General features: G+C 68.7%; 58 protein-coding genes and 9 pseudogenes (2 of these 67 running past the window's edge). 59 read left to right on the plus strand and 8 right to left on the minus strand.

Annotation, left to right across the window (positions count from 1 at the left end):
• The 3 genes from KO353_RS15805 to KO353_RS15815 all read left to right on the plus strand — a co-directional run.
• Window positions 1-919, plus strand: partial view of a putative 2-aminoethylphosphonate ABC transporter substrate-binding protein gene (locus KO353_RS15805; RefSeq protein ID WP_218285719.1) — the 3' portion only. 107 nt of this gene lie to the left of the window's left edge; only the last 919 of its 1,026 coding nucleotides appear in the window; its start codon lies off the left edge, out of view; its stop codon occupies window positions 917-919.
• Between the two features lie 77 nt (window positions 920-996).
• The gene (locus tag KO353_RS15810; protein WP_235691928.1) at window positions 997-2,097 is read left to right on the plus strand and encodes a putative 2-aminoethylphosphonate ABC transporter ATP-binding protein; all 1,101 of its coding nucleotides are present in this window, start codon (window positions 997-999) and stop codon (window positions 2,095-2,097) included.
• A 5-nt stretch (window positions 2,098-2,102) separates the two neighbouring features.
• Window positions 2,103-3,809, plus strand: a complete 1,707-nt coding sequence (locus tag KO353_RS15815) for a putative 2-aminoethylphosphonate ABC transporter permease subunit (protein ID WP_218285721.1) — start codon at window positions 2,103-2,105, stop codon at window positions 3,807-3,809.
• A 3-nt stretch (window positions 3,810-3,812) separates the two neighbouring features.
• Here the strand turns inward: KO353_RS15815 and KO353_RS15820 are convergent, their stop codons facing one another.
• Window positions 3,813-4,325, minus strand: a complete 513-nt coding sequence (locus tag KO353_RS15820; protein WP_218285722.1) for a hypothetical protein — start codon at window positions 4,323-4,325, stop codon at window positions 3,813-3,815.
• A 309-nt stretch (window positions 4,326-4,634) separates the two neighbouring features.
• Between KO353_RS15820 and KO353_RS16790 the strand changes: the two genes are divergently transcribed.
• Genes KO353_RS16790 through KO353_RS15845 form a run of 5 tightly spaced genes read left to right on the plus strand, consistent with a single transcriptional unit; the run spans window position 4,635 to window position 8,109 of the window.
• Window positions 4,635-5,639 carry a type VI secretion system Vgr family protein gene (locus KO353_RS16790; RefSeq protein WP_218285723.1) on the plus strand — a complete coding sequence of 335 codons (1,005 nt, stop codon included), beginning with the start codon at window positions 4,635-4,637 and terminating at the stop codon, window positions 5,637-5,639.
• A complete protein-coding gene (locus KO353_RS16795; protein WP_268906198.1) occupies window positions 5,576-6,622 on the plus strand; it encodes a type VI secretion system Vgr family protein in 1,047 nt (348 codons plus the stop codon). Before KO353_RS16790 ends, KO353_RS16795 begins: the two co-directional genes overlap by 64 nt.
• A gap of 7 nt (window positions 6,623-6,629) precedes the next feature.
• The gene (locus KO353_RS15835; protein WP_218285724.1) at window positions 6,630-7,217 is read left to right on the plus strand and encodes a DUF6931 family protein; all 588 of its coding nucleotides are present in this window, start codon (window positions 6,630-6,632) and stop codon (window positions 7,215-7,217) included.
• 12 nt (window positions 7,218-7,229) lie between these two features.
• The gene (locus tag KO353_RS15840; protein WP_218285725.1) at window positions 7,230-7,523 is read left to right on the plus strand and encodes a PAAR domain-containing protein; all 294 of its coding nucleotides are present in this window, start codon (window positions 7,230-7,232) and stop codon (window positions 7,521-7,523) included.
• A gap of 4 nt (window positions 7,524-7,527) precedes the next feature.
• Entirely contained in the window at window positions 7,528-8,109 is a 582-nt protein-coding gene (locus KO353_RS15845) for a type VI secretion system-associated FHA domain protein (RefSeq protein WP_218285726.1), read from the plus strand.
• A 23-nt stretch (window positions 8,110-8,132) separates the two neighbouring features.
• On the opposite strand, the gene KO353_RS15850 is transcribed toward KO353_RS15845, so the two are convergent.
• Window positions 8,133-9,116, minus strand: a complete 984-nt coding sequence (locus KO353_RS15850) for a serine/threonine protein kinase (RefSeq protein WP_218285727.1) — start codon at window positions 9,114-9,116, stop codon at window positions 8,133-8,135.
• Between the two features lie 29 nt (window positions 9,117-9,145).
• A complete protein-coding gene (locus tag KO353_RS15855; RefSeq protein ID WP_218285728.1) occupies window positions 9,146-9,586 on the minus strand; it encodes a serine/threonine-protein kinase in 441 nt (146 codons plus the stop codon).
• A 316-nt stretch (window positions 9,587-9,902) separates the two neighbouring features.
• Between KO353_RS15855 and KO353_RS15860 the strand changes: the two genes are divergently transcribed.
• Together KO353_RS15860 and KO353_RS15865 are read left to right on the plus strand one after the other, a co-directional pair.
• Entirely contained in the window at window positions 9,903-11,135 is a 1,233-nt protein-coding gene (locus KO353_RS15860; protein WP_218285729.1) for an ABC transporter substrate-binding protein, read from the plus strand.
• Between the two features lie 152 nt (window positions 11,136-11,287).
• Window positions 11,288-12,301: a branched-chain amino acid ABC transporter permease gene (locus KO353_RS15865; RefSeq protein WP_235691929.1), complete on the plus strand. Its 1,014-nt coding sequence runs from the start codon at window positions 11,288-11,290 to the stop codon at window positions 12,299-12,301.
• 250 nt (window positions 12,302-12,551) lie between these two features.
• Here KO353_RS15865 and KO353_RS15870 read toward each other — a convergent pair whose 3' ends face one another.
• On the minus strand, window positions 12,552-12,695 hold the full coding sequence (locus KO353_RS15870) for a hypothetical protein (RefSeq protein WP_218285730.1): 144 nt from the start codon (window positions 12,693-12,695) through the stop codon (window positions 12,552-12,554).
• Window positions 12,696-12,793: 98 nt separating this feature from the next.
• Here KO353_RS15870 and KO353_RS15875 point away from each other — a divergent pair, with 98 nt between their 5' ends.
• The 26 genes and pseudogenes from KO353_RS15875 to KO353_RS16595 all read left to right on the plus strand — a co-directional run bounded on the left by KO353_RS15875 (window position 12,794) and on the right by KO353_RS16595 (window position 29,708).
• Entirely contained in the window at window positions 12,794-13,276 is a 483-nt protein-coding gene (locus KO353_RS15875) for a branched-chain amino acid ABC transporter permease (protein WP_235691930.1), read from the plus strand.
• 80 nt (window positions 13,277-13,356) lie between these two features.
• Window positions 13,357-14,151, plus strand: coding sequence for an ABC transporter ATP-binding protein (locus tag KO353_RS15880; RefSeq protein ID WP_218285731.1), 795 nt, complete (start codon window positions 13,357-13,359; stop codon window positions 14,149-14,151).
• The gene (locus tag KO353_RS17105; RefSeq protein WP_218285732.1) at window positions 14,144-14,620 is read left to right on the plus strand and encodes an ATP-binding cassette domain-containing protein; all 477 of its coding nucleotides are present in this window, start codon (window positions 14,144-14,146) and stop codon (window positions 14,618-14,620) included. Before KO353_RS15880 ends, KO353_RS17105 begins: the two co-directional genes overlap by 8 nt.
• Window positions 14,572-14,991 (plus strand): ATP-binding cassette domain-containing protein, encoded by a 420-nt coding sequence (locus KO353_RS17110; RefSeq protein ID WP_218285733.1) that lies wholly within the window; start codon window positions 14,572-14,574, stop codon window positions 14,989-14,991. Before KO353_RS17105 ends, KO353_RS17110 begins: the two co-directional genes overlap by 49 nt.
• A gap of 18 nt (window positions 14,992-15,009) precedes the next feature.
• The gene (locus KO353_RS16925) at window positions 15,010-15,315 is read left to right on the plus strand and encodes a Tm-1-like ATP-binding domain-containing protein (RefSeq protein ID WP_328774480.1); all 306 of its coding nucleotides are present in this window, start codon (window positions 15,010-15,012) and stop codon (window positions 15,313-15,315) included.
• Window positions 15,312-16,178: a Tm-1-like ATP-binding domain-containing protein gene (locus KO353_RS15895; RefSeq protein WP_328774481.1), complete on the plus strand. Its 867-nt coding sequence runs from the start codon at window positions 15,312-15,314 to the stop codon at window positions 16,176-16,178. The genes KO353_RS16925 and KO353_RS15895 overlap by 4 nt, the downstream gene beginning before the upstream one ends.
• A pseudogene (locus KO353_RS16930) lies at window positions 16,129-16,335 on the plus strand (hypothetical protein); the annotation flags it as partial. The gene KO353_RS15895 and the pseudogene KO353_RS16930, both read left to right, overlap by 50 nt.
• Window positions 16,332-17,165, plus strand: a pseudogene (locus tag KO353_RS15900) (phosphoenolpyruvate hydrolase family protein). The pseudogenes KO353_RS16930 and KO353_RS15900, both read left to right, overlap by 4 nt.
• 30 nt (window positions 17,166-17,195) lie before the next feature.
• Window positions 17,196-19,082 (plus strand): SPFH domain-containing protein, encoded by a 1,887-nt coding sequence (locus KO353_RS15905; protein ID WP_218285734.1) that lies wholly within the window; start codon window positions 17,196-17,198, stop codon window positions 19,080-19,082.
• The gene (locus KO353_RS15910) at window positions 19,009-19,512 is read left to right on the plus strand and encodes a flotillin domain-containing protein (protein ID WP_218285735.1); all 504 of its coding nucleotides are present in this window, start codon (window positions 19,009-19,011) and stop codon (window positions 19,510-19,512) included. The genes KO353_RS15905 and KO353_RS15910 overlap by 74 nt, the downstream gene beginning before the upstream one ends.
• 3 nt (window positions 19,513-19,515) lie before the next feature.
• Window positions 19,516-19,953, plus strand: coding sequence for an SRPBCC family protein (locus tag KO353_RS15915; protein ID WP_218285736.1), 438 nt, complete (start codon window positions 19,516-19,518; stop codon window positions 19,951-19,953).
• Between the two features lie 13 nt (window positions 19,954-19,966).
• Window positions 19,967-20,227 (plus strand): SRPBCC family protein, encoded by a 261-nt coding sequence (locus tag KO353_RS15920; RefSeq protein ID WP_218285737.1) that lies wholly within the window; start codon window positions 19,967-19,969, stop codon window positions 20,225-20,227.
• Between the two features lie 24 nt (window positions 20,228-20,251).
• Complete coding sequence (locus KO353_RS15925; RefSeq protein ID WP_218285738.1) at window positions 20,252-20,407, plus strand: hypothetical protein; 156 nt, start codon at window positions 20,252-20,254, stop codon at window positions 20,405-20,407.
• Window positions 20,404-20,772 (plus strand): annotated as a pseudogene (locus KO353_RS17115) (FAD binding domain-containing protein); the annotation flags it as partial. The gene KO353_RS15925 and the pseudogene KO353_RS17115, both read left to right, overlap by 4 nt.
• A gap of 203 nt (window positions 20,773-20,975) precedes the next feature.
• Window positions 20,976-21,209, plus strand: coding sequence for an FAD binding domain-containing protein (locus KO353_RS15935; RefSeq protein ID WP_268906243.1), 234 nt, complete (start codon window positions 20,976-20,978; stop codon window positions 21,207-21,209).
• Window positions 21,209-21,682, plus strand: a complete 474-nt coding sequence (locus KO353_RS15940; RefSeq protein WP_218285739.1) for a (2Fe-2S)-binding protein — start codon at window positions 21,209-21,211, stop codon at window positions 21,680-21,682. Before KO353_RS15935 ends, KO353_RS15940 begins: the two co-directional genes overlap by 1 nt.
• Window positions 21,679-23,394, plus strand: a complete 1,716-nt coding sequence (locus KO353_RS15945; protein WP_218285740.1) for a xanthine dehydrogenase family protein molybdopterin-binding subunit — start codon at window positions 21,679-21,681, stop codon at window positions 23,392-23,394. Before KO353_RS15940 ends, KO353_RS15945 begins: the two co-directional genes overlap by 4 nt.
• Window positions 23,394-23,798: pseudogene (locus tag KO353_RS17120) on the plus strand (molybdopterin cofactor-binding domain-containing protein); the annotation flags it as partial. The gene KO353_RS15945 and the pseudogene KO353_RS17120, both read left to right, overlap by 1 nt.
• Window positions 23,791-24,417, plus strand: a complete 627-nt coding sequence (locus tag KO353_RS16810; RefSeq protein WP_268906199.1) for a molybdopterin cofactor-binding domain-containing protein — start codon at window positions 23,791-23,793, stop codon at window positions 24,415-24,417. The pseudogene KO353_RS17120 and the gene KO353_RS16810, both read left to right, overlap by 8 nt.
• A 138-nt stretch (window positions 24,418-24,555) precedes the next feature.
• A complete protein-coding gene (locus tag KO353_RS15960) occupies window positions 24,556-25,302 on the plus strand; it encodes an AAA family ATPase (protein WP_268906244.1) in 747 nt (248 codons plus the stop codon).
• Window positions 25,303-25,376: 74 nt separating this feature from the next.
• A complete protein-coding gene (locus KO353_RS16585) occupies window positions 25,377-25,805 on the plus strand; it encodes a hypothetical protein (protein ID WP_235691932.1) in 429 nt (142 codons plus the stop codon).
• Entirely contained in the window at window positions 25,805-26,401 is a 597-nt protein-coding gene (locus tag KO353_RS15965) for a VWA domain-containing protein (protein ID WP_235691933.1), read from the plus strand. The genes KO353_RS16585 and KO353_RS15965 overlap by 1 nt, the downstream gene beginning before the upstream one ends.
• A pseudogene (locus KO353_RS16590) lies at window positions 26,398-27,276 on the plus strand (amidohydrolase family protein). Before KO353_RS15965 ends, KO353_RS16590 begins: the two are co-directional and overlap by 4 nt.
• A 13-nt stretch (window positions 27,277-27,289) precedes the next feature.
• Window positions 27,290-28,138, plus strand: a complete 849-nt coding sequence (locus KO353_RS15980; protein WP_218285746.1) for an MBL fold metallo-hydrolase — start codon at window positions 27,290-27,292, stop codon at window positions 28,136-28,138.
• Between the two features lie 16 nt (window positions 28,139-28,154).
• Window positions 28,155-28,994: pseudogene (locus KO353_RS15985) on the plus strand (SMP-30/gluconolactonase/LRE family protein); the annotation flags it as partial.
• A 66-nt stretch (window positions 28,995-29,060) separates the two neighbouring features.
• Window positions 29,061-29,708 carry a cysteine hydrolase gene (locus KO353_RS16595; RefSeq protein WP_268906245.1) on the plus strand — a complete coding sequence of 216 codons (648 nt, stop codon included), beginning with the start codon at window positions 29,061-29,063 and terminating at the stop codon, window positions 29,706-29,708.
• A gap of 143 nt (window positions 29,709-29,851) precedes the next feature.
• Here KO353_RS16595 and KO353_RS15995 read toward each other — a convergent pair whose 3' ends face one another.
• Window positions 29,852-31,408 carry a DUF6311 domain-containing protein gene (locus KO353_RS15995; RefSeq protein WP_235692140.1) on the minus strand — a complete coding sequence of 519 codons (1,557 nt, stop codon included), beginning with the start codon at window positions 31,406-31,408 and terminating at the stop codon, window positions 29,852-29,854.
• On the opposite strand from KO353_RS15995, the gene KO353_RS16000 reads away from it, so the two are divergent.
• The 7 genes from KO353_RS16000 to KO353_RS16030 all read left to right on the plus strand — a co-directional run bounded on the left by KO353_RS16000 (window position 31,310) and on the right by KO353_RS16030 (window position 37,939).
• Complete coding sequence (locus KO353_RS16000; protein WP_218285750.1) at window positions 31,310-31,597, plus strand: hypothetical protein; 288 nt, start codon at window positions 31,310-31,312, stop codon at window positions 31,595-31,597. The genes KO353_RS15995 and KO353_RS16000 overlap by 99 nt on opposite strands.
• Before the next feature lie 135 nt (window positions 31,598-31,732).
• The gene (locus KO353_RS16005) at window positions 31,733-32,425 is read left to right on the plus strand and encodes a sugar transferase (protein ID WP_235691934.1); all 693 of its coding nucleotides are present in this window, start codon (window positions 31,733-31,735) and stop codon (window positions 32,423-32,425) included.
• Between the two features lie 64 nt (window positions 32,426-32,489).
• Complete coding sequence (locus tag KO353_RS16010) at window positions 32,490-34,001, plus strand: flippase (RefSeq protein WP_218285752.1); 1,512 nt, start codon at window positions 32,490-32,492, stop codon at window positions 33,999-34,001.
• Window positions 33,998-35,074 (plus strand): glycosyltransferase family 4 protein, encoded by a 1,077-nt coding sequence (locus tag KO353_RS16015; protein ID WP_218285753.1) that lies wholly within the window; start codon window positions 33,998-34,000, stop codon window positions 35,072-35,074. The genes KO353_RS16010 and KO353_RS16015 overlap by 4 nt, the downstream gene beginning before the upstream one ends.
• Entirely contained in the window at window positions 35,071-36,195 is a 1,125-nt protein-coding gene (locus tag KO353_RS16020; RefSeq protein WP_218285754.1) for a glycosyltransferase family 4 protein, read from the plus strand. The genes KO353_RS16015 and KO353_RS16020 overlap by 4 nt, the downstream gene beginning before the upstream one ends.
• Complete coding sequence (locus tag KO353_RS16025) at window positions 36,192-37,067, plus strand: glycosyltransferase family 2 protein (protein ID WP_218285755.1); 876 nt, start codon at window positions 36,192-36,194, stop codon at window positions 37,065-37,067. The genes KO353_RS16020 and KO353_RS16025 overlap by 4 nt, the downstream gene beginning before the upstream one ends.
• Window positions 37,064-37,939 carry a glycosyltransferase family 2 protein gene (locus KO353_RS16030; protein ID WP_218285756.1) on the plus strand — a complete coding sequence of 292 codons (876 nt, stop codon included), beginning with the start codon at window positions 37,064-37,066 and terminating at the stop codon, window positions 37,937-37,939. The genes KO353_RS16025 and KO353_RS16030 overlap by 4 nt, the downstream gene beginning before the upstream one ends.
• 5 nt (window positions 37,940-37,944) lie before the next feature.
• Here KO353_RS16030 and KO353_RS16035 read toward each other — a convergent pair whose 3' ends face one another.
• The 3 genes from KO353_RS16035 to KO353_RS16045 are packed head-to-tail and all read right to left on the minus strand — an operon-like array spanning window position 37,945 to window position 41,983.
• On the minus strand, window positions 37,945-38,742 hold the full coding sequence (locus tag KO353_RS16035) for a YdcF family protein (RefSeq protein ID WP_218285757.1): 798 nt from the start codon (window positions 38,740-38,742) through the stop codon (window positions 37,945-37,947).
• On the minus strand, window positions 38,739-40,250 hold the full coding sequence (locus KO353_RS16040) for a hypothetical protein (RefSeq protein ID WP_218285758.1): 1,512 nt from the start codon (window positions 40,248-40,250) through the stop codon (window positions 38,739-38,741). The genes KO353_RS16035 and KO353_RS16040 overlap by 4 nt, the downstream gene beginning before the upstream one ends.
• Window positions 40,247-41,983 (minus strand): DUF6311 domain-containing protein, encoded by a 1,737-nt coding sequence (locus tag KO353_RS16045; RefSeq protein ID WP_218285759.1) that lies wholly within the window; start codon window positions 41,981-41,983, stop codon window positions 40,247-40,249. The genes KO353_RS16040 and KO353_RS16045 overlap by 4 nt, the downstream gene beginning before the upstream one ends.
• Before the next feature lie 157 nt (window positions 41,984-42,140).
• On the opposite strand from KO353_RS16045, the gene KO353_RS16600 reads away from it, so the two are divergent.
• The 16 genes and pseudogenes from KO353_RS16600 to KO353_RS16100 all read left to right on the plus strand — a co-directional run.
• Window positions 42,141-42,320, plus strand: coding sequence for a hypothetical protein (locus tag KO353_RS16600; RefSeq protein ID WP_235691935.1), 180 nt, complete (start codon window positions 42,141-42,143; stop codon window positions 42,318-42,320).
• A gap of 9 nt (window positions 42,321-42,329) precedes the next feature.
• Complete coding sequence (locus tag KO353_RS16050; protein ID WP_235691936.1) at window positions 42,330-43,322, plus strand: MFS transporter; 993 nt, start codon at window positions 42,330-42,332, stop codon at window positions 43,320-43,322.
• Between the two features lie 468 nt (window positions 43,323-43,790).
• A pseudogene (locus KO353_RS16055) lies at window positions 43,791-44,324 on the plus strand (ABC transporter ATP-binding protein); the annotation flags it as partial.
• Between the two features lie 138 nt (window positions 44,325-44,462).
• Window positions 44,463-44,594, plus strand: a complete 132-nt coding sequence (locus tag KO353_RS17165) for an ABC transporter ATP-binding protein C-terminal domain-containing protein (protein ID WP_456236936.1) — start codon at window positions 44,463-44,465, stop codon at window positions 44,592-44,594.
• Window positions 44,591-45,427: pseudogene (locus tag KO353_RS17170) on the plus strand (AMP-binding protein); the annotation flags it as partial. The gene KO353_RS17165 and the pseudogene KO353_RS17170, both read left to right, overlap by 4 nt.
• A 146-nt stretch (window positions 45,428-45,573) precedes the next feature.
• The gene (locus KO353_RS17175) at window positions 45,574-46,536 is read left to right on the plus strand and encodes an AMP-binding protein (RefSeq protein ID WP_456236918.1); all 963 of its coding nucleotides are present in this window, start codon (window positions 45,574-45,576) and stop codon (window positions 46,534-46,536) included.
• Window positions 46,533-47,426 (plus strand): branched-chain amino acid ABC transporter permease, encoded by an 894-nt coding sequence (locus tag KO353_RS16065; protein ID WP_218285760.1) that lies wholly within the window; start codon window positions 46,533-46,535, stop codon window positions 47,424-47,426. The genes KO353_RS17175 and KO353_RS16065 overlap by 4 nt, the downstream gene beginning before the upstream one ends.
• Window positions 47,427-47,430: 4 nt before the next feature.
• Complete coding sequence (locus KO353_RS16070) at window positions 47,431-48,375, plus strand: branched-chain amino acid ABC transporter permease (RefSeq protein ID WP_235691937.1); 945 nt, start codon at window positions 47,431-47,433, stop codon at window positions 48,373-48,375.
• Between the two features lie 178 nt (window positions 48,376-48,553).
• Entirely contained in the window at window positions 48,554-48,778 is a 225-nt protein-coding gene (locus KO353_RS16605) for a hypothetical protein (protein WP_235691938.1), read from the plus strand.
• A gap of 12 nt (window positions 48,779-48,790) precedes the next feature.
• Window positions 48,791-49,429 (plus strand): annotated as a pseudogene (locus KO353_RS16610) (ABC transporter substrate-binding protein); the annotation flags it as partial.
• Between the two features lie 18 nt (window positions 49,430-49,447).
• The gene (locus tag KO353_RS16615) at window positions 49,448-49,843 is read left to right on the plus strand and encodes a type 1 periplasmic-binding domain-containing protein (RefSeq protein ID WP_235691940.1); all 396 of its coding nucleotides are present in this window, start codon (window positions 49,448-49,450) and stop codon (window positions 49,841-49,843) included.
• 58 nt (window positions 49,844-49,901) lie between these two features.
• Complete coding sequence (locus KO353_RS16080; protein WP_407928201.1) at window positions 49,902-50,747, plus strand: ABC transporter ATP-binding protein; 846 nt, start codon at window positions 49,902-49,904, stop codon at window positions 50,745-50,747.
• Between the two features lies 1 nt (window position 50,748).
• The gene (locus KO353_RS16085; protein WP_456236919.1) at window positions 50,749-52,035 is read left to right on the plus strand and encodes a phenylacetate--CoA ligase family protein; all 1,287 of its coding nucleotides are present in this window, start codon (window positions 50,749-50,751) and stop codon (window positions 52,033-52,035) included.
• Window positions 52,036-52,039: 4 nt separating this feature from the next.
• Window positions 52,040-53,212, plus strand: a complete 1,173-nt coding sequence (locus KO353_RS16090; protein ID WP_218285761.1) for an isovaleryl-CoA dehydrogenase — start codon at window positions 52,040-52,042, stop codon at window positions 53,210-53,212.
• The gene (locus KO353_RS16095; RefSeq protein WP_218285762.1) at window positions 53,209-54,816 is read left to right on the plus strand and encodes a carboxyl transferase domain-containing protein; all 1,608 of its coding nucleotides are present in this window, start codon (window positions 53,209-53,211) and stop codon (window positions 54,814-54,816) included. Before KO353_RS16090 ends, KO353_RS16095 begins: the two co-directional genes overlap by 4 nt.
• Window positions 54,817-54,821: 5 nt before the next feature.
• A protein-coding gene (locus tag KO353_RS16100; protein WP_328774482.1) for an ATP-binding protein crosses the window boundary here: on the plus strand, window positions 54,822-54,876 show its 5' portion. The gene runs 1,961 nt beyond the window's last position; 55 of the gene's 2,016 nt are visible here — the first part of the coding sequence; it begins with the start codon at window positions 54,822-54,824; its stop codon lies off the right edge, out of view.

The following is a 54,876-nucleotide window of genomic DNA, read 5'->3' on the forward strand; positions in this document are numbered from 1 at the left end:
CGAGCAGCTTCCCGTGTTCAAGCAGGCGGCGGAGGCGGCGATCCCCGGGCTCGAGATCGTCTGGGTGCGCGACAGCACAGGCGTGATCACGACCCGCTTGCTCGCCGAGAAGGACAACCCGCGCGCGGATGCGATCTGGGGCCTCTCCGTCTTCAGCCTCAAGCGTCTCGAGGCGGATGACATGCTCCTTCCCTACACCCCCGCGGGCGCCGAGGCGCTGAGGCCGCAGTTCCGGTCCGACCGCTCGCCGATGACCTGGGTGGGCTTGGACGCATTCGTTTCTGCCGTGTGCTTCAACACCGTGGTGGCGCGGCAGCGCAACCTGCCCACCCCGCGCACCTGGGCCGACCTGCTGAACCCTGTCTATCGCGGGCTGATCGCGATGCCGAACCCGGCCTCCTCCGGCACCGGCCTGCTCACCGTCGCCGGCTGGCTCGGCACGCAGGGAGAGGAGCAGGCCTGGGCCTTCATGACCCGCCTGCACGAGAACATCGCCGTCTACACCCACAGCGGCTCGGCACCCTGCAACAACGCCGCGCGCGGCGAATACGCGATCGGCCTCTCCTTCGACATGCGAGCGGTGACGCTGAAGAACCAGGGAGCGCCGATCGAGATCATCGTGCCTACCGACGGTGTGGGTTTCGACCTCGAGGGGGCGGCCATTCTGCGCGGCACGCGCCAGGAGGCGATGGCGAAGAGGCTGATGGACTTCGCGGTGAGCCGCCCCGCGATGGAGCTCTACGGTCGCTACTACGCGCTGCTCGGCCTTCCGGGCGTGACGCCGTCGGTGCAGGGCTATCCGCCCGAGTTCGCCGAGCGCCTTGCCAAGGTCGATTTCGCTACTGTGGCGGCGAACCGTGACCACATCCTCGCCGAGTGGGCGCGTCGGTTCGACGCCAAGTCGGCACCGCGGAACTGAGGTGCGGCAACGACTCCGGGGCGCGTGACGCGGCCATGGACGCATCCGCGGAGGCATCGGCGAAGGCGGGCGCTTCGGTGAGCGTTTCGCGCCCTGAAGCCTCCGCCGATGACTCCTATCTCGCCATTCGGCGCCTCACGAAACGGTTCGGCACCTTCACCGCTCTCGACGACATTTCGCTCACGATCCGGCGCGGCGAGTTCGTCTGCTTCCTCGGGCCTTCGGGCTGCGGCAAGACGACGCTCCTGCGTGCCATCGCCGGGCTCGAGCCGCAGGACGAGGGAACGATCGTCCAGGACGGGCGCGACATCTCGGCGCTGCCGCCATCGCGCCGGGATTTCGGGATCGTGTTCCAGTCCTACGCCCTCTTCCCCAACATGACCGTGCTCGCCAATGTCGGCTATGGCCTCGCCGCACAGGGAAAGAGCCGGGCTTTTGTGGAGAACCGGGCGCGCGAGCTCCTGTCGCTTGTGGGTCTTGCCGACCAGTGGTGGAAGTATCCGGCGCAGCTCTCGGGAGGGCAGCAGCAGCGCGTCGCGCTCGCGCGGGCGCTTGCGATCAGCCCCGGCCTGCTTCTGCTCGACGAGCCGCTCTCCGCGCTCGATGCGCTCGTGCGTGTCCACCTCCGCGCCGAGATCAAGGCGCTGCAGCGTCGCCTCGGCATCACCACGGTGATGGTCACGCACGACCAGGAGGAAGCACTCTCGATCGCCGACAGGATCGTGGTGATGAACCGCGGCCGTATCGAGCAGGTCGGCACGCCTGATGCGGTCTACCGGCGGCCGGAGAGCCTGTTCGTCGCGGGCTTCGTCGGGCGGATGAACAGCCTGCCCGGAACGGTGGTCGACTCCTCGACGGTCGCGATCGGCGCGGTTCGGCTCGCGGCGGAGGCCGCTGCGCGCTTCCCCTCCGGAGCGGCGGTGCAGGTCTGCATCCGGCCGGAAGACGTGCAGCTTGACCGTCCGGGACTTGCGGGGACGCGCCTTGCTGCCACCGTCCGCGGCCTCGAGTATCTCGGCTCGATCACGCGAATCCCCCTCGAGGCGGCCGGCCTGCCGCTGACGGCAGAGCTGCCCGATACGGCGTTGCGTTCGCTCGCGCCCGAGCCCGGCGGGTCGCTCACGGTCGTGCTGTCGCCGGATCGGGTGCTGCTCTTCCCCCGCCCGGGCGAAGCCTGACCACGATGCTGCCTTTGGCGGGAACGCTCGAGGCACCGGTCCGGGTCCGGCCGCAGCCCTCGGCCGACGACCACCTGCTCGCCGGCATCGTGCTGCTCGCGGGGCTGTTCCTCGCACTGGCGCTTGCCGCCCCGCTCGGCGCCCTGCTGCTCAAAAGCTTCCAGGACGACCGGGGCGGCTTCGTAGGTCTTGCGAACTATCTTCGCTACTTCGAAACGCCGGCCCTGATTGGCTCGCTTTGGAACAGCCTCTGGGTCGCCGCCGTCTCGACGGCGATCGTGCTGCCGCTCGCTTTCGGCTACGCCTATGCGCTCACGCGAAGCGCGATCCCGCTCAAAGCCCTGTTCCGCGCCATCGCCCTGATCCCGATCCTCGCCCCGTCGCTTCTGCCGGCGCTTGCGCTGATCTACCTCTTCGGCAACCAGGGCATGCTCAAGCCGCTCCTGATGGGTGGGACGATCTACGGGCCCGCCGGGATCATCGTCTCGCAGGTGTTCTACTGCTTTCCCCCGGCGGTGCTGATTCTCGCGACCGCTCTCTCGGGGGTAGATGCGCGCCTGTACGAAGCGGCCGAGGCGCTGAGGGCCTCGCGGATCCGCGTGCTCCGAACCGTCACCCTGCCGGCGGCGCGCTACGGCATGGTCTCGGCCGGGTTCGTGGTGTTCACGCTCGTGATCACCGATTTCGGCATCCCGAAGGTGATCGGCGGCTCGTTCAACGTGCTTGCAACCGATGTCTACAAGCAGGTGGTCGGGCAGCAGAACTTCCAGATGGGGGCCGTGGTCGGCATGGTGCTGCTCGCCCCCGCCGTGCTCGCCTTCGCGGCCGACCAGTGGGCGCAGCGTCGGCAGACCGCCACCGTCTCGGCCCGTGCGGTGCCCTATGTGCCGAAGCCGCGGCCGGGGCGTGACCTCCCGCTGCTTATCTTCTGCACCATCCTCTCGCTTCTCATGGTGGGGCTGATCGGGGTCGCCGCCTGGGGAAGCCTGATCACCTTCTGGCCTTGGAACCTTTCGCTCACGCTTGCCAATTACGACTTCGCCCGGTTCGACAGCGCCGGCTGGGGAAGTTGGTGGACCAGCGTGCGCATGGCGGCTTGGACGGCGGCGATCGGCGCGCCGCTCGTCTTCGTTTTCGCCTACGGGATGGAACGGGCGAAGCGTCTGCCGGCGCTTGTGGGCCTCGTCCGCTTCGCGGCCACCGTTCCGCTTGCCGTGCCCGGGCTCGTGCTCGGAATCGCCTACATCCTCTTCTTCAACGCTCCCGAAAACCCGCTCGGGTTCCTCTACGGCACGCTCGCGATCCTTGTCCTCAACTCTCTCGTGCACTTCTACACGGTCGGGCATCTCGCCTCCGTAACGGCGCTGAAGCAGCTCGACCCCGAGTTCGAGAGCGTGGCCGCGAGCCTGAAGGTGCCGCTGTGGCGGACCTTCCTGGCGGTGACCCTGCCGATCTCCCTGCCCGTGCTGCTCGACGTCGCGATCTATCTCTTCGTCAACACGATGACCACGGTCTCGGCCGTGGTGTTCCTCTACGCTCCCGACATCAAGCCTGCGGCGGTCGCTCTCGTGCAGATGGACGAGGCGGGCCAGGCCTCGGCCGCGGCGGCGATGGCGATGACGATCCTTGCGACGTCGGCCGCCGTGAAGGGCCTGCATCTCGCGGCGGATCGTGCGCTCGCGCACCGAACCGAGGCGTGGCGCCGGGCCTGAGGCTCAGAACTGGCCGCGCTGGAGGCGGAACACGTCGGGGTTCAGCGGATCGGCCACGTAGGCGAGGCGGAGGCCGAAGGGGCGCGGCGCCGTCGGCGCCGCGTTCGCGGGCGGAGCGGCCGGCAGGAGCTGCAGCTGCACCATCCGCCCCTGCTCGTCGAGGCCGCGGAAGATGAGCGTTGAGCCGTCCGCGAGCAGAACCCCGCCTGCGACCGACCCTGCGCGCCACGCAAGGGCGGCGAAGTGCTTCCTCAGCGCCTCCGCCGCGTTGATCAGCGCGTCCTGCCGGACCGTCGGGTCGGCGGGAGGGCCCCAGAGGATGGTGACCTGGATCAGCCGCTTCGTCTGGTGCCCGAGCGTGTAGGACACGCGCGCCGTGCCGGTGTCGGGGATCAGGTTCGGCACCGTGACGGTCAGCACCTGCGTGCGCTCAACCGGTGTCTGTTCGGAGACGATCCGTTCCGCTGCCTGCGGAAAATCGCGCCTTATGGCGGCACGCACCTCCGCCTCCGTCATGCCGAAGCGTGCGGAGCGGAACCCCTCGACAGCTGCGGCCTCCAGGGGGGGTGACTGTGCCGGCGGTGCGGCCGGAGAAGGGGGCGCGGGCTGCGTCTGCTGCGCCGCGGCTCGCGGCTGTGCCTGTGCGTCCGCCTGCGGGCGAGCAGATTGTGCAGCGGCAACGCCGGCTACCAGCAGGGCGAGGAGGACGGGAACGGAATGGCGCATGGACGCGACGATGCCCGATGCCGCGCGTGTGCGCCACCCGGGCGCGTGACGGGGCTGACTTCCCCGAGGTAGTCTCCGCGGAGGAGGATGCGCGGGCCGATGCTGCCGATCATCCAGACCGAGAAACGGACGATGGGCCTCTCGTCCGGGCCCTTTCCGCCCGACTCGCTCATCCCCGAGCGCGTCACCGGCAGCGAATCGCTCTGCGGTCTGTTCTCCTACGACATCGATTTCCTGACCGACCAGACGGAGCTGAAACCCGCCGAGCTGCTCGGCAAGAAGCTCGGCCTCGAACTCGGCAAGGGCACGCCCGATCGGGCCTTCATCAACGGCCACGTGGTGCGGCTTTCGCTCGGGGACTATCTCGGCGGCAACTACGGCATGGCCTATCGCCGGATCTCCTGCCGGATCGTTCCGTGGTTCTGGTTCCTCGACCATACGACCGACTGCCGCGTCTTCCAGAACCGCACCGTCCAGGAGATTCTCGAGACGCTGTTCGGCGACGCCGGCTTCACCGACGACAAGTTCTTGCTCCGGGGCAGCCTCGCGCCGCGCACCTACGTGCTCCAGTACAACGAGACCGACTACGCCTTCGCCTGCCGGCTGATGGCCGAGGAGGGCCTCGTGTGGTGGGTGGCCTCGACCGCCGAGACGCATACGCCGATCATCACCAACCACAATGACGGTCTGAGGGCCTCGGGCGCCCAGCCCTTGAAGCTGCCGCCGCGCGAGGCGTCGCAGGTGCGCAACAGCTTCGACAGCCTTCGAGAGACCCACGTCTGGAAGCCCGGCAAGGTTGCGGTCAGCGACTCAGAGTTCCGAGCGATCTCGACCGATCTGACGACAGAGAAATCCTCGCTGCTCGGCCTGCCGCTCGCCGACAAGTTCGAGATCTTCGTCTGGCCCGGGCGCTTCCCCACAAAGGGAAAGGGCGACAGCCCGGCGGCCCGCAGCGACGGCGAGCCGCTCGCGACACACCTCGTCGAGGCGCTCGAGTCGGAAGCGACACGGCTCGAATCGCGACGGATTCCCACGCGCCGATGCTCGGCGTGCCGATCGAGATCCTCGACAACGCCCAAGCCTCAAGCGGAACGCCCTACCTGATCGAGCGGCTGAGCCGAACGATGGCGGATGAGATCCATCTCAATGCGCGCGCCATTCCCGTCTGTCGCACCACGGTGAGCGCCTTCCCGGCCGGCACGACCTATCGGATGCGGCCCGTTCCCGAACGGCCGAAGCTCCCGAACCTGATGCTCGGCAGGGTCGTCGGGCCGAAGGGAGAGGAGATCCATGTCGACGAGTATGGCAGGGTGAAGGTCCAGTTCCTGTGGGACCGTCTCGGCGAAGGCGACGAAAACGCCTCGTGCTGGATGCGGCTCTCCCAGGCCTGGGCCGGCAGCGGCTTCGGGATCATGGCGCTGCCGCGGATCGGCATGGAGGTGATCGTCGGCTTCCTAGACGACGACCCCGATCACCCGGTGGTGCTCGGCTGCCTGCACAACAACGAGAACAAGGTGCCCGTCGCGCTTCCCGAGAACAAGACGCAGACGGGGATCGTGACCAGGTCCTCGACGGGCGGGGGAAGCTCCGACTACAACGCGCTTCTGTTCGAGCACAAGGCAGGGTCGGAGAAGGTAACGTTCCAGGCACAGAAGGACTACGAGCGCCTTGTCAAGAACAACGAGAAGGTGACGATCAAGGCGAATCGCACGCTGCTGATCGAAGGCAAACAGAAATATGATGTCAAAGGCGACTATGACCTGACGGTGCAGCAGGGCAACCACAAGGTCGAGATCAGCAAGGGCAAGTTCGACACCAAGGTCGGCATGGGGAACATGTCGGTCAAGGTGTCGATGGGCAACCTCTCGACGAAGGTCAACCTCGGCAAGATCGACAGCGAGGCGATGCAGTCGATCGAGTTCAAGGTGGGCACCAGCTCGGTCAAGATCGACCAGATGGGCGTAACCATCAAGGGCATGATGATCAAGATCGAAGGCACCGTCATGCTCGAGGCCAAGGGCCTGATGACGAAGGTGAGCGGCGACGGGATGATGATGCTGAAGGGCGGCATCATCATGATCAATTGAGGCGTGCATGACGCCGGAGCGGCCGCCCGTGAAGCTCGCCTCCGCTGCTCCGCGGACGGTTCTGGAGCGTGCCGATCTCGCGCCGGAGGCGGCGGCTCTGGCAGGCGGCGCCTCGGATTCGGCGGCGGCGCTGCGGCGGCTGATCGAGGCCGGCATGCTGGCCGATGCCGCGCGCTTCCTCGCCCACGCCCTGCCGAAGCGCGAGGCGGTGTGGTGGGCCTGCATGTGCGCACGAGCGACCGCCCCTGAGCCGCCACCGCCCGATGCCGAGGCATTGGCCGCCGCCGAGGCGTGGGTGCGTAAGCCTGACGAGGAGCATCGTCGCGCCGCCATGGCGAAGGCCGAAGGCGCGGGCTTCCGCAGCCCCGAGGCCTGGGCCGCGGTCGCCGCCTTCTGGTCGGGCGGCAGCATGGCCCCGGCCGGCCAGCCGGTCGTTCCGCCAGCAGAGCATCTTACTGGTGTCGCGGTCGCCGGTGCGGTCTCGCTCGCTGCCGTCCGGCGCGAGCCGGAGAAGGCGGAGGCGACGCTGCGGCGCTTCCTCGACAGCGGGCTCGACATCGCCGCCGGCGGTGCGGGCCGGATCGCCCCAGCCTGAGGAGGCAGCCCCATGTTCCCCGCCGCGCGCATCACCGATATGCATCTCTGCCCGATGTCCTCCGGGCCGGTGCCGCATGTCGGTGGGCCGATCCTGCCGCCCGGAGCGCCGACGATTCTGATCATGGCCCTGCCGGCGGCGCGCGTGACCGATCTCTGCGCCTGTGTAGGGCGGCCGGACGTGATCGTGCGCGAGTCGGCCACGGTGATGATCATGAACCTCCCTGCCGCGCGGGTGCTCGATAATTGTGCGCATGGCGGAATGATCGTCATCCCCGGGGCGCCGACGGTCCTGATCGGCGGGTGAGGCGGTGACGGACCTCGTTCTCTCCATCGTCCGCTGCCTCGACGCCGCCGTGCCGGCCACACGGCGCGTGACGGGGGGCAAGCCCTCGATCGGCCGCGGTGAGGATAATGACTGGGTTCTCGTCGATCCGAACCGGCATCTCTCCAAGCGTCACTGCACCATCGCCTTCCGCTCGGGCCGCTGGATCGTGACCGACCTTTCCACCAACGGCACGTTCCTTGACCGCGCCCGAGAGCCGATCGGCCGCGGCGCCTCCGCGCCGCTGCGCGACGGCAGCCGGCTCACCCTCGGCGAGTACGAGATCGAGGTGCGGCTCGAGGAGCGCGAGGCCAGCGCCCCTGGCCTCGGTGCCGCGAACCCGTTCGACGACGATCCCTTCGCTCTCCCGAAGCCCGCACCGGCGCCGTTCGAGAACGATCCGTTCGGGCGTGACCCGTTCGCGGACGAACCACTGGCACGGCCGGTCGCGACCGACCCCTTCGCCGGTCTTGGCGGCGGCCCCGCTCCGGCCGCCCCCGTGATCCCGGCGGATTTCGACCCGCTCTCCGACATCGAGCGCGGCGACCGGCTCTCCGACCGCTCCTGAACGGCGGGAGGAAGCCGGCCGGATCATCTCCCTGCCGTCTCGGATGCCTTCGCTCCGCCGCCCGTGGTGCGGAACACGATCCCGGACGACAGGGATCTCGACCTGCCCGGGCCGTCGAGCCCGGCGCCCGAGGCGCCGCCGCCACCCGTGCCAGAACAGCGCGATCCTTTCACTGCACCGGCGGCAGGCGCTCCGCCGAGGCCGGCGGCGGCTCCGGAGGCCGTTCCGCCCTCGAGCATGATGACCGGGCACGGCCTTGCCGCCACCGTTGCGCCGCCGCGTGCGCCGACCGCGCCCTCGCCGCCCGGGGGCCAGGCCGGAACGGGTTCGGCCGGCGAGGGCGAGCGGCTGCTGGCGACGGGCCCCGGCGCAGCGGGCGTGACGGGCGGGGGCGTGGCGAGGGCGACGGGGGGCGGCGGGCTCGGCGTCGTCGCGGCCGGAAGCGTTGCCTGGGCCGTTGCCTGCGGCGCCGCCGGCTCAGGCGTGGGAGCGTCGGTGCCGCGCCCAAACAGGAGGAAGGCGGCAACGCCCGCCGCGACCACGGCGCCCGCGCCCCCCGCCACAAGGCCGAAGGGAAGCCCCTTCTTCGTGACGGGCGGCTGCGTCCCAGACCGGACGGGGACCGAAACGGCGGGGCGGTCGGACGGCGCGCTGGCAACGACGGTCACTTCGGTGTCAGCCCCGCCGAGCAGGCCAAGCAGCGGGTCGGAGGCCTCCGCCTCGTGCATCGCTTCGGCAATCGCCTCGCGGAACGCTGCCGCGGTCTGGAATCGTTCGGCGGGACGCTTCGCCATCGCCTTTCGCACCACCGCGTCGAAAACGGGCGGAACCGAGCCCGCGATCTCGGACGGCCGCGGCGGCTCGACATTCAGCACCTTGTGCATGATCGCGGTGAGGTTGCCCTCGAAGGGCTTGTCGCCGGTGAGCGACTGATAGAGCACGACGCCGGCGGAATAGAGGTCGGTGCGCGCGTCCGCCGGCTCGCCGCGGAACTGCTCGGGCGACATGAGGCGGGCGTTCCGAGCACCGTTCCCGCCTACGTCATCGTCGAACTCTCGATCCGGGCGATGCCGAAATCGGCGACCTTCACCTGCCCGCTCCCGGTGAGCATCATGTTGGCAGGCTTGATGTCGCGGTAAACCACGCCCTTCTCGTGCGCATGCCCAAGCGCGGCGAGGAGCTCGTCCATCACCCGAGCGACCTGCGGCAGCGGCAGCCGCTCGCCGGCATCGAGGCGTGTCTCCAACGATCCGCCGTCGACATGCTCCATCACGATGTAGGCGAGATCGCCCTCTTCGCCGTAGTCGTAGACCGCGACGATGTTCGGGTGCGAGAGCCTGCCCGCGGCCTGGGCCTCGCGCTTGAACCGGGCGATCTCCTCCTGCGCCTCGGCATCGTGCGCGTCGAGCGTGACGGTCTTGATCGCGACGATCCGGTCGATCACCGGGTCGCGCGCGCCACACCGTGCCCGCCGCACCCTTGCCGATGGCCGTGATGATCTCGTACTTGCCGAGACGTTCGAGGTTCATGCGCAAGCCCGTCTCCGTCGCCTCCTTGGTCCTAGACCGGTGCGGGGGCGACGCGGAAGAATGACGGGCGGCGCTCGCGGCCGGAGCTGCCTCAGAGGCTCGTCGTGCCGAGCGCCTCATGTCTACAGCGGCTGAAGGACTCCACTCGGCTCCACGCGCGAGGCGGCGAAGACAGCCGCGCGCGCCCTTCCGAAGGGGAGGGATGGGAGACATGGGGAGAAACGGATGAGAAGGTGATTCCTCGCGGCTGCGGCCGCGGTCGCGATGGCTCTTGCCGTGCCCGGGGCGGCCTCGGCGCAGCAGGAACCTATTCAGATCGGCATCCTCGTCGCCCTCGAGGGCGCGTTCGCGGAAGGCGGCAGGGACGGCATTCGCGGCATCGAGCTCGCGCTGCGGACCGTCAACAACACGATCGCGGGCCGGCGGATCGAGACCATCATCGCGCCGACTGACACCCGCCCCGACACCGCCGTGCGCCAGGCACGCAAGCTGATCGAGCAGGACCGGGTCGACTTCGTGATCGGCCCGCTCTCCGGCTCCGAGGGGATCGCGATCCGCGACTACGCCAAGACGGTTCCCGACAGGACCTTCATCAACGGCGCCTCCGGCGCGCTTGAGGCGACCTGGGTCGATCCGGCGCCGAACTTCTTCCGGTTCCACACGCACGGGCCGCAGTGGGGCGCGGGCTTGGGCGAATACGTGGTCCGCACCAAGGGCTGGCGCCGGATCTCCACCGTCGCGGCCGACTACTCGTTCGGCCACACCAACTTCATGGGCTTTGCGATCGACGTCTGCCGCAACGGCGGCGACATCGTGCGCCGCTTCTGGGTGCCGCTCGGCTCGGCCGATTTCGCTGCCGTGATCGCGCAGCTCCCCGACGACGTCGACGCCATCTATCTCGGCCTCGGCGGCACGGATGCGATCAACTTCCTCAACCAGTACGCTCAGGCCGGGTCGAAGATGAACTTCATCGGCGGCACGATCATGGCAGACCAGACCGTTCTGACCTCGCGCGGGCGCGCGCGCGAGGCGCTGATCGGCACGCCGACCTCCGGGATGAAGTCGGACGAGAACCCCGATCCGGCGTGGCAGGAGTTCGTGCAGCGCTACCGCGCCGCCTATCCGGAGGGGCAGCGCTTCCCCTCGCCGACGATCTTCGCGACCGGCTACTACCTCAGCACGCTCGCGGCGGTCGAGGCGCTGAAGAAGGGCAATGGCGATCTCTCAGGCGGGCAGAGGGCGTTCCAGCAGGCGCTTGCGACGCTCGAGCTTGACACGCCGCTCGGCAAGATCAAGCTCGACGAGACGCGCCAGGCGATGGGGCCGGTGTTCGTCAACGAGGTGACAGCGCGGCCTGACGGCACACTCGACAACCGGATGGTCAAGGGCGTGGACAACGTGTCGCAGACGCTCGGGCTGCCGGTGGAGGAGTTCCGGGCGCTCGGCCTACCCTCGCGCGACACGCCCGACTGCGCACGGCTGAGGACGCGCCGCTGACCCACGGCGGGCGCGCGGCGAGCGGGCAAGGCACATGATCTTGTCCGCCGCCGCGCGAACTCGCAACCCGAGAGCAGCGACGGGAACGGCGGAGGCAGGGTGACAAAGCTGTTCGTTCGACCGCGGCTGCCTGCCGCCGCGCCGAGGCTCGTGTGACCGCTCTCGCGCGCGCCAACCCGGTGGTCGTGCTCGTCGTCGCGATCCTCCTGGCGTTCGTGCTCTGGCTCATCTTCGCACCCTGGCCGCCGGGCGTGACGGCCGTGATGGGCCCGAAACGGGTGTTCCTGAGCGCGCTGCTCTCGGGCATCACGCTCGGCGCCCTCTACTTCCTGGTCGCAAGCGGCTTCACGCTGATCTTCGGGCTGATGCGCAACGTCAATCTCGCGCACGGCTCGCTCTATCTGCTCGGCGGCTATCTCGGCTTCGAGATCGCCGACAGGACGGGGGCGTGGCTGCTCGCCTTCCCGGTCGTGGTCGTGCTCGTTGCGCTGCTCGGCGTGGTGCTGCAGCATCTCGTGTTCCGCCGGATGGAGGGCGAGGAGCTGCGGCAGACGCTAGTCACGATCGGCCTCTCGATCGTGATCGCCGACATCCTGCTGTGGATCTGGGGCGGCAAGTCCTACCAGATCCTCACGCCCGACTTCCTCGCGGGGCCGATCGATCTGCCGCTCGTGACGGCGATTCGCTCCGACGGCACGGCCGTCTATCTCCGCTATCCGCGTGTTCGGATCTGGATCCTGATCGCCGCCATCGTGGTTGGTGTGGCGATGTGGCGTGTGATGACCCGCACGCGCATCGGCATGCTGATCCGCGCTGGGGTGGATGACCGCGATATGCTCGCCGCCTCCGGCCTGCCGATCCAGGCTATGTTCGTTCTTGTCTTCGCCTTCGGCGCGGGACTTGCTGGGATCGCGGGAATCATCGGCGGCACCTTCCAGTCGCTCGCCCCGGGCGAGGACACGCGGTTCCTGCTCGCGAGCCTCGTGGTGGTGATCGTGGGCGGGATGGGGTCGTCCCCCGGGGCGGCGCTCGGCGCCCTGATCATCGGGCTCGCCGAGCAGCTCGGCGTGGTCTACGCCCCGACCTACTCGGTCGTGTTCACCTTGCTCATCATGGCGGCGGTGCTCGCGTTCCGGCCGCAGGGCCTGCTTGGGCGGAAAGGCTGATGGCGGTGGCCGGAGAGGCGCGGACGGCTGCGAGCGAGATGCCGTTCGGCGCGCTCGGCCGCATCCCTGCCGCGATCTGGGCGGTTGCGGCGCTGCTCCTGCTGATGCCGACATTCGCCAACAATTTCGTCCTGTTCCAGGTGTTCGGCTGGACCTTCATCCTCGGCATGATTGCCCCGTCTCTGATGTCCCTCGCGGGCTATGGCGGCATGGTGAGCCTGATCCAGATGACTGTCGCGGGGCTTGCCGGCTACATGGTCGCGATCCTTGGGCCCTCGGGCACGGAGCAGGTGAGCCTCGGCCTTGCGTGGTGGATCACCGTTCCGGCTGCGATCGTCGTCGCGACCCTGTTCGGAACGCTCGTCGGCGCGCTCGCGGTGCGCACCGAGGGCATCTACACAATCATGATCACGCTCGCGATCGCGGCCGCCTTCTTCTATTTCACGCGGCAGAACTACACGATCTTTCAACGGGTACTCTGGCTTCAGCCTGGTGGTTCCACCGCGCCTGTTCGGGATCGACTGGCGCCAGCCAATCCCCTTCTACTATCTGAGCCTCGGCTGTGCCGCGCTTGCCTACGCCGCGGTGGTCTATGTCTCGCGCGCGCCGTTCGGGCTTGCGCTCCAGGGCGTGCGCGACAACGCCCGCCGCATGGCGGCGCTCGGCTACAACGTCGTCTGGCACCGGATCCTCGCCTACAGTTTCGCTGCCGTGATCGCCTCCTTCGGCGGAATCCTGCTCGTCTGGCAGAACGCCCAGATCGCACCTGGAACGGCCGGCATCCCGGCGGTCATCGACATTCTCGTGATCGCCGTGGTGGGCGGGATGCGCCACCCGATCGGCCAATTCATCGGCGCCTTCATCTATGTGCTGCTCAGTTCCTTCGCCCCCGATGTGCTGACGACCTTCGGCCTCGCTCCCGATCGCTTCAAGCTGCTCGTGGGCTTGGGCTTCCTTGCGGTCGTGTATTTCTGACCGGATGGGGTGCTCGGGCTGTGGGAAAGGGCGCGGCGAAAGATGCGCGAACGCACTGACCCGCTCACTGGGCAGCCGCGATGATCGAAGCTGGGCCGGACACCGCCGCTCGGCTCGGCTCGGTCAGCAGCGGGAACGCGCTCGATCTGCGCGGCGTGACACGGATGTTCGGCGCGCTTGCTGCGATCGCCGACGTGACGATGACGGTCCGCCCTGGCGAGCGCTGCGCCGTGCTCGGCTCGAACGGTGCGGGCAAGACGACGCTGTTCAACTGCATCACCGGGGACATCCTTCCGAACTCGGGCACAATCAGACTGTTCGGCGAGGACGTGACCCGCTTCCCCCCGCACGAGCGGATCCGGCGCGGGCTGCGCCGCACCTACCAGATCTCACTCCTGTTCGGGGGCCTCACGGTCGCCGACAATGTAGATCTCGCCTGCCGAGGGGTCTCGCGCTGGAGGTTCTCGCTGTTGCGGCCGCGCCGTGGCGACCCGCTTCTCGCGCGGACGGACGAGCTGATCGAGGCCGTGCATCTGACGCGCGCGCGCGGCCGGCTCGTCTCGGAACTCTTCTACGGACAGCAGCGCCAGCTCGAGATCGCTCTCGCGCTTGCCGGAGCTCCGCGGTTCATTCTCTTCGATGAACCTGCCGCCGGGCTGTCACCGACCGAGCGACGCGAGCTCATCGAGATCCTGACGAACCTGCCGCGTCATATCGGGTTCATCATCATCGAGCACGACATGGATGTCGCGCTGCGCGTCGCCGAGAGCGTGTCGATGATGCACAACGGCCGCGTGTTCAAGGAAGGGACGCCGGCCGAGATCGAGAACGACTCGGAGGTTCAGGCGCTCTATCTCGGAGGGGCGCATGGCTGAACGCTCCCGCGCGCCTGCCCTCGAGATCCGCGGCCTCAACGTGTTCTACGGTGCAAGCCACGCGCTTCAGGGTGTGGATCTCGTGCTCGAGGGCTGCGTTCTCGCTGTCGTTGGCCGAAACGGGATGGGCAAGACGACGCTGTGCAAGGCCATCATGGGGTTCGTTCCGGTCGCATCGGGAACGATCCGTTTTGCCGGGCAGTCGCTCGTCGGGCGCTCGACCTCCGAGATCGCTCGGCTCGGTGTGGGGCATGTTCCGCAGGGGCGGCGGCTCTGGCGGTCGCTCACCGTCGATGAGCATCTTCGCCTCGTTGTGCGCCCAGGCGGGGCGTGGACGGTCGAGCGCATCTACGCCACCTTCCCCGCCTTGCCGAGCGGCGCAACAATGGCGGGGGCCAGCTCTCGGGCGGCGAGCAGCGGATGCTCGCGATCTCGCGCGCTCTGCTTCAGAACCGACGCCTGCTCGTGATGGACGAGCCGACGGAGGGGCTCGTCCCTGTGATCGTCGAGCAGGTCGAAGCGTTGCTCGCGCGCCTCGCTGAGGAGGGAGACCTCGAGGTTCTGCTGATCGAGCAGAACATCGGCGTTGCCTGCGCGATCGCCGACCGCGTCGCGGTGATGGTGAACGGGCGGATCAACCGGATCGGGCCGGCGCGCAAACTTGCGGCGGATGTCGAGCTGCAGCAGCGCCTGCTCGGGGTTGGACGCCACGGCCACGAGGAGGACGCAGCGCCCGCGGCCGCGGACGCTGCCCCGGCGCAGGCCGAGGCCGGGCCGAAACTGGCGAAGATCTTCCTTTCCAACCCGGTTCGGCCGACGCGATGGTCGCAGCCCGTTTAGGTAGAGCAGCTCGAGCGCATGGCCCGGGTGTTGACGGCGCAATCACCCGGGCCGGGCACGACGGCGCACGCCGAGCTTCGTCCGCTCGCGAGCCCGGGAGAACGTGTGGTTCTGGTTGCCGGCACCTGCGACACCAAGGGCGAGGAACTCGGCTTCCTGCGCGACCTCCTGCGCGAGGCGAGGCTTTCGGTACGTCTGGTCGATCTCTCCACAAGCGGGCGGCATTCGGGGGCTGACGTGCCGGCGCATCTGGTCGCGGCCTTCCATCCGCGCGGCGCCTCCGCTGGGTCACGGGCGATCGCGGTGCGTCGGTTGCGGCGATGACGGAGGCGTTCGCGCGCTGGATCGTGCGCCAGGAGGGGATCGCCGGAATCATCTCCGCCGGCGGCTCGGGCGGCACGGCTCTCGTCGCGCCGGCGATGCGCGCGCTGCCCGTCGGCATTCCGAAGCTGATCGTCTCCACCGTCGCCTCGGGCGAGGTCAGCCGCTATGTCGGCCCCTCCGACATCACGATGATGCACGCAGTAGCTGACGTTCAGGGGCTCAACGCGATCACCCGCGAGGTTCTGAGCAACACCGCGCACGCGATGGCCGGCATGGTCAAGGCTCGGCTTGCTTCGCCGCGGGGGGCGGAGACGAAGCCCGCGGTCGCGCTCTCGATGTTCGGCGTCACCACGCCCTGCGTACGCCAGGTCATCGCGCAGCTAGGCGACGGCTATGACTGCCTCGTGTTCCACGCCACCGGCATCGGCGGCCAGTCGATGGAGAAGCTGATCGACAGCGGCAAGGTGATGGGCGTGATCGACATCACCACCACCGAGGTGGCCGATCTCTTGATGGGCGGGATCTTCCCCGCCACCGAAGATCGTTGCGGTTCCGTCATACGCAGGCGTATGCCGTATATCGGCTCCGTCGGCGCGCTCGACATGGTGGACTTCGGGCCGCGCGAGACGGTTCCCGAGCGCTATGCCGGCCGGCTTCTCTACCAGCACAACCCGCAGGTCACGCTGATGCGGACCACGCCGGAGGAGAACGCGCGCATGGGCCGATGGATCGGAGAGCGACTGAACGCGATGGGGGGGCCCGGTACGGTTCTTCCTCCCGGAAGGCGGTGTCTCCGCCCTCGACGCGCCGGGCCAGCCCTTCGAGGACCGGGCGGCGCGCGAGGCGCTGTTCGCATCGCTTGAAGCGACCGTCCAGCAGACTCCGTCGCGGCAGCTCATCCGCCTTCCCTACCACATCAACGCGCCCGAGTTCGCCGCTGCCCTCGTCTCGGCCTTCCGGGCGCTGCACGGCGCAGAGTCCGCTCTGCGGCGCGGCGTCCGGCAGGAGCGGCCGCGATGATCCCGCGCTCGGAGATCCTCGCCCGTCTGCGTGCGAAGGTCGCTCGCGGGGAGGCGATCATCGGCGGCGGCGCCGGCACGGGGCTGTCCGCCAAGTGCGAGGAGGCGGGCGGCATCGATCTCATCGTGAGCTACAACTCCGGCCGCTACCGCATGGCAGGTCGCGGCTCACTTGTCGGCTTGCTCGCCTATGGCGACGCCAATGCCATCGTGCTCGAGATGGCGTCTGAGGTCCTGCCGGTGGTGAAGCGCACGCCGGTGCTTGCCGGCGTGAACGGAACCGATCCGTTCCGGCGGATGGATGTGTTCCTCGACGAGGTCAAGCGCCTCGGCTTCTCGGGCGTTCAGATCTTCCCCACGGTCGGCATCATCGACGGACGTTTCCGACGCAACCTCGAGGAGACGGGCATGTCATAAGGCCTCGAGGTGGACATGATCGCCAAGGCGCATGCGCGTGACTTGCTGACGACTCCTTATGTGTTCAACGCGGGCGAGGCGGAGGCCATGGCGCGCGCAGGCGCCGACATCATCGTCTGCCATTTCGGCCTGACGACAGGGGGGACGATCGGCGCGGAGACGGCACTCACCCTCGAGTGCCCCGCGCTGCTCGATGCCTGGGGCGAGGCGGCGCTGCGCGTGAACCCGGAGGTGCTGATCCTCGCCCATGGCGGCCCCGTGGGCGAGCCTGAGGATGCCGCCTACCTGCTCGAGAAGAGCGCCCTGTGCCACGGCTTCTACGGTGCCTCGTCGATGGAGCGCCTGCCGACCGAGCGGGCCTTGACGGAACAGACGCGCGCCTTCACGCGGCTTCGCCTGCGCGGGGGACGGTGAGACGGTCGGAGGAGTACGGAGCATGATGCCATGGTGAGCGGAGCCTTCATCGGCGAGCTGATCCTCTGGATCATCGTCGCCGTCATCGTCATCGCGGTCATCTACTGGGTGATGCAGTATCTCTACCGGCGCTCGATGAAGGAGGTGGCCTTCGTCCGCACCGGCTTCCTCGGTCAGAAAGTGGTGATTGACGGCGGCGCCTTCGTTTGGCCGATCATCCACGACATCACGCCCGTGAACATGAACACGCTGCCGCTGAGGCTCGAGCGCACGCGGCAGGACGCCCTGATCAGCAAAGACCGGACGCGGATCGACATGCAGGCGGAGTTCTACGTCCGCGTCCGGCCCGACAAGGAGGCGGTGGCGACCGCCGCCTCCACGCTCGGACGCCGCACCCTCGAGCCGGAGCGGCTGCACGCCCTGCTCGCCGGCAAGTTCGAGAGCGCTCTCCGGGCCGTCGCCGCCGAGATGACGATGAGCGAGATGCACGAGCAGCGGGCGAAGTACGTCGCCCGCGTCCGTGACGTCGCGCAGGAGGATCTCGCGAAGAACGGGCTCGAGCTCGAGAGCGTGGCGATCATGGACATCGACCAGACACCGCTCGAGTACTTCAACCCGTCGAACCGCTTCGATGCCGAGGGCTTGACAGCGCTGATCCGCGACATCGAGGAGCGCCGCAAGCGTCGAAACGACATCGAACAGAGCTCGATGATCGCGATCCGCGCACGCAATCTCGAGGCCGAGCGAGAGGCGCTCGAGATCGAGCGGCAGAGCGAGGAGGCGAGGCTTGTGCAGGAGCGGGAGATCGAGTTCCGCCGGGCGCAGCAGCGCGCCGAGCTCGCCCGAGAGCGCGCCGCGCGCGAAACCGATGCCGAGCAGGCGCAGATCACCGCGCGCGAGGCGATCGAGCAGGTGCGCATCGTCCAGGAGCGGGCGATTGCCGAGGCGTGGATCGCCAAGGAGGAGGAGATCCAGCGCCGCGAGATCGTCCAGCGCAAGGCAGTCGAGGCAGAGGAGATCGCCGCGCGCGAGGCCTTGGAGAAGCCGAGGATCGCCGAGACCGCGGCGGTCAGCGAGACGCGGATCGCCGAGGACAGGCGGATCCGCGAGCTCGAGATCGAACGCACGCGGGCCATCGAGGGGGCCGAGATCGCGGCGCAGGAGGCCGTCGAGGCCGCCCGGATCGCGCGCGAGAAGGCGCTTGCGGCGGAGCGGATCGCCGCAGAGGTGATGACGCGGGAACGGGAGATTGCGCGCGACAAGGCGCTCGACGAGGCGCGCGTTGCGGCGCAGGAGGCCGTTCGCGCGCGCGAGATCTCGCGCGAGCGCGAGCTCGAGATGGCGGAGATCGCCCGCCGCAAGGCGGTCGAGGAGGCGGAGCAGGCGCGGATCGTCGCGCTTGCCGGGCGGCGCGCCGAAGCGGCCGCGGCCGAGGCCTCGGTGCGGCAGGCGCAGATCACGGCGCAGCGCGAGGTCGAGACGGCCGAGGTCGAGCGCGCGCGCGTGCCCGAGGCGGCACGGATCGAACGGAGGCGGTCGCTCGAGCAGCTCGAGATCGCCCGCATGCAGGCGCTGCGCGAGGCAGAGATCGAGAGCCGCGAGGACATCGAGCGGGCGCGCATTGCCTCCGAACGCGGGCTCGACGAGGTGCGGATCGGCCACGAGACGGAGCGCCGTTGGCTTGAGATCGAGCGCGAGCGGATCATCGAGACGGTGCAGCTCGAGAAGGCGATCGCGCTCGCGCGGAAGTCGCTCGAGGAGAGCGCGGCGAGGATCGAGGCCGACCAGGCGCGGGCGCGCGGCCGAGGCGGAGGAGCGGAGCCGAACCGTTCGCGAAACGGAGATGGCCGCACGCCGTCAGAAGATCGACCTCCTGCTCGCCGAAAAGGCGGCCGCCGAGGTCAGGATCGCGGCTGAGGCGGAGAAGGTCAGGCGCGCCGTCGAGGCGGAGGCGCAGCGGCTGATGAACGAGGCTGAGAACGAGCTGACCGACATGGCGCGCGCCTCACTCTTCCGCCGCAAGCTGCTCGAGCATGTCGAGGGGATCGTCGCCGCCTCCGTCAAGCCGCTCGAGAAGATCCGCGAGATCAAGATCATGCAGCTCGACGGGCTCAACGGAGGCGGCGAGGGCCGAAGGGGCAGCCCGACCGACGAGGTGATCACCTCGGCGCTCCGCTATCGGGTGCAGGCGCCGCTGATCGATGGGCTGCTCTCCGACATCGGCATCGAGGGCGGCAACCTCGCCAAGCAAGGCGGGCTGATCCGCGAGGCGGCTGACATGCAGAGGATCGCGAACGAGGCGCGCAAATCGAGGCCGAAGCCGGAAGGCGGCGAGGGGAAGCGCTAGGCCATGCCGCGCGTTTACGTCTCCTCGGTGATCGACGCCCCGGCCGCCAAGGTGGGGGAGCGGATCCGTGACTTCAATGCGCTTCCGCGCTGGCATCCACGGATCCGCGACAGCCGGATCGAGAACGGCGAGCCCTCGGACAGGGTGGGCTGCGGGCGCGACTTCCACCTCCAGAATGGCGACAGGATCCGCGAACGCCTGCTCGGCCTTTCCGACGACGACATGTTCTGCACCTACGCGATCCTCGAAAGCCCGATGCCGCTGACGGACTATGTCGCGACCATCCGCCTCAAGCCGATCACCGATGGCGATCGCACCTTCGCGGAATGGACGGCAGAGTTCGAGTGCGCGCCGGAGGCGGCGGCGGAGCTGCTCGCCGGGATCGGGCAGAACGTGTTCCAGGCGGGCTTCGACGCCCTGAAGCGGCAGCTGGCGGGCTGAGGCGATGCCGAGAGTGATCCGCAGCACGGTGATCGACTGGCCGGTCGAGGAGGTGTGGGCTGTGCTGCGCGACTTCAACGGGCATGATCGCTGGCACCCGATCGTCGCCGACAGCGTGATCGAGCGCGGTCAGCCCGCCGACAAGGTGGGCTGCGTGCGGTGGTTTCACCTGCGCGACGGTTCCGAATTACGGGAGCTTTTGCTGACGCTGTCTGATGCCGACATGGCCTTCTCCTACTGCCTCCTTGAGACGCCGGTGCCGCTGCTCAACTAGGTCGCGCATGTACGCCTCGCACCGGTGACGGACGGGAACCGCACCTTCTGGCACTGGGAGAGCCGGTTAGACACGCCTCGAGGACGCGAGCGTGAGCTCGCCGATCTCGTCGGCCGAGAGGTCTACGAGGCACCTTTCGCCGCATTGCGCGAGCATCTCATCACAGGGGCGGCGACATGAGCACCGTTGTCGAGACCCATCCGACGGTCGCCGAGGCCGCGCGCGCGCTCGCATCAGGCGAGGCGCTCTATCTCGGCGGCGGTACGCTCGCGATGCGTGCTGCCAATGCTGGCGAGGCGCCGCGTCGCCTTATTCGGAGCACCGACCGCGCGCTGCGCGAGATCGTCTCCTCGGGAGATGTCGTGCGCATCGGTGCTGGGGTGACAATGGCACAGATCCTCGCCAACCGAGAGCTCGCGTTCCTGCACGAGGCGGCGCACCAGGTCGGCGGGCCGCAGGTTCGGGTGATGGGCACGGTGGGCGGCAATCTGTTTGCGCACCACCCCTATGGCGACCTTGCAGTGGCGCCGCTTGCGCTCGGCGCGCGGGTGGTAATGGCGAGGTCATCCGGCGCGCGGCCGCTTGCCGATCTCTTGCGTGACCGTTCCCGCGCTGGGCTTGTTGCGCAGATCGACTGTCCGCGCCCGCGTGATCCGCGCAGCTTCGGGTTCCTGAAGGTGTCGCGCGTTCATCCGCGCGGTGCGTCGATCATCTCGGTCCCGCCCATCTTCCGCGCGAGGGCGGTCGCATCAGGGGGGCGCGTGTCGCCTATGGGGCGATGGGGGCGGCTCCGCTGCAGGCGGCTGCGGTGGAACGTGCCCTTGAGGGACAGGCGCTCGAGCCGGCGACGATCGAGCGCGCGGTTCAGGTGGCGGTGCAGGGGATCGATCCGCCGAGCTGTGCGATCGCCTCCTCCAGGTACCGGCGCGAGGTCGCCGGCATGCATCTCCGTCGTCTGCTCGAGAGCATGGGGCGGGGCTGATGCTGAGGAAGCCTGTCACCTTTACGCTAAACGGCGCGGCGCAAGCGGCGTTCACCGAGGACGGCCAGAACCTGCTCGACCTTCTGCGCCGCGGTGTCGGAGACCTCACCCCGAAGTATGGCTGCGGCCAGGGAGGCTGCAGTGCCTGCACGGTGCTGATCGACGGCGAGCCGCATCTCTCCTGCCTCGTGCTCGCAGAGACGGTTGAGGGACGGCGGATTGAGACGGCAGCGGGGCTCGCGGGGGCCAGCCTGCATTCGCTCCAGGAGGCATTCATGGACCATTTCGCCGCGCAATGTGGCTATTGCACGCCCGGCATGCTGATGGCAGCGAAGGCGCTGCTCGACCGCAACCCTCGCCCGAGCCGTGCCGAGGTGGTCGAGGCGATCTCGGGCAATCTCTGCCGCTGCACCGGCTACGAACCCATTATCGAGGCGATCCTTTCGGTCGCGGAGGGGGGAGGACGGCGATGAGCGAGTCGATGATCGAATTCCGCAAGGAGTTCTTCGCCGACGAGCGCGACGACAGGCTGAATGAGATCGGCCGCCCGACGCGGCGTCAGGACATCCTCGGCCATGTGACGGGGCGTTCGCCCTTTTACGACGATCACCTGTTCCAGGGGCTGTTGCACATGCGCTGCGCGCGCTCGCCCCATCACGCTGCGCGGATTCGGCGGATCGACACCTCGGAGGCGGAACGGAGCGCGGGCGTGGTGCGCGTGCTCACCGACCGTGACGTGCCGCCCAACCTCAACACGCTCCTCTCCCTGCTTGATTTCGGCACCGATGACGAGCCGGTGCTCGGGACCGACCGCGTGCGCTACCAGGGCGAGCCGGTGGCGGCGGTGATCGCCGAGAGCGAGGCGGCGGCGCGCGAAGCCGCGGCAAAGGTACGCGTCGAGTGGGAGGTTCTGCCGCACGTGCTCGATGTCGAGGAGGCGATCCGCCCCGGTGCTCCAGTGGTGCTCGACATCTATCCGGGCAACAAGTTCATCTATCACGGGAAGAACGACCACCAGAAGCTCCGCTACGGCGACGTGGACGCGGCGTTGAAGGGGGCCGACCTCGTGGTCGAAGGCCGCTACCAGATGTCGCCGATCGAGGTGGCGCCGATCGAGACCTGCGGCGCCATCGCCGCGCCCGAGACCAACGATCGGTTCGTCTGCTACACCTCGACGCAGGCGCTGTTCTTCTCGCTCGCGACCACCTCGAAGCTCTTGCGCGTTCCCTCGAGCCGCCGGCATTTCCTTTGCGGAACGGAGGGCAGCGGGTTCGGCGGCAAGGTGGACTCCGTCCATGAGCCGCTCGCGGTGCTCGGCGCGATGGTGACGGGGCGGCCCGTCAAGTTCTTGTGGGACCGCGAGGAGGAGATGCAGGTGGGCGGTCCGCGCGGCGCGGAGCGGTGGTACATCACCGACGGGGTGATGCGTGACGGGAGGATCGTCGCCCGCCGCTTCATCGGCTACTTCGACAGCGGTGCCGACACGCGGCTTTCTTCTTACGCGATCATCAAGGCGGTCGGGCACCTTCGGCGTCCGTACACGATCCCGAACGTCTACGCTGACGTCTATTGCGTCTTCACCAACCGAATGCCCGCGACCGCGATGCGCGGCTTCGGAATCACGGGCGTGGACTTCGCGATCGAGGCGCATATGGACAAGGTGGCGGAGGCGGTCGGGATGAACCCGATCGACCTGCGAATGCTTAACGCCTATCGCGACGGCGACATGAAGGCCCACCGGTGCGTCGCCAAGAATTGCGCGCTGATCGAGTGCTGCCAGGTGGTGCCGGAGAAGGCCGGCGTGCAGCACAGCAACAGCTCGCGCACCGCCTCGTCGCGCACCGGCGGAGGCGGGGAGCGCGGCCGGCTTGCGGCGCACACGGCGCTCGACGAGAAGGGCAAGGTCGAGGGAGTCGCGAGCGGAAGCGACGCGCGCAAGACGGCCTCTGGGCACGGACGCGCGGCCGACCGCCGCGAGCCGTCGCGCGTCGTTCCGGCGCCGCGCCGAGAGGAGCCGGTCATGCCAATGGCCGCGCTTACAGCTCCGAGCCCTGCACCGTCCCCTGCGACGCTTCCGCCGCGGCCTCCGCCGCAACCGCCAGCGGGTGCTCCGCCCGCGCCCGGCGTACCGCCGCGGTCGGGCCCGATCCGCTTCTCCTCCCTCTCCGGCTTCAGGAGGCACTGATGGCGCGTCACCGCGGCCGCGGCTTCGCCGCGGTTAACTATCCGATCGCGATGAACCTCGGCGGCGATCCATCCCAGGCGCTCGTGCACGCGAATCCCGACGGCAAGTTCACCGTCACTCTCTCCTCGATCGATCTCGGCCAGGGCATGAAGTCGGTGACGCGTCAGATTGCCGCCGAAACGCTCGGCGTCCCTGTCGAGGATATCTACGTCGACACGGCCGACAGCGACACCGGCCCGCACTGCATGGGCTCCTTCGCCTCGCGCGGCACGCACTGTGTCGGCAACGCTGTGATCCAGGCGGCACTGGAGGCGAGGGCAGTGATGCTCGAGGCGGCCGCGGAGGAGCTCGAGGTCGATCCCGCCGACCTCGTGACGGACGGCTGCGGCAACATCCATGTTCGCGGTGCTCCCTCACGCTCGATCACCACGATGGCGGCGTGCCAAGCGGCCCAGTTCCGGCAGGGGGCGGACGGTCTCGGGCAGGGGGATCTTCCTGATCCCGCTTTCGGAGGTGGACCCCGAGAGGGGCGAGATGACGCCGGTGTCATGTTTCGCACATGCGGCGATGATCGTCGAGGTGGAGGTCGACGACAAGACGGGCGAGGTCGCCGTGATCGACATGAAGTCGGCCTACGAGGTGGGGAGGGCGCTGAACCCGAAGCTTGTCGAGCAGCAGCTTCGCGGTGGCGCGTGGATGGGCATGAGCCATGCCGCCTGGGAAACGACGGAACCCTACTATCCGGATCCGTCGCACCGGCCGGTTGACTTCCTGGGCTACCTGATGCCGGGGCCGGGGGATCTCGCGCCGCACCACATCTCGATGCTGGAGCGCTCAGCGCCGGACGGGCCCTATGGCGGCAAGGGGCCGGGAGAGATGTGCGCCAAACTCGTTCTGCCCGCGGTGGTGAACGCGATCTATGACGCCGTTGGCGTTCGGATCGATGAGCTTCCGGTCACACCCGAGAAGGTGCTACGTGGCCTTCGCGCTCAAGGCGGGGCGCGGCCGCGCAAGCGCCTCTGAACGATGCCCATCCGCCGCAGCATCGCCGGGCTCAACGGACCGGATGCGGTCGCGCGCGCGATGCGCGACGCCCAGTACATCGCCGACGACGGGCTCGCGACCGCCGCCTAACTTGCCCTTGCTCTCGGCAAGCCGCTCCTGCTCGAAGGCGCGCCAGGTGTGGGGAAGACGGAAGCGGCGAAGGCGCTCGCCTCCGTGCTCGGGAGGGAGCTGATCCGGCTGCAGTGCTACGAGGGGATTGACGCGTCCGCGGCTCTTTACGAATGGAAGTTCCCGCGCCAGATGCTCGCGATTCGCCAGGCGGGCGACGCGTACGTGAACCTCTACGCTGACGAGTATCCGATCGCCCGCCCGCTTCTTCTCGCGCTTCAGGAGCCGCGGCAGAGGCTTCTCCTGTTCGACGAGATCGACAGGGCCGACCGCGAGTTCGAGGCCTTCCTGCTCGAATTCCTCTCCGACTTCACGATCTCGATTCCCGAGCGCGGGACCATCCGCGCCGCCGAGCCGCCCGTGGTGGTGCTGACCTCGAACCGGACGCGCGAGCTCCACGAGGCGTTGCGCTGGCGCTGCGTGTACCCCTGGATCGACTACACGGATCCGGCGCTCGAGACCGAGATCGTGATGATGCGGGCGTCCACAGTCGCGCGCGCGACGGCCGAGCGCGTGGTCGCCGCCGTCAATCGGCTGCGTGCCGAGCCGCTCGCGAAGCCCCCCGGCGTGGCCGAGACTGTCGAGTGGGCGGAGGCCGCCACACTTCTTGCCGCCCAAGGGACACCTTGGCCGCGCGCCTTCGCCCGCGCGATCGGCGTGGCGCTGAAGGATCAGGAGCACCTCTCCTTCCTCGCGTCACGGCTCGATGCCCTGATCACCGAGGCCGTCGCATGATGCTTCCGCGGGCGCTGGCGCCGTTTCTCGCTTTTCCTCAAGCGCTTCGCGAGGCGGGGTTCGCGGCATCGCCAATGCAGACGGAGGGGTTCATCGCCGCCGTCGGGCTGCTCGGCCCCCGCGCGCTCGGCGACGTGCGGCGCGCCGCGCACGCCCTGTTCGGCCCTGAGCCTGAGCGCCGGGCGGGGTTCGACGAGGTGTTCGACCGTGTCTTCCTTGGCCGTTTCATCGCCGCAGCGGTCTCCGGAGAGGCGGAAGATCTCCCGCCGGCCTTCGATGCTGCGGGCTTCGAGCTCCTCTCCGACGGGGGGGAGATCGAGGAAACAGGCGCGCAGGCCACGCGGGCCGAGCGGCGGTCGCGCCGGGAATTCAGTGGGGGCCGCACCGACGATACCGTGCGCCGGCTGAGGCGCACGGCGGCACGTGCTCTGCCGCGCCGCAAGGCGCGACGGCTCGAGCGAGTAGCGGCGGTATCGCCGATCCGCGCCGCACTTTCCGGCTGATGATTCGCCGCGATGGCGAACTGACCCAGCTGCCCACGCGTCGCCGACAGATGAGGCAGCGGCGCGTGCTTCTGCTCATCGATGTCTCCGGCTCGATGAAGACGCTGACGGAGGGAACACTCCGGCTGGCGCATGCTCTCGTACAGGGGGCGGAGCGTGTCGAGGCCTTCACGCTGGGCACGCGGCTTACCCAGATCACCCGCGCGCTTTCGCATCGCGAAGCGGATGCCGCCCTCGCCCGTGCCTCGGGCCTGGTGGCGGACTGGGACGACGGAACGCGTCTTGGCGAGGCGCTCGCCGTGTTCCTCTCCGTACCGCGTTTTGCCTCCTTCGCGCGCGGGGCGCTCGTGATCGTCGTCTCGGACGGGCTCGAGCGCGGCGGGCCAGAAGCCCTCGTTTCGGCGATGGCGCGGCTGCGACGGCTCGCCTGGGGCGTGCTGTGGCTGTCGCCGCTCGCCGCCGATCCGGCGTACCGGCCGGAGACGACGGCGATGCGGGCAATCCTGCCCATGCTCGATCGTCTCGGCAGCAGTGCGAGCGTGGAGGCGATTGCCGATGAGGTGCTCGGCTACGCCCGCAACAGGGGGCGCCGATGACGGTCGATGCGCATTTCCACATCTGGCGCCGTGACGACCTTCCTTGGCTGTCGGGGCCGATGCAGCCGAGGATCTTCGGCCCCTACGAGCCGAACCGGCGCGACTACCTGATCAAGGAATATCTGCTCGACATCGCGGGGCAGGGAGTCGAGGCGGCGGTCTGCATCCAGGCGAACTGGCCGGCCGGAAGGGCCGAGGAGGAGGTCGCCTGGGTCTCCTCGGAGGCGGAGCGAACGGGCTGGCCGCAGGCCATCGTCGGCTCTGGCGATTTGACGCGCGAGGGGGCACGTGACGCCGTGGCTTCGCTCGCCAGAAACCGCCGTCTGCGCGGCATACGCCAGCAGCTGAATTGGCACGAGAACCCGCTCTACCGTTTCGCCGCCCGCCCCGATCTCTGCCTCGATCCGGTGCTGCAGCGGAACGTTGCCTCTCTCGGCGAGCGCGGACTCGTGTTCGAGCTGCAGGTGTTCACGCCGCAGATGGAGGGTGCTGCCGCGCTCGCCGATGCCGCGCCTCTGACCACGCTCGTGCTGCAGCATGCGGGCATGCCTGAGGGTCTCTCTGAGGAGGGCATGGATCGCTAGCGCCGCGGCATGGCGGAGCTTGCGCGGCGGCCGAACGTGGTTGCGAAGCTCTCGGGCCTCGGCACCTTCCTGCGCCGGCTCGATCGTGACCATGTGGCTCGGATCACGGCGGAGACGGTCAAGCTGTTCGGGCCGGAGCGCTGCCTGTTCGGCTCGAACTTCCCGATCGAGAAGCTCTGGACGGACTATGCGGCGCTCATCGCCGCGCATCGTGACGCAGCGCGGCCGCTCGGTGATGGCGCGATGCGCGCGATCTTCAACGACACGGCACGCCGGGTCTACCGGCTCTGAGGGAGAGGGTGTCATGCCGCTCGAGATCAAGATCCTCGACTATGGCGACATCGAGCTCGAGTCGAGCTTCCTCGTGCTCGGTCGCGACTGCGGGCGAACGCGGCGCGTCTGCACCTACGGGTTCCTGATCCTCGGCGGGCAGTATCCGATCGTCGTCGACGCCAGGTATCGCGACAACGCGATCATGGAAACCCTTGGCATGCGCGGGCTGCAGTCGCACGAAAACATGCTCGAGCGGCAACTCGCCAAGCACGGGGTGAAGGTGGGCGACGTGCGCTACGTCGTGCATACCCACCTGCATATCGATCACGCCGGCAAGGACGATCATTTCCCAATGAACACGACGGTGGTCGACAACCGCCGGGAGATGGAGTGCTCCGTCTCCGGCCTGATGCACCCGCAATACCCGAAGCCCGACATCATGCACCTGATCGAGCGCCTGCACACGCCACAGGCGCTGCGCTTCGAGGACCTCGAGCTCTCAGGGCCGATCGAGCTGATCCCCGGCGTGGTGCTCGAGGCGGCGAACGCGCACACCGAGGGGTCGATGAATGTCCATGTCGAGACCGCCGAGGGGCGCGCGACCATCTGCGGCGACGTGATCGACGACATCCAGGAACAGATCGTCGAACCGTTCCGGCTTCATTTCGCTCAGGAGATCCAGGTCACCGGCAACCATGCGGGCTCGAAGCGCGCCGAGAAGGCGGCGGTGAAGAAGCTGCTCAGCACGTCCACCTTCCTCCTGCCGGCGCAGGATCGTCCGGCGAAGGTCGTCCAGGGGCAGATCGTCGGCCGGCTCGGGATGGAGGTGCCGGGGCCAATCACCCAGACTGTCTGTCGCCGCGACTGGTTCCCCGCGTGATCGGAGGCGAGAGGCGATGGCACGTACGGCACTCGACGCTGGATTCGAGCGGCTAATCGATCCCCATGCCCCGGTGCGGCAGATCTGCAGCGGCTTCATCTTCACCGAAGGCCCGGTTTGGTATCCGCAGGAACAGGCGCTCTACTTCTCCGACATGCCGGGAGATGTGCGGCGGCGGTGGGACCGCCACGGCGTGCGCGAAGTGATGCGGCCCTCGAACAAAGCGAACGGGCTCACTTTCGACGCCGCCCTGAACCTGCTCGCCTGCGAGCATGCGACGAGTGCGGTGGCGCGCTTTCGGCCCGACGGAAGGCAGGAGGTTCTGGCGACGCATTTCGAGGGCCGGGAGCTGAACAGGCCGAACGACCTCTGCGTGCACTCCTCGGGGGCGATCTACTTCACCGATCCGTGGTACGGCAGGATGCCACATTACGGCGTAGAACGGCCGCGGCAGCTCGGCTTCCAGGGCGTCTATCGGCTTGCCCCGAACCACATCCCCGGCGCCGAGCCGCAGCTTCTGGTCGAGCGCTATCTGTTCACGCAGCCGAACGGGCTCTGCTTCTCGCCCTGCGAGCGTCTTCCTTACGTGAACGACACGGAGCAGGCGAACATCCGTGTGTTCGAGGTGGCCGAGGACTGATCGCTCCGGAATGGACGGGTCTTCGCCTCCGGCATTCGCGAGAGCCTGAACCCGGGCGTTCCGGACGGGATGAAATGTGACGCGGAGGGCAATGTCTGGGTCACGGGCCCCGGAGGGCTATGGGTGTTCCGGCCTGACGGGAAACATATCGGCCGCGTGTCCATTCCCGAACCGGCGGCGAACCTCGCCTGGGGCGGCGAAGACTGGAGGACGCTGTTCGTGTGCGCCTCCACCTCGATCTATGCGGTCGAGACGAGGGTGGGGCCGCGCAACGAGCCGTTCATGCGCGCGGCCGACTCGGCGCGTGCGCCGCGCGCGTCCGAGTCGTTGCGTCTCGACGCGCGGCGCTGCGCTCTGATCATCCAGGACATGCAGAACGACGTGGTGATGGAGGGCGGCGCCTTCGCCTCCACAGGCTCCGCCCAGCATTGCCGCGAGCAGAACGCGATCGCCAACATCGCCCGCCTTGCGGAACGGTGCCGCGCCTTCGGCGTTCCGGTGATCCATGTCTGGTTCGTCGTCCCGCCAGGCGGCAAGGGCATGACGCTGAACGCGCCGCTGTTCGAGGGGGTGGTGGATGCCAACGCGATGGTGCGCGGCACCTGGGGCGCGGCGCCCGTACCCGGGCTCGAGCCGAGGCCGGGTGACCACGTCGTCGAGAAAAACCGCATGTCGGCCTGGGAAGGCACGATGCTCGAGACGATCCTCAAGGCGGAAGGCCGCGACGTGATCATCGAGACGGGTGCCTGGACGAACATGTCGATCGAGCACACGGCGCGCACAGGGGCCGACAAGGGCTATGTTATGGTGATCCCGGAGGATGCCTGCTCGACGATGAACGCCGATTGGCACCGTGCCTCGATCAACTATGCGATGCAGAGTGTCGCGCTTGTGACGACCACGGATGCCTCGATCGCGGCTCTGGGCTGAGCGGCTGGGCGCGATCAGCCGATCCTCGCCGTGCCGTGTGGTGGGGCAAGGCAGCGATCATGCCGAGGACGGGCGGGTAAGCGGCAGGGCCGTGGCCCCCGCCCTCACCCCGGGTCGGCAGTTCGGGAGGGGAGAGGGGAGCGCTACCGGCACGCCACGGCCTCGCCGAGCGCGCGGCAGCGCGTTTCGCCCTCCGGCACGAGCTGCGCAAGAGCCGGCACCGCCTCGGGCAGGATCAGACGCAGTTCGCCAGAAGCAAAGGGCGCCGCGGCGCGCGCCGCGTCGTCGCACACGGGCGGGGTCAGCCAGCGCGCGACATGCATGGTGCTGACCGGCAGGCCCCGCTCGGAGGCAAGAAGCAGCGCCTCATGCGCCTGCATGAAGTTCCGGGTGGAACCGGCCGGGATGCAGGGCCAGGAGGGCAGAAGCGTCAACCGCTCCGCCTCCGCCATCAGTGCGCGAAGCGCGGGCGCATCGAGCGTCCATCCGGGGCGGGCCGAGGCCCAGGCGGCAAGGTCTCGGCGGATCGGGGTCGCATCGACGATCTGGACCACGCCGACGAGGAGGGCGAGCCAGGGTCCCGCTCTGCCCGCCCCAGCGAGCAGCGCGAACGTCCCGACGAGAAGAGCATAGAGCACCGGCCAGAAGAACCGCCCCGAGGCGCGGAACTGCTCGAGGAAGGCAGGAGCGGCGCCGAGATCAAGGACGATCCGCTCGCCCACACCGACGCGGTGGCTCACTGCAAGCGCGGTGAGCCCGGCGAGCACGAGCGCAAGCCCGGCATGACGTCGGAGCGTCGTCCGAGCCGTTCCAGGCCGAAGCAGCACGACGAGCACGAGCCCCGCGACGAGCCCGGCGCCGAGCCATGCATAGCCCTCCCAGCCGCCGAACCCAGTCGCGTCGATCTCCCCGCCGATGCTGCCGCCAAGCAGCAGAGAGCGATAGGGCCAGAGCGGGGAGAGCAGATTGAGCGCGTAGTTGCCGTAGCCTCCATCCCCCACGGCGCCGAAATAGCCGAGCACCGCCATGGCGGCCGCGACGGCGAGGCCTGAGGCGATGAGCCCCGCTCCGGCCGCGACCCAGCCCCTATCTCCGCGCAGGAGCAGCGTCAGGGGCACCGCTCCAAGGACGGCAAGCGCCATCGCCGCGAGATAGGGGTGGACCAGCAGGGTCGACACCATCGTGAAGGCTGCGAAGGCCCAAAGCAGCGTCGTCTGCCTCCGCACCAGCCTGAGATAGAGGCCGAGCGCGCCCAGGATCGTGGCGTGACCGGTCAGGGCCGCATGGCCGTAGCGCGCGAGCCAGGCAGGGGTGCCAAGGGCGGCGAGGACAATGCCGAGCGCAGGCAGAAGGCGCCGTTCGCCCGTTCCCCGAAGCGCCCAGACGGCGGCCGCCGGCTGGGCAATGGTCATCAGCGCATACCAGAGGCCGATGCCGTGGAACCCAGGTGGCAGGAGGGGTCTGGCGAGCTTGAGCAGCAGAGCGAGCAGCGGGATGGCATCGGCGAAGGCGATGTTCACGCCTTCGGGAGCGTTCATGTTTCGTGCAAGAAGTGGCGGCCAGTGCCATGAGTCGGCGATGAAATACCGCTGCGCAATCGCATGCTGCGCTGCATCACCGACAAGAGCCGTGTCGCCACCGGCGGCGGGGAACAGGAAGTCGGCCGGGAAGACGAGGAGCGCCTGGCAGAGTCCGACCAGCGCGGCGGCGAGATAAGCCGAAAGGCGTGGAAAATGCTGGTCCGCTTCTCTGTGCTGGGTTGCCACCCGCGTCTGGTGCCGTTCCTGCTGTCGCGCGTCAACGCAGGCGGCATCCGCGCCGGCAGGGCGTGTTCGCTCCTCGCGCGGCGGTTGCTGCAGCGCCACAATCCCGCCCCAACCACGTCGTGAAGCCGCCCACGAGGACGGAGAGACTGCGCGCGCTGGTGATCCGAACCACTCCTGGGTGCCGCGGCGAGACCCTCGCAACGGCCGCGTGCGCCCGCAAGGCAGGGACAGCGGGTCCAGCGGGAAAAGAGGATGGTCATGTCCGGTCTTCGGGCCTACCCGTCGTTGCGGGCTCAGTTCTTCGTCGGCCGTTCGGGCGGGCAGCGCGTGGCTGCCGTGCTGCGCCCTGTGGTGAAGCGCGCGATCGATCTCGTCGGCGCTGCCTCGCTTCTTGTCCTGTTGGCGGTGCCGATGCTGGTCATCGCCGCACTCGTGCGCGCCGATGGCGGCCCGGCCCTGTTCTCACATACCCGTGTCGGGCGCGGCGGGCGGCCGTTCAACTGCCTCAAGTTCCGCACCATGGTCGTGGACAGCGAAGCGCAGCTTGCTGCGCTTATCGCCTCCGACGAGGCGGCGCGGGCCGAGTGGGCGGCCACGCGCAAGCTCAAGAACGACCCGCGGGTGACCCGGATCGGCCGCTTCCTCCGCGCGAGCTCGCTCGACGAGCTGCCGCAGCTGATCAACGTGCTGAAGGGCGAGATGAGCCTGGTCGGGCCCCGTCCGGTCCAGGCGTCCGAGCTTGCGACCTACTACGGCGCAGCGGCCGAGCATTACCAGCTCGTCCGCCCCGGCATCACCGGGCCGTGGCAGATCAGCGGCCGAAGCGAGACGAGCTATGACCGACGCGTTGCGCTCGATGTCGCCTACGCGACGCAGCCCTCGCTGCTCGAAGACCTGCGCATCCTGCTCCTGACCCCCGCGGCCGTGCTCTCTCGCCGCGGCGCCTACTGAGCGGTCATCGACGCCGCGTCTCGCCGGCTGCATCGCCTCGGCGGCGGGGCTATTGGTCCGGTCGATGACCGAAGACGTCGCCTCCCGCGCGGGCGGCAGGCGGCTGGTCGCGGGTGTGGCGTGGAACGCGCTCGGCCGCGGCCTACCTCTTCTGCTTGCCCTCGCACTCACCCCGGTGCTGGTCGGCCAGCTCGGGCTCGAACGCTGGGGCCTGTTCACGCTCGCGCTAGCGCTCGTCGGCGTGTTCGGGATGCTCGATCTTGGGGTGGGCCCGGCGCTGACGCGGGCGCTTTCGGAGCGGATCGGGTCAGGCCGGCGCGAGGGGGAGGGCGAACTCGTCGCCTCGGCTCTCGCCGCTCTTGTCGGTTCGAGCGCCCTCTTCGCGGGCCTTGCCTGGGTCGGGATCCGCCCGCTGGTCGAACGGCTTCTGAACGTGCCTCCCGGCCTCGTCGAGGAGGCTGTCGGGGCAATGCGCGTGCTCGTCGCGGCGGCGCCGCTCGTCGTTGCCAACGCCGCTCTCTGGGGCGTGCTCGCCGCGCACCAGCGTTTCCGGGTGGCGAACCTCGTCACCATCCCAGTCTCCGTCTTCTATTATCTCGGGCCGGTTCTTGTCCTGTTGGTGTGGAACTCGCTCATCGGCGCGATGCTCGCTCTCGTCGGCTGCCGGCTCGCCAACACCGTGTCCTATGCGCTTCTAGTGCGGCCCCTGTTGCCCGGCCTCTCCTGGCGCTCGGTCCGGCTCGCGCCTGTGGTGCCGCTTCTTCGCTTCGGCGGATGGATGACCTTCGCCTCCGCCGTGACCCAGGCGCTTCTCTATGCCGACCGCTTCCTGATCGGCGCGCTTCTGACGCTCGAGGCCGTCGCCTTCTACGCCACCCCGCTTGATCTCGTGATCCGGTTTTGGATCCTGCCCGTCGCGGTCGCACAGGCTCTTCTGCCCGCGCTCGCCTCGTCCTTCCGCCTCCTCCCGACCGAGACGGTGGCGCTGGTGCGCAAGGCGACGCTGCTGATCGCGGCGATCGTCCTGCCGGCGGCGGTGGTGCTCGTTGCGCTCGCGAAGCCCGGGCTTCGGCTCTGGCTCGGGGCGGAGTTCGCCGAGGGCGGGGCGGCGGTGCTGCGGATCCTCGGCGTCGGCATCCTGTTCAACTGTGTCGCCTTCGCTCCGGGAAGCCTGATCGAGGCGGTCGGCAGGCCAGACCTCACGGCGCGGTTTGCGCTCGCCCAGGCCCTCGTGTTCGTTCCGCTTTCGGCTCTGCTCCTGCTGGCGATCGGGATCGAGGGGGCTGCGATCGCCTGGAGCCTTCGCGCGGCGGCCGATTGCGCGGGCCGTGCGGTTCTGGCCGCAAGCGTCTATCCGGCGGCGTCGTCGACGCTGCGCGCGCTCGCGGCACCCGTCGGGGCGGCAGGAGCCGGCCTCGCCGCGGCGTCTTCCATGCCGTCTGTCGGCGCCGCCCTTGGGGTCGGCATGGCCTGCCTTGGGCTGTTCGCCGCGCTCGGCTGGCGTACGCTCGCGGCGGACGAGCGCGCCGCCTTTGCCGCTGCGCTGCGCTCCCCGGGAACGCTTCTGCGACGATGAGGGAGATCGTCGTCAACGGCCGATTCCTCACCCAGGCGCTCACCGGCGTGCAGCGCTATGCGATCGAGATCACCCGAGCGCTCGCCACCCTCGTGGCCGAGGGAAGGGCACCGCCGATCCGCCTTGTCGCGCCCCCTGGCACCGTGGCGCCATGGCTCGCCCCGATCCCGGTCGAGACCACGGGGTCACGCCACGGCCAGGTGTGGGAGCAGCTCGACCTGCCGCGGGCCGCGCGCGGGCGGGTTCTGGTCAGCCTTGGCAATACCGGGCCTCTTCTTGCGGGTGCGAAACAGCTCGTCGTCATCCACGACGCCGGCGCCTTCGACACGCCGGAGAGCTACTCCTTCGCCTTCCGGATGTGGTATCGGCTGCTGCAGAGTCTGCTCGCCCGGCGCAAGGCGCGGATCGTCACCGTCTCCGCCTTCTCGCGCGGGCGTATCGCCGCCGCCCTGGCTGTGCCGGAGGCCTTGATCGCCGTGACCTACGAGGGGGGCGAGCACGCGCTTCGAGAGCCGGCCGACCCTTCCATACTCTCCCGCCATGGCCTCGAGCCGCAGCGCTTCGTGCTCGCGGTCGGCACGCGGGCGGCGCACAAGAACCTCGGGGCGCTCGCAGCGGCGGCGCGGCTTCTCGCCGCGCGCGGGATCACGCTCGCCGCCGCCGGCGCGGCCGACCCAGCCGTGTTCCGCCCCGCAGGCGACGTTGCCGGCCCCGGCGCCATCGCCCTCGGCCGGGTGAGCGATGCCGAGCTTCGCGCGCTCTACGAGGCAGCGCTCTGCCTCGTCTTCCCCTCCCGCTACGAGGGCTTCGGCCTTCCGCCGCTCGAGGCGATGGCGAGCGGCTGCCCCGTCATCGCCGCGCGCGCCGGCGCGGTGCCGGAAGTGTGCGGCGACGCGGCTCTGTGGTTCGACCCGGCCATCCCCGAGAGCCTGACGGCGGCGCTCGAACGGCTGCTCGACGAGCCCGGTCTTGCCCCCGCCCTGCGTGCGGCCGGGAAGGAGCGGGCGGCGCGCTTCACCTGGCGGGCAGCCGCCGAGAGGCTGCTCGAGGCCGTGGCGGAGGTGGGCGCATGAAGGTCGCGATCGTGCACGAGTGGCTCGACACCTATGCCGGTTCCGAGCGCGTGCTCGAGCAGCTCCTGCTCGCCTGGCCCGAGGCCGATCTCTTCGCGGTCTGCGACTTCCTTCCCGAGGCGGAACGCGGCTTTCTCGGCGGGCGGAGGCCCCGCACCACCTTCATCCAGCGCCTGCCGTTCGCGCGCACCCAGTTTCGCAAATACCTATCCTTGATGCCGCTCGCGGTCGAGCAGATCGATCTTTCCGGCTACGACCTCGTTCTCTCCTCCTCGCACGCGGTCGCCAAGGGGGTTCTCACCGGGCCGGGGCAGCTGCATGTGAGCTACATCCACTCGCCGATGCGCTACGCGTGGGACCTTCAGCACCAGTATCTCCGCGAGAGCGGCAGCGAGCGGGGGCTCAAGGGAGCGATCGCTCGGTGGATGCTGCACCGGCTTCGGATCTGGGACCGTGCCTCCGCCGCCGGCGTCGACGTGCTGGTGGCGAACTCGAGCTACATCGCGGAGCGGATCCGCAAGGTGTGGCGGCGCGAGAGCGTGGTGATCCACCCCCCCGTGGCGGTGCACCGCTTCACGCTTCGACGCGACAAGCAGGACTACTACCTCGTCGCCTCGCGCATGGTTCCCTACAAGCGGGTCGAGCTTGTCACGGCGGCGTTCCGGCGCATGCCCGGCCGCAAGCTCGTCGTGATCGGCGACGGGCCGAACATGAAGGCGGTCCGCGATGCGGCCGGAGGAGCGGCCAACATCACATTCCTGGGGCGTGTCTCGCAACCGGAACTGATCGACCGGATGCAGGGCGCGCGCGCCGCGCTGCACGCCGCCGAGGAGGATTTCGGCATCGCCATCGTCGAGGCGCAGGCCTGCGGCACGCCGATGATCGCCTATGGCCGCGGCGGGGCGCTCGACATCGTGCGCGCGCCCCCGGCGAACCAGCCGACCGGAGTGTTCTTCGCCGAACAGACACCCGAGAGCATCATCGCCGCCGTCGAGCAGTTCGAGGGGCTGGCTGAGGCGATCACGCCTGAGGCCTGCCGCGCGAACGCGATGCGCTTCGGCGAGGCGGTGTTCCGCGATGCGATGAAGGCGCTTGTTGCTCGCGAGCTGGGAGCGCGATGACCGCGTTCAGCCTGATCGTCGCGACCAGGGGGCGAAGCGCCGAGCTCGGCCAGATGCTCGAGAGCGTGGTCGCCCAGGCGCCGGTCGAAGCCGAGGTGATCGTCGTCGACCAGAACGACGATGATCGTGTCGCATCCGTGATCGCCCCTTTTGCAGAACGTCTGCCGCTCATCCACATCCGTTCTGCGATCGCGAACGCCAACCACGCCCGCAATCTCGGCCTCAGCCATGCGCGCGCGCCGCTCGTTCTGTTCCCCGACGATGACTGCGTTCTTCCCGCGGGCGTGCTCGCCCGCGCCGCGAGCGCCTTCGCCGCCGACCCGGCACTCGGCGTGCTTACCGGCCCCGCAGCCTCACCCGAGGGAAGGCTCGGATCCGGGCGCTGGCGCGCCCAAAGCGGGCCGATCACGCTCGCCAATCTCTGGACCAGCGTCATCGAGTTCAATCTCTTCCTACGCCGCGAGGTCGCGCTCGCTCTGGGCGGGTTCGACGAGGCGCTGGGGCCCGGAACGCCGTTCGGCTCGGCCGAGGGCAATGATCTCGTGGCGCGGGCGATCCGGCGCGGCATCGCCGCCCGCTACGACCATGACCTCCGGATCGTGCATCCGGACAAGCGGATGACCGACGTCGCCGTCGAGCGTGCGGCCCTCTACGGCGCCGGGCTCGGCGTGGTGCTGCGCCGCCACGCTCGCGTTGGAACGATCCTGTCCTTCGTGATCCGCCCTCTGGGCGGCCTCGCGCTCGGCCTTGCGCGGGGGAACCTGCTGGCCGCGCGCTATCACGCCGAGACCCTGCGCGGCCGGTTTCGCGGGCTGATGGCGGGAGAGGTGGCGCGTCGGGCCCCGGCCCAGGCGCTCGAGGCGGTGGCATGACCCTCTCGATCGCCATCGGCATCGCCACGCGTGGCCGGCCCGCTATCCTCGCCGAGACGATCGCCGAGCTCTCACGCCAGACTCGCGCGCCCGAGGCGATCCTCGTCTGCCATGTGGATGAGGAGGATGTCGGCGATCTGCCGGCGCGCCGGCCCGACATTCGTTTCCTCAAGGCAGAGGCCGGGCTGCCGAAACAGCGCAACGCCATCCTCGAGGCAGCGCGCGAGGATGTGGTGCTGTTCCTCGACGACGACTTCCTCGCCGCCCCGTCCTACCTCGAGGTGTTGGGGCGCGTGCTCGAGGCGCGACCGGACTGCGTCGTCGCGACCGGGACGGTGATCGCCGACGGCGCCAAGGGGCCCGGGATCTCGGTCGAGGAGGGGCGGGCGATCCTCGCCGCCGACATCCCGCCACCCGATCTGCTCGCCGCCGCGCCGCACTTCAACGGCTATGGTTGCAACATGGCGTTCCGGATGGCGCCGGTGCGCGCGCACCGGATCCGCGTCGACGAAGCGCTGCCGCTCTATGCGTGGTACGAGGACATCGATGTGACGCGACGTCTTGCTGCCTATGGAACGATCCTGCGGCTTGCCGGCGCCCGCGGTGTGCATCTCGGCGCGAAGGCGGCGCGCACGCCTGGGCTTCGCCTCGGCTACAGCCAGGTCGCGAACCCGATCTATCTCGCGCGGAAGGGGAGCTTTCCCTGGAGCCATGCGATCCCCTCGGCCGCACGCCACTGCGCGATCAACCTCGTGCGCTCGATCGCGCCCGAGCCTCATGTCGACCGCTGGGGGCGGTTCCGCGGCAACATGCTCGCGCTGTGGGACCTCCTGCGCGGCCGGGCGCACCCGGGCCGTATCCTCTCGCTCTGATCGCCTCAGGGAGCGGGGAAGGGCGCGTCTGTCCGCCCCATCATCCAGTAGGCGACGAGCCCGATCCACTCGCGCAACGCTCCCTCGACCTGGGCGAGGCGCTCGGGGAAGGGAGCGTCGTAGAGGGCTGCGAAGCTGCGTCCCGTCCTGTAGTTGACGGGCCAGGGGACGACGGGCCACCCGGCGGCGCGGAACACGCCGACGGCGCGCGGCATCTTGCTTGCCGAGGTGACAAGCAGCCACGTCTCGCCCGGTTTCGGATTGATGAGCTCCTTGGTCAGCACAGCGTTCTGGTGCGTGTTTCGGCTCTTGTCCTCGTAAGTCACGCGCGCCTGATCGAGGCCCATCGCGGTCCAGAGCGCGCGAGCGACATCCGCCTCGGTCAGCCCCCCATGCACGAGCGATCCCTGGCCGCCGGTGAAGACGATCCGCGCCTGCGGGTAGCGCCGGGCGAGGGCGATCGCCTCCGTCATCCGCTCGGCCGCGCCGTTGAGAGCGGGGATCCCGCGCGCCTCGGTCAGGTTCTGATCCACCGCGCCGCCGAGCACGATCACGCCATCGACGTGCGTGGGTGGCTCGACGGGGCGGGAAAACCGTTCCTCAAGCGGGATGAGCAGGAGCGGGGCCACGGGGGTTGCGAGCACCACCACGAAGAAGCCGAGGCCGAAGGCGAGCGGCCAGCGGCCCCAGCGCCGCCCGCGCCACCACGCGACGAGGCCGACAAGGCACAGCAGAAGCGCGAAGGTGCCGGGGCGCAGCACGAACCAGAGCAGCTTCGAGAGCACATAGCTCAGCGTCGTCATCGCGGATCCCTGAGACGGTAGATCTCGACCGGCCCGTTCGCCTCGAGAACACGTGCGGCAAACTCGTAGTGGCGCCCGAGCGTCGCCTCGATCGCGGCCCGGGCAGGCGGGCGCATGGCCGTCCACCAGCCGCGATCGACCACGATCGCCGCAGGGCGCGCGGCAAGCACGCGGTCGAGCTCCGCATCGGCGTCGATGCCGGTCACCCCGCTGTACCAACCGGCGAGGTGTTGGGGAAAGGCGAAGCGGGTCGGCACCGCCATGCCCGAAAGCACATAGACCACCGGATGGTAGTTGGCGATGTAGACGGTGGAGCCTTCCGGGACAATCTCGCGCAGTGACTGCGCGACCAGCCGGATAGGGTCGGCGCGCCGGAAGCCTGGGCCGGTCTCGATCCGGCGCGCGGCATCGCCGGTCCAGGTGTCGGCGGCGATGAAGCCGAGCGCGGCGGCAAGCAGGAGGCCCGGACGCGCCGGCAGGATTCGCCGCGCCAGAGCCCATGCGCCGGCGGCGGCAAGCAGCGACAGCGGCGGCTGCCAGATCAGGAAGTAGTGATTGAAGAACTGCCCGGGAGCGGCGATGGCGAGCGTGGTGGCCACGAGCCAGCCGAGGCCGAACCCCGCGACGCGCCGCACCTCGCCGCCGGGCAGCGCCGTGGCGGCGGCGAGCACGATCGGCCAGATGAGGAACAGGGTAACAGCCACCAGCATCCAGGCGCCGTCACGGAACGTGATCGCGGCGCCGAGATAGCGGAAGGGGGCGACGAACCAGACATCGAGGAAGATGTCGAAGGCGCCCTGCGCCGCGTAGGCCAACCCCACGAGCAGGGTCGGCGCGCCGCAGGCGGCGGTATAGAGCGCCGCGTGTCGGAGCAGGGCAGGCGGGGCGAGCAGTCGTTTCGTCAGAGCAGGTCCGACCATCACCGCGAACGCGAAGCAGCCCTCGAAGAACGCAACCGACTTGATCACGAGGGCGATGCCGACGAGCAGGCCCGCAAGCGCGATCCGCACGGGCCTTGGGGGCTGCAGATCGTCGAGCGTACGCACCCCCTCGCGGGCCGCGAGCGCAAGCGCGGCGACGACGAAGGGCGAGAACAGCACCTCCGTGTTGGTGGCGAGGCCGCCGAAATTCGTTGTCAGAGCGATCGAGAGCAGGCCAGCGGCATAGGCCGGCACGGCGGGCAGCCCGAGCACGCGAGCAAGCGCGAAGAGCGCGGTTCCGGCCACTGCCACGGCAACTGCGCCGAGCAGCCGCACGGCGAAGATCACGGGAAGGGGCAGCATCAGCGCGAGCGCGACGAGCGCCGGCGCGCCGATCGGGTGCATGTCCCATACACCGATCAGCGGCCAGGTGCCGGCAAGCCAGTCCCGCGCCTGGAGGATGTAGAGCCCCTCGTCGGTGTCGATCACCGCCGGAACGAAGGAGAGCGAGCGCAGAGCAAGCGAGGCGGCGAGCATTGAGAGAGCGAGGCCGACTGGGCTCGTGAGAGCGGGAACGAGCGGGCTCACCGAACGCCCTCGGTGATGGTTCCCTCCGGCAGGTCCTCGAAGGGCGGGGCGAGCCGGCGCAGATGGGAGGGGATCGGGCGGTCGCCCCAGCCCGGGAGAAGAACGACGAGCCCGTCGATGAGCAGCATCGGGTCGCGCTCCCGGTCGCGTCCGAAATCGGCGCGCTTGAGCGTGTCGCGGTCGCGCAGGACATAGACCGTGCCGGGCTCGTGACGGCCGGAGAAGAGCTGCGCGGCGATCTTCTCTCGGAGCGCGGCGATCGCGCCCGGGTCGATCCGCGCCAGATAGACGGCATCGGTCGTCATGCCGTGACGTATGGCGAAGCGCGCGGTGGATTCCCAGTGAAGCCCGCGGTCGGCCGCCGGCACCGCACGGATCCGCGTGTAGGCCTTGCCGATCTCGTCCCAGAACGGATCGGGCAGGCGCTCGGGCTGGATCCGCGGCTCCTTGATCACGAGCGATTCGTAGTGGCGGATCGAGGGCAAAAGATCGACGAGCTGAACGGCGGCGAGTGCGGCAAAGAGAAGGGCGGCGAGCCGGGCACGGTTCGGCCCGAGCGCGCGCAGCGTCACGATCGCCGCCGAAGCGAGCAGGGCATAGGCGAGCGGCCAGGCGAAGCGGGTCGAGGCGCGCAGGATTCCGGCAAGCCTCAGCATCCAGGGCGGCGGCTCGAACAGGGTGATCCGCACGCCGGCGATGGAGGGCATGTGCGTCATCGCGAACAGGATCAAGGCGATCAGAACGACCACAAGCGGCCAGCTGCGCATGAGCGCGGCACGGATCCCGAGGTCGCGCCGGAGACACACGGTCACGAGCCCGGCGGCGAGCAGCAGGATCCCCCCGAGGCCAAGATAGTCGCTGCCCGACTCGCCGTGGCGCAGGTCCGGGATCGGCGGCAGGATCGATCCCCACAGGGTGCTGTCGAACCAGGCGAGCACGTTGAACCCGAGATCTCCGTAGCCCCAGGCCTCGAGACCGGCGCGCAGAACGAAGAACCCGGCGGCCCAGAGCCCGGCCGCGCCGAGCGCGGGCACGAGCACGGCCTCGGCAGCACGCCCCAGGGCGGGGGCGGCGATGGTCCGACGCAGCCAGTCAGCTCCCCACAAGGCGCCGACCATGACGAGCAGGTAGGAATGCACGAGGCTCGTGGCGGAGACGAGCAAGGCCCAGGCCAGAGGGCGCCGCGCGCCGCGCCCCTCCGTGAAGCAGAGCAGGAGGGCTGCGAGTACCGTCCACTGCCCCGCGAGCGCGAGGTGGCCCGCCATGCGCATCAGCATCATCGGCTGCAGGGCGAACAGCGCCGAGGCACCGAGCAGCGCGAGCGTTCCGGCCGGGGTGATGCCGATGCCGGACAGCGCGGCGAGTCTGAGCCCGAGCACCGCCTGCGCCATGCCGCAGAAGAGGAGCCACATGCCCCAATACTGTTCGACTGTGACGAGGCTCCGGATCGCCTTCAGCGGGAGCGCGATGAGCGGGATGGTGTCGGCGTAGAAGATCGAACTCGACAGCTCGAGACCGTAGTTGGGGTTCAGCCCGGGCGGGATGTGCCAGGCGTCACGGCGGAACCAGCTCCAGCCGAGCCAGTACTGCACCGGGTCGGGCCCCATGGGGCCTGCGAGCATCCATCCCGTGGCGGTCGGCGACAGGACTCCCTCCCAGAACTCCCACGGTGTGGGGCCGAACGACAGCACCACCACCGCCGCACCGATAGCGGCCGCGGCGAGATGAGCCATCAGGCCGGGGATCTGGGGGGAGCGGTCGGTGGTCACGCTGCGCGGTCGGCGGTGAGGCGAGCGGGTCGGCCAGGAGCGGGCGGGACCATGGCGGGCGATTGCGGCGCGGATCGGGCGGGACTGGGGTCCGAGACCGAGCTGTAGGGAGGGGCGGGTCATGGCGCGCCGCGCCGCGTGGCGTTCGGGCGGCATCGAGTCGCGCTACGCTTGGGTCAGGCTCGCTGCCGCGCTCACGCTCTCCACGGTCGGCAGCGTCGGGATGTGGTCGGTCGTGGTGATCCTGCCGGCGGTGCAGGCGGAGTTCGGCACCGACCGCGCGAGCGCCTCGCTGCCCTAGACGCTCGTGATGCTCGGCTTCGTCGGCGGCAGCGTGATGATGGGCCGGCTTGCCGACCGCTTCGGCGTCATCGTGCCGGTGGTGACCGGCAGCCTTTCGCTCGGCGTCGGCTATACAGCGACGGCCGCCGCGCCGACCATGTGGGTGTTCGCACTCGCAAGCGGCGTGTTCATCGGCCTCTTCGGTGCCTCGGCTGTTTTCTCGCCGCTGGTGGCCGACATCTCCCGCTGGTTCGACCGCAATCGCGGCATCGCGGTCGCGCTCTGCGCAAGCGGCAACTATCTCGCCGGAGCGGTCTGGCCGCCGGTCCTGCAGGCGCTGGTCGCGGGCGCAGGGTGGCGGACGGCGCAGCTCGTTGTCGGCGGGGTGTGCGTGGTTGCGATGCTTCCGCTTGCGCTCGTGCTGCGTCAGCCGGTGCCGGCTGAGGTTCCCCGCAAGGCCTCGGCTGCGGCGTCGCGCGAGCGGGCCGAGACGCGCCCGCTCGGCCTTGCGCCGAACACGCTCCAGGGGCTGCTCGTCGTTGCCGCGCTCGGATGTTGCGTTGCGATGTCGATGCCGCAGGTCCACATCGTCGCCTACTGCGTCGATCTCGGCTACGGGCCCGCGCGAGGAGCGGAGATGCTCGCGCTGATGCTCGGCTTCGGCATTGTCAGCCGGCTCGCAAGCGGCGTCATCATGGACAGGATCGGCGGCCTCGCGACGCTGCTTTTCGGCTCGCTGCTTCAGGCGGTCGCGCTCGCGCTCTTCCTGCCGTTCGACGGGCTCACCGCCCTCTACATCGTGTCGGCGATCTTCGGCCTGTTCCAGGATGGACTCGTTCCGGCTTACGCCTTCATCGTGCGGGAATACTTCCCGGCCAGCGAGGCCGGAGACGGGTCGGGATCGCGATCTCGGCCACACTCGCCGGCATGGCGCTCGGGGGCTGGCTGTCGGGTGCGATCTTCGACCTCGCGGGCTCGTATCAAGCGGCCGTGCTCAACGGCCTTGCCTGGAATGCGATGAACGTGGCGATCGTCGCGTGGCTGCTCCGCCGGTCACTCGCCGAGCCACGGCTTGCGTCCGCCTGAGCGACGCTGCGGCCGCATCGCTTTCGGCCTGTGCACCGAAGCCGGCGCGCTCGGGTCCGCTGGTGCGACGAACTCCGTTCGCGCCGTCGCGTCGACGGCGCCTGGCGTCGGCGGGGACGGGAGCGGAGGTGCGGCCGACCGGGGTTTCGCAATGACAGAAGGACGATCCCGTCCGCGAGCGGTTCCGGCCCGAGCGGGCAACGCGAGGCGACAGGGCTTCGCGCTGGGCCGCGCGCAGCATTCGGCGCGGGCAAGCTGTGCCGCACGGGTTGGCTCATGTGAAGGCCTCGGGCGGTCGCGCAGCCAACGACATCGCGGCCAGCCGTGCTTGCGGTTGCCTTGCTCGCGTCGCTACACTTCGTGCCAATAACGACGGAGAGGCTTGGGAGACGTCCTCGTGGGCATGGCGCCAATCCTGGAGGCAACGCGCGTCTCGCTGCGCTTCGGCGGCGTTCGTGCGCTCACGGATGTCTCCTTCGCCGTCCGACCGGGCGAATTGTTTTCGATCATCGGCCCGAACGGAGCGGGCAAGACCTCGATGGTCAATTGCATCTCGGGCCGCTACCGCCCGACGGAAGGCGCGATCCGCTTCGAAGGGCGAGACATCACGGGCCTAAGCCCGAACGCCCGCGCTGCCCTCGGCATCGGCCGCACCTTCTAGAACGTCGCGCTGTTCGGGCACATGAGCGTGCTCGACAACATCCTTGTCGGCCGCCATCACCTGCTTCGCCACGGCTTCCTGACGGGGATGCTCTATTGGGTCGGGGGCGCGCAGCGTGGGGAACTGCGCCACCGGCGCGAGGTCGAAGAGATCATCGACTTCCTCGAAATCCAGCACGTTCGAAAGGCACAGGCGGGAACGCTGAGCTACGGGCTGCGCAAGCGCGTCGAGCTCGCGCGCGCGATCGCGCTGAAGCCGAAACTGATCCTGCTCGACGAGCCGATGGCAGGCATGAATCTCGAGGAGAAGGAGGACATGGCCCGCTTCATCGTCGACCTCAACGAGGAATGGGGGATGACGGTGATCATGATCGAACACGACATGGGGGTGGTAATGGACATCTCCCACCGCGTCATGGTGCTCGACTTCGGCAAGAAGATCGCGGAAGGGCGCCCCGAGGAGGTTCTCGCAAACGAGCATGTGAAGCGCGCCTATCTCGGCGAGGTGGACGAGCTCCTGGTCGACGAGGCCGACCCTGTGACATGACGCGCCCCGCGCCGCGCCTGCCCGATACCCCCCTGTACGATACGCTTCCAAAACTGCTTGCGCTGCAGGCGCGGGAACATGGCTCCGAGACGGCGCTGCGGGAGAAGGACTTCGGCATCTGGCGCACCATCACCTGGGCGGAATACAACGCGCGCACGCGCGCCTTGGCGCTCGGGCTCCGCGCGCTCGGGATCGGGCGAGGCGAGACGGTTGGGCTGATCGGCGACAATCGTCCCGAGTGGGTGATGGGCGACATCGCCGCACACGCGATCGGGGCGATGTCGCTTGGGATCTACCGCGATGCGCTCGACGACGAAGTTGCCTATCTGCTCGCCCATGCCGGCGCCTCGGTGGTGCTTGCCGAGGACGAGGAGCAAGTGGACAAGCTGCTTGCCATCGGTGATCGCGTTCCGGGGCTTCGGCACATCGTGTTCGCCGATTCCCGCGGCATGCGCAAGCATCGCGATCCGCGTCTGATGCCGCTGTCCGATCTTGTCGCGCGCGGCGAGGCCGCGCACGCCGCCGAACCGGGGGTGTATGACGATCTCGTCGCGGCAACGACGGGCGAGGCGGTGGCGATCCTTTGCACCACCTCCGGCACCACCGCCCGCCCTAAGCTTGCGATGCTCACCGCGGGCGCTTTGATCCGCCATTGTGCGACCTATCTCCGCGCCGATCCCAAGGGCCCCGAGGACGAGTATGTTTCGGTCCTGCCGCTGCCGTGGATCATGGAGCAGGTCTACGCGCTCGGTTTCGCCCTTTTGACGCGCATGAAGGTGAACTTCGTCGAGGAGCCGGAGACGATGCTCGCCGACTTTCGCGAGATCGGGCCCACCTTCGTTCTGTTTGCCCCTCGCGTCTGGGAGCAGATCGCGGCCGATGTCCGCGCGCGCGTCATGGATGCCTCCCCGTTCAAGCGGCGGATGTTCGCTCTCGGGATGAGGCTCGGCTTGCGCGCACTCGACGCGGGGAAGAGGTCATGGCTCGCGGACATGCTCCTGTTCCGGGCGTTGCGCGACCGGCTGGGGTCTCCCGCATCACATCGGCCGCGACGGGAGGCGCGGCGCTCGGGCCGGACACGTTCCGCTTCTTCCTCGCGCTTGGGGTTCCCCTGCGGCAGCTCTACGGGCAGACCGAGCTCCTCGGCGCCTATACGCTGCACCGCGAGGGAGAGGTGGACTTCAACACCGTGGGCGTACCCTTCGATGCGACGATCGAGGTGCGCATCGACAAGCCCGATGCCAACGGGGTCGGAGAGATCGTCACGCGCCATCCGAACTGCTTCGCGGGCTATTGGCGCTCCGACAACCCCTCGGGCGAGCTGCAGGACGGCTGGCTGCACACCGGCGATGCCGGCTATTTCGACCAGAAGGGGCATCTTGTGGTGATCGACCGGATCAAGGACATCGCCGCGACCGCGCGCGGGGACCGGTTCAGCCCGCAATTCATCGAAAACAAGCTGAAGTTCAGCCCCTACATCGCCGAGGCGGTGATCCTCGGCGACAGGCGTGACTTCCTCGCGGCGATCATCTGCATCCGGTATGCTGTCGTCTCGAAGTGGGCGGAGCGTCAGCGCATCGCCTTCACCACCTACAGCGATCTCTCGGCGAAGCACGAGGTCGCAGCGCTCCTGCGCACCGAGGTCGAGCGCGTGAACGCCTCGCTCCCTGAGGGGCAGAGGATCCGGAAGTTCCTGCTGCTCTACAAGGAGCTCGACGCCGACGACGACGAGCTCACACGCACGCGCAAAGTGCGTCGCGGCGTTATCGCGCAGAAATATCGCGACATCATCGACGCGATCTACGCCGACAGAACCGCCATTCCGGTCGACACGGTCATCAGGTTCCAGGACGGCAATACGCAGTGCATCCGCACCACGCTCGCGGTCATCGACCTCCTGCCCGGCGCGGCCGCTGCCGCTCTTGCGGAGGCGGCGGCATGAACTGGGAGCTTCTGTTCCAACTCACTCTCAACGGCGTGATCGTCGGCGCCCTCTATGGCGTCGTTGGGATGAGCTTCGTCCTCATCTACAATGCGAGCCAGGTCGTGAATTTCGCCCAAGGAGAGTTCCTGCTGATCGGCGCCTGGGCCTGCTGGTGGCTGCTCACCACCTTCCAGATCCCGTTCGTGTTGGGCTTCCTCGTCACGCTCGTCTTCATGACGGTGTTCGGCATCCTGCTTCAGGTGGTGGTGCTTCGGCCGCTGATCGGCGAGCCGGTGATCAGCGTCATCATGGTCACGATCGGCCTGTCGATCTTCTTCCAGGCGTTGATGAAGTGGATGTTCGGCGTGTTTGCCCAGCCCTTTCCACGCATCTTCGCGGCCGACCGGGTCAACATCGCCGGCCTCGAGGTGCAGACGGTCTATCTGCTATCGCTCGCGATCTCGGTCGTCATCATGGCCGCCTTCGCCTGGTTCTTCACGGTCTCCAAGCACGGGCTCGCGATGCGCGCCACCGCCTTCGACCAGCAGGTGGCGCAGTCGCTCGGGATTTCGGTGCGGCAGGTGTTTGCGATGTCGTGGGCAATCTCGGCGGTGGTCTCGGCGGTCGCGGGCGTCGTCGTCGGGGTGGTGAACGGCGTCTCCTCTGCGCTCTCGTTCTACGGCATCAAGGTGTTTCCGGCCGTGATCCTCGGCGGGCTCGACAGCGTGGTCGGCGCCGTTCTTGGAGGCCTGATCATCGGCTTGCTCGAGAATCTCGCCCACTCCCTCGACAGCGAGGTGCTGCAGTGGGGCAACATGTTCCAGATCGCGCCATTCTACGTGCTGATCGTCATCCTGATGATCAAGCCGTACGGCCTGTTCGGCACGAAGACCATCGAGCGGGTGTAGCGTGATGGCCGGTATCGCGATGACACCCTGCGGCAACTTCCGGGAGAGCTACCGGGCCGATACGACGATCTTCCCGACGAGGCTTTCGCGCGCCTTTGCCGCGGGCTCCATCGCGGCGCTCTGCCTCGTCCCGCTGACCGGCGATCGCTACATCCTCAGCCTGATGATCCAGGCCGGCTATCTCGGCATCGCCGCGCTCGGCCTCAACATCCTCGTCGGGTTCACGGGGCAGATCTCGATCGGCCATGCCGCGTTCTTCGGGGTCGGCGCCTTCTCCTCGGCCTGGCTTGTCGAGCACGGCGTGCCGGTCGCGGTCGCGATCCTGCTCGCCGGGCTGATGACGACGGCGGTCGGCATGGTGTTCGGTCTGCCGGCAGCGCGGCTGAAGGGCCTCTATCTCGCGATCGCCACGCTTGCTGCGCAGTTCATCATCGAGGACTTCTTTGCCCGCGCGCGCTGGTTCACCGGCGGCGTCGCCGGCCGCGTCACCGAGCCCTTCTCGCTGTTCGGCGTCCGCTTCGACAGCAACGAGACCTACTTCTACGTCGTGCTGTTCTACGTCGTGGTGATGTTCCTGTCGGCGTCGAACCTGATGCGGACGCGCGACGGGCGGGCCCTCGTGGCGGTGCGCGACCACTACCTCTCCGCCGAGATGATGGGAATCAATCTCACCTACTACCGCACCCCTTCTTTCGGCCTCTCGTCGTTCTACGCCGGGATCGGCGGGGCGCTCTATGCGCACTACCTCCTGTTCGTCTCGGTCGAGGCCTTCACCATCCTCTTCTCGATTCAGTTTCTTGCGATGATCATCATCGGCGGGCTCGGCTCGGTGATAGGCTCGATGATGAGCGCGGTGTTCATGACGCTCCTGCCCGAGGTGGTGCAGTCTTTCGCCAATATGCTCGCCGGCAGCGTGATGACCGTGCGCTCGGCCTCGGCGCTGCGGTAAGTTACCTCCGCGAGATGACGATCGGGGCGGCGATCGTGCTGTTCCTGATCTTCGAGTCGGACGGGCTCGCGCATCGCTGGAGGCTGATCAAGGCGTATTGGAAGCTGTATCCTTTTTCCCATTCAGGGGAGGGGGAAGGCCGCGGCAGCGCGGAACAACAACGTCCAGGAGGAGAGAGATGCACGCGAGATCCATGCTTCTTTCGGCTGCGGCGGCGGTCATCGTCGCCGGGGCGGCCTCGGCGCAGCAGCGAATTCCGGTTGGGCACCTGATGGACAATTCGGGTCCGACCTCGGATGTCGGCGTGCCGTTCGGCCAGGGGGTCGCCGATTCGCTCGCCTGGGTGAACCGGGTGCGAAACGGTGTGGCCGGCCGCCAGCTCGTCGTCTCCGGCTTCGACTAGGGCTACCAGGCGCCGCGCGCGATCGCGCAGTACCAGGCCTGGGTGCAGCGTGAGCGCGTTGTTGCCATCCAGGGCTGGGGAACGGTGGACACGGAGGCGCTGATCACCTTCGTCACGCGCGATCGGATCCCCTACATCTCCGGCTCCTACTCGGCAGCGTTGACCGACCCGACCGGCCGTGCCTCGCGCGCCGACAAGGCCGCACCGTTCAACTTCTTCTACGGTCCATCCTACTCGGATGCGCTGCGCGCGATGATCATCTGGGCGGCGGAGGACTGGAAGGCGAGGGGCGGGCAGGGGCGGCCCAAATACGTCCACATGGGTGCCAACCATCCCTATCCGAACTCGCCGAAGGCGGCCGGCGAGGCGCTTGCGGCGGAGCTCGGCTTCGAGGTCTTGCCGGCGATCCAGTTCGCGCTGACGCCGGGCGACTACACGGCGCAGTGCCTGACGTTGCGCAACGCCGGCGCCAACTATGCCTATCTCGGCAACACCGCGGGCTCCAACATCTCGGTGCTGCGCGCCTGCCAAACGGCCGGCGTTCAGGTCCAGTTCACCGGCAATGTGTGGGGCATGGACGAAAACGCCATGAAGGCGGCAGGCACGGCCGCCAACGGTGTTGTTTTCCCCCTCCGCACCGCTGTTGTCTGAGGTGGAGAGGCGCCCGGGATGGCAAATGTGCGTGCGATCAGCCAGGGCGGCGCGACGCCGCAAACCGAGTATCGCCCCGTGCACTATCTCGCCGGAATCTGCTCGGCGATGATCATGGTCGAGGCGATGGAGAGCGCGGCGGCCCATGGCGGTGCCATCACCGGCGAGCGGATCCGAGACGGGTTCTATGTGCGGAAGGACTGGGTTCCGGCCGGGTTCGAGGGCGTGTGCAATCCGTCGACCTTCACGCCCGAGGATCATCGCGGCCAGATGCGTGTGTCGCTGTTCCGCGCCGTTGTTTCGGGCGACACGACCCAAGGCTCGGTCGCGGAGCTGATTCGCGCCGGTACGATGAAGCTCGAGCCGGTGACGACCATCACGCTCGAGCGCCGTCAGGACTGGCTCGGCTGGTGAGGGAAGGGCTCGGCAGGGCGGCAGGGAGACCTGCCGCCCAGCCGGCCGCAGGCGGCTGATGGACACCGTCGCCGATCATGCCGCCCCGCGCGCGCCAAGGCTGGTCGATACGCTGCCGGCGCTGCTCGAGGTGAACAACATCGAGGTCGTCGACAACGACGTGATCCTCGTCCTGCGCGGCCTGTCGCTGAAGGTGCCGGAGGGGCACATTGTCGCCCTGCTCGGTGCGAACGGGGCAGGCAAGTCCACCACCCTCAAGGCGATCTCGGGCCTGCTCAAGACCGAAGAGGGCGAGATCACGCGCGGCGATGTGATCTTCGCCGGTGAGCGCATCAACGGCATCGAGCCGGATCGGATCGTCCGCAAAGGAATCTTCCAGGTGATGGAAGGCAGACGGATCGTCGCCGACATGACCTGCGTCGAAAACCTGCGCCTCGGCGCCTTCACCCGAACGGACCGGGACGTGCGCGCCGACATCGAGCGCGTGTTCACCTACTTCCCCCGTCTGCGCGAACGCACCGGGCTTGCGGGGTATCTCTCGGGCGGCGAGCAGCAGATGCTCGCGATCGGACGCGCTCTCATGGCTCGGCCGAAGCTGATCCTGATGGACGAGCCTTCCATGGGGCTCTCGCCTCTGCTCGTGAAGGAGGTGTTCGGCATCATCCGCCGCCTCAACCGCGAGCTCGGCGTCACCATCCTGCTCGTCGAGCAGAACGCACGCATGGCGCTCTCGGTTGCCTCCTACGGCTATGTGATGGAGCAGGGCAGGATCGTGCTCGACGGCACGGCCGAGGCGCTTGCGAACAACGAGGACGTGAAGGAATTCTACCTGGGCGGCCACGGGGCGGAGCGGAAGAGTTTCCGCAACCTCAAGAGCTACAAGCGGCGCAAGCGCTGGCTGTGAGGTGACGCTTCCGGGCGAGGTGGGGGTCGATGTGATGGCGTTCCGCAGGCGGGAGGGCGAGTTTTTCGACGTGCTCGAGACCCGCAGCCCAGAGGCACGCGAGGAGGCTCTGATGGCGGCGCTGTCGGCGCATGTCGCTCAGGCGCGCGCTCAGGCGCCCTACTATGCGCGCGTGCTGCAGCATGTCGATCCTGACGAGGTGAACTCGCGCGCGGCGCTCGCCCGGCTGCCGCTGACGCGGAAGTCAGACCTCATCACGCTCCAGGCAGGCCGCCCGCCCTTCGGGGAACTGATCGCCATTCCCCCCGGCCGGCTCGCGCGGATCTTCGTAAGCCCCGGGCCGATCTACGACCCCGAAGCGCCCGGGCGCGACTTCTTCCGTTTCGGAAGGGCATTGTTCGCCACCGGCCTCCGCGCCGGGCAGATCCTCCACAACACCTTCTCCTACCACTTCACCCCCGCGGGCGCGATGATGGAGAACGGTGCGCGGGCGCTCGGCTGCGCGGTTGTTCCCGCCGGGCCTGGAAATCTCGAGCTGCAGGCGCGCGCGATCGCGCATCTCCGCAGCCATTGCTACGCCGGAACGCCCGAGTTCCTGAAGGCCATTCTCGAGAAGGGGGAGGAGCTCGGCCTCGATCTCAGCTCGCTTCGGCGCGGCCATGTCACGGGGGGCGCCTACACGGCGGCGCTCCGGACCTGGTACGCCGAGCGCGGGCTGACCGTGCTTCAGAGCTACGGCACGGCCGATCTCGGCCTTGTCGCCTATGAGAGCGAGGCGCGCGAGGGCCTGATCCTCGACGAGTTCGTGATCGTCGAGATCGTCCGCCCCGGCACCGGCGAGCCTCTGCCTGAGGGCGAGGTCGGCGAGGTTGTCGTGACGCTTCTCGTCCCGGAATATCCGCTAATCCGTTTCGCCACCGGCGATCTCTCGGCCATCCTGCCGGGCCAGTCGCCCTGCGGCCGGACCAACATGCGAATCCGCGGCTGGCTCGGCCGAGCCGACCAGGCGACGAAGGTTCGGGGCATGTTCGTCCGCCCCGAGCAGATCGCGGAGCTCGCCCGTCGCTTCCCCGGGCTCGGCCGGCTCAGGCTCGTCGTCTCCCGCGAACGGGACCACGACACGATGATGCTCTCCGTCGAGGCACCTTCGCCCGACCCGGCACTTGCAGCACGGCTTGCCGAGGCGCTTCAGGCCGTGACCAAGCTGCGCGGTGATGTCACCCTGGTCCCCCCGGGCACCCTGCCGAATGACGGCCGCGTGATCGAGGACCTGCGGACGGTGGAGTGACGCGATGATCCCGAACCGCCAGCTCGGGCTCGAGTTCGACCACGGCGAGGAGATCGCGATGCTGCGCGAGAGCGTTCGCGCCTTCGCCGCCGACCGGATCGCCCCGATCGCGGCCGAGATCGACCGTACCGACGAGTTTCCTCGCCATCTCTGGCCGGAGATGGGCGCGCTCGGCCTGCACGGCATCACGGTCGAGGAGGAGTACGGCGGGTCGGGCCTTGGCTACCTCGCCCATTGCGTCGCGATGGAGGAGGTGAGCCGCGCCTCCGCCTCCGTCGGCCTCTCCTATGGCGCGCACTCCAATCTCTGCATCAACCAGATCAGGCTCAACGGCACCGAGGAGCAGAAGCGCCGCTACCTGCCGAAGCTAATCTCCGGCGAGCATCTCGGGGCGCTCGCGATGAGCGAGCCGGGTGCCGGGTCCGACGTCGTGTCGATGACGCTGCGCGCCGAGAAGCGGGGCGACCGCTTCGTGCTGAACGGCACCAAGATGTGGATCACCAACGCCCACTACGCGGAGACCCTGGTCGTCTACGCCAAGACCGACCCGGCGGCCGGCAAAGACGGCATTACCGCCTTCATCGTCGAGCGCGGCTTCAAGGGCTTCCGGCCAGCGCAGAAGCTCGACAAGCTCGGGATGCGCGGCAGCCCGACGAGCGAGCTTGTCTTCGAGGATGTCGAGGTGCCAGAGGAGAACGTGCTCGGCCAAGTCAATGGCGGCGTGCGCGTGCTGATGAGCGGGCTTGACTACGAGCGCGCGGTTCTCGCCGCGGGGCCACTGGGCATCATGCAGGCCTGCCTCGACGTCGTGCTCCCCTACGTGCATGAGCGTCGCCAGTTCGGGCAGCCGATCGGCGAGTTCCAGCTCGTGCAGGGGAAGCTCGCCGACATGTACACGAGCCTCTCCGCCTGCCGGTCCTATGTCTATGCCGTGGCGCAGGCGTGCGACCGAGGGCGGGTGACGCGCAAGGATGCCGCCGGCGCGATCCTCTACGCGGCGGAGGCCGCCACACGGATGGCGCTTGATGCGATCCAGCTGCTCGGCGGCAACGGCTACATCAACGATTACCCAACAGGGCGGCTTCTGCGCGATGCCAAGCTCTACGAGATCGGCGCCGGAACGAGCGAGATACGCCGCATGCTGATCGGGCGCGAACTGTTCCGCGAGACGGCGTGAGCCGGATCGTCTCCTCGATCGATACGCGGTCGGAGGCGTTCCGCGCCAATGCCGCCGCCAATGCCGCCGCGCTCGCCGAACTCGAGCGGCATGTCGCTGCCGCGGCGCTCGGCGGGCCGGAGGCAGCGCGGCAGAGGCACCTCTCGCGCGGCAAGCTCCTGCCCCGAGACCGTGTTGAGGCGCTGCTTGATCCGGGCAGCCCCTTTCTCGAGCTCTCCCCGCTCGCCGCCTTCGGCCTCTATGGCGGTGAGGTTCCTGCCGCCGGCATCATCACCGGCATCGGCCGCGTGGCCGGGCGCGAATGCATGATCGTCGCCAATGACGCGACGGTGAAAGGGGGAAGCTACTTCCCGCTGACCGTGAAGAAGCACCTCCGCGCGCAGGAGATCGCGGAAGCGAACCGGCTGCCCTGCATCTATCTCGTCGACAGCGGCGGGGCGAACCTGCCGAACCAGGACGAGATCTTTCCTGATCGGGATCATTTCGGTCGAATCTTCTACAATCAGGCGCGGATGTCGGCGAAGGGCATTCCGCAGATCGCGGTGGTGATGGGCAGCTGCACGGCCGGCGGCGCCTATGTTCCTGCGATGTGCGACGAAAGCATCATCGTCCGCAACCAGGGCACGATCTTCCTCGGCGGCCCGCCGCTCGTGAAGGCGGCGACCGGCGAGGTTGTCTCGGCCGAGGAGCTCGGCGGGGCCGATGTGCACACACGGATCTCCGGCGTGGCCGACCACCTGGCGAACGACGACGCTCACGCTCTCGCGCTTGCGCGGCGAGTCGTCTCCCATCTCGGCCCGCCACGCCGAGCGCCGCTCGAGACACGGACGCCGCGTGATCCCGCCTACGACCCCGCTGAGCTCGCCGGAATCGTGCCGCCGGATACGCGCACGCCCTACGAGGTGCGCGAGGTGATCGCACGGATCGTCGACGGCTCGGAGCTCGACGAGTTCAAGCACCGCTATGGCACGACGATCGTCTGCGGCTTCGCCCATATCTGGGGCCAGCCGGTCGGCATCATCGCGAACAACGGCATCCTCTTCTCCGAGAGCGCGCTGAAGGCGGCGCATTTCATCGAACTGTGCAGCCAGCGCCGCATCCCGCTCGTGTTCCTGCAGAACATCGCGGGCTTCATGGTCGGGCGACGCTATGAGGCGGGCGGCATCGCCAAAGACGGCGCCAAGCTCGTGACCGCGGTCGCCACGACCTCGGTGCCGAAATTCACCGTTCTGATCGGCGGATCCTTCGGGGCGGGAAACTATGGCATGTGCGGCCGCGCCTTCTCGCCGCGGTTCCTCTTCACCTGGCCCAACAGCCGCATCAGCGTGATGGGGGGCGAGCAGGCGGCAAGCGTTCTTGCCACCATCCGGGCCGACGCAATGGCCGCGCGCGGCGAGGTCTGGCCGGAGGAGGAGAGGGAGGCGTTCAAGGCGACGATCCGGGAGAAGTACGAACGCGAGGGCAGCCCCTACTACGCCACCGCGCGGCTGTGGGACGACGGGATCATCCCCCCCGCCAAGACGCGCGACGTGCTCGGCCTTGCCATCTCCGCTGCGCTGAACGCACCGATCGGGCCGAGCCGGTTCGGCCTGTTCCGCATGTGAACGGAATGTTCCGCTCTCTCCTCGTTGCCAATCGTGGCGAGATCGCGGTGCGAATCTTCC

It is taken from the genome of Elioraea tepida, from assembly GCF_019203965.1.
GTDB lineage: Bacteria > Pseudomonadota > Alphaproteobacteria > Acetobacterales > Acetobacteraceae > Elioraea_A > Elioraea_A tepida.

Coding starts and splice junctions, on each gene's coding strand:
- KO353_RS15815 (WP_218285721.1), top strand. CDS start 2,103: ATGCTGCCTTTGGCGGGAACGCTCGAGGCACCGGTCCGGGTCCGGCCG.
- KO353_RS15820 (WP_218285722.1), bottom strand. CDS start 4,325: ATGACGGAGGCGGAGGTGCGTGCCGCCATAAGGCGCGATTTTCCGCAG.
- KO353_RS16790 (WP_218285723.1), top strand. CDS start 4,635: ATGCTGCCGATCATCCAGACCGAGAAACGGACGATGGGCCTCTCGTCC.
- KO353_RS16795 (WP_268906198.1), top strand. CDS start 5,576: ATGCTCGGCGTGCCGATCGAGATCCTCGACAACGCCCAAGCCTCAAGC.
- KO353_RS15835 (WP_218285724.1), top strand. CDS start 6,630: ATGACGCCGGAGCGGCCGCCCGTGAAGCTCGCCTCCGCTGCTCCGCGG.
- KO353_RS15840 (WP_218285725.1), top strand. CDS start 7,230: ATGTTCCCCGCCGCGCGCATCACCGATATGCATCTCTGCCCGATGTCC.
- KO353_RS15850 (WP_218285727.1), bottom strand. CDS start 9,116: ATGTCGCCCGAGCAGTTCCGCGGCGAGCCGGCGGACGCGCGCACCGAC.
- KO353_RS15860 (WP_218285729.1), top strand. CDS start 9,903: ATGGCTCTTGCCGTGCCCGGGGCGGCCTCGGCGCAGCAGGAACCTATT.
- KO353_RS15870 (WP_218285730.1), bottom strand. CDS start 12,695: ATGCCCTCGGTGCGCACCGCGAGCGCGCCGACGAGCGTTCCGAACAGG.
- KO353_RS15880 (WP_218285731.1), top strand. CDS start 13,357: ATGATCGAAGCTGGGCCGGACACCGCCGCTCGGCTCGGCTCGGTCAGC.
- KO353_RS17105 (WP_218285732.1), top strand. CDS start 14,144: ATGGCTGAACGCTCCCGCGCGCCTGCCCTCGAGATCCGCGGCCTCAAC.
- KO353_RS17110 (WP_218285733.1), top strand. CDS start 14,572: ATGCTCGCGATCTCGCGCGCTCTGCTTCAGAACCGACGCCTGCTCGTG.
- KO353_RS16925 (WP_328774480.1), top strand. CDS start 15,010: ATGGCCCGGGTGTTGACGGCGCAATCACCCGGGCCGGGCACGACGGCG.
- KO353_RS15895 (WP_328774481.1), top strand. CDS start 15,312: ATGACGGAGGCGTTCGCGCGCTGGATCGTGCGCCAGGAGGGGATCGCC.
- KO353_RS15905 (WP_218285734.1), top strand. CDS start 17,196: ATGGTGAGCGGAGCCTTCATCGGCGAGCTGATCCTCTGGATCATCGTC.
- KO353_RS15910 (WP_218285735.1), top strand. CDS start 19,009: ATGGCCGCACGCCGTCAGAAGATCGACCTCCTGCTCGCCGAAAAGGCG.
- KO353_RS15915 (WP_218285736.1), top strand. CDS start 19,516: ATGCCGCGCGTTTACGTCTCCTCGGTGATCGACGCCCCGGCCGCCAAG.
- KO353_RS15940 (WP_218285739.1), top strand. CDS start 21,209: ATGCTGAGGAAGCCTGTCACCTTTACGCTAAACGGCGCGGCGCAAGCG.
- KO353_RS15945 (WP_218285740.1), top strand. CDS start 21,679: ATGAGCGAGTCGATGATCGAATTCCGCAAGGAGTTCTTCGCCGACGAG.
- KO353_RS16810 (WP_268906199.1), top strand. CDS start 23,791: ATGTTCGCGGTGCTCCCTCACGCTCGATCACCACGATGGCGGCGTGCC.
- KO353_RS16585 (WP_235691932.1), top strand. CDS start 25,377: ATGCAGACGGAGGGGTTCATCGCCGCCGTCGGGCTGCTCGGCCCCCGC.
- KO353_RS15965 (WP_235691933.1), top strand. CDS start 25,805: ATGATTCGCCGCGATGGCGAACTGACCCAGCTGCCCACGCGTCGCCGA.
- KO353_RS15980 (WP_218285746.1), top strand. CDS start 27,290: ATGCCGCTCGAGATCAAGATCCTCGACTATGGCGACATCGAGCTCGAG.
- KO353_RS16595 (WP_268906245.1), top strand. CDS start 29,061: ATGCGCGCGGCCGACTCGGCGCGTGCGCCGCGCGCGTCCGAGTCGTTG.
- KO353_RS16000 (WP_218285750.1), top strand. CDS start 31,310: ATGCTGCGCTGCATCACCGACAAGAGCCGTGTCGCCACCGGCGGCGGG.
- KO353_RS16005 (WP_235691934.1), top strand. CDS start 31,733: ATGTCCGGTCTTCGGGCCTACCCGTCGTTGCGGGCTCAGTTCTTCGTC.
- KO353_RS16010 (WP_218285752.1), top strand. CDS start 32,490: ATGACCGAAGACGTCGCCTCCCGCGCGGGCGGCAGGCGGCTGGTCGCG.
- KO353_RS16015 (WP_218285753.1), top strand. CDS start 33,998: ATGAGGGAGATCGTCGTCAACGGCCGATTCCTCACCCAGGCGCTCACC.
- KO353_RS16020 (WP_218285754.1), top strand. CDS start 35,071: ATGAAGGTCGCGATCGTGCACGAGTGGCTCGACACCTATGCCGGTTCC.
- KO353_RS16025 (WP_218285755.1), top strand. CDS start 36,192: ATGACCGCGTTCAGCCTGATCGTCGCGACCAGGGGGCGAAGCGCCGAG.
- KO353_RS16030 (WP_218285756.1), top strand. CDS start 37,064: ATGACCCTCTCGATCGCCATCGGCATCGCCACGCGTGGCCGGCCCGCT.
- KO353_RS16035 (WP_218285757.1), bottom strand. CDS start 38,742: ATGACGACGCTGAGCTATGTGCTCTCGAAGCTGCTCTGGTTCGTGCTG.
- KO353_RS16045 (WP_218285759.1), bottom strand. CDS start 41,983: ATGGCTCATCTCGCCGCGGCCGCTATCGGTGCGGCGGTGGTGGTGCTG.
- KO353_RS16600 (WP_235691935.1), top strand. CDS start 42,141: ATGGCGCGCCGCGCCGCGTGGCGTTCGGGCGGCATCGAGTCGCGCTAC.
- KO353_RS16050 (WP_235691936.1), top strand. CDS start 42,330: ATGCTCGGCTTCGTCGGCGGCAGCGTGATGATGGGCCGGCTTGCCGAC.
- KO353_RS17165 (WP_456236936.1), top strand. CDS start 44,463: ATGGTGCTCGACTTCGGCAAGAAGATCGCGGAAGGGCGCCCCGAGGAG.
- KO353_RS17175 (WP_456236918.1), top strand. CDS start 45,574: ATGGCTCGCGGACATGCTCCTGTTCCGGGCGTTGCGCGACCGGCTGGG.
- KO353_RS16065 (WP_218285760.1), top strand. CDS start 46,533: ATGAACTGGGAGCTTCTGTTCCAACTCACTCTCAACGGCGTGATCGTC.
- KO353_RS16070 (WP_235691937.1), top strand. CDS start 47,431: ATGGCCGGTATCGCGATGACACCCTGCGGCAACTTCCGGGAGAGCTAC.
- KO353_RS16605 (WP_235691938.1), top strand. CDS start 48,554: ATGCACGCGAGATCCATGCTTCTTTCGGCTGCGGCGGCGGTCATCGTC.
- KO353_RS16615 (WP_235691940.1), top strand. CDS start 49,448: ATGGCAAATGTGCGTGCGATCAGCCAGGGCGGCGCGACGCCGCAAACC.
- KO353_RS16080 (WP_407928201.1), top strand. CDS start 49,902: ATGGACACCGTCGCCGATCATGCCGCCCCGCGCGCGCCAAGGCTGGTC.
- KO353_RS16090 (WP_218285761.1), top strand. CDS start 52,040: ATGATCCCGAACCGCCAGCTCGGGCTCGAGTTCGACCACGGCGAGGAG.